Here is a 57,049-nt window from a genome sequence, read left to right as displayed (position 1 = left end):
TCTCGGTTGCAAGCGGGAATTTGATGAGAGCGCGTGTTGCTGCGCGGAACTCGATAATTTCGATCTCACTGCGAACTTTCTCCGGTCTTAACCAGGATTGCCGTCATGTTTCCCAGCTTGGAAGCCAAACTTCGTCGGTTCGAGGAACTTGAGGAACAACTTCAAGATCCAGACGTGCTTGCCAACGTCGACAAGATGTTGGCCGTCCAGCGGGAGTATGGCGGGCTTCAGAAAGTCGCTCTCTCGATCCGTGCTTACAACGAGCGACAAGCCGACATCGAAGCCGCTCAGATGATGCTCGAAGAGGAGACCGACCCGGAGAGCAAAGAGTATGCCCAGGCCGAGTTGAACGAGCTATTGGCCGCCCACGAGAAACACGAAAAGGAACTCGAAGATATTGCAGCAGCCGGGGACGCGATGACCTATGGCAGTTGCATTATGGAAATTCGAGCCGGCACCGGCGGCGATGAAGCCGCCTTGTTCGCGGGCGACTTGTTCGAGATGTATAAACGATACATCGAAACGAAGGGTTGGAAGTGGGAGGCCATGGACGTCAGTGGTGGTGAAGTCGGGGGTTATAAGGAAATCGTGTTCTCGATCACCGGCGACGGAGCGTATCTGAACTTGCAGTTCGAAAGCGGTGGGCACCGCGTGCAACGGGTTCCCGAGACAGAAACCCAGGGGCGAATCCACACGTCGGCAGCGACCGTCGCCGTCATGCCGGAGCCATCTGAAGTCGAAGTCGACATTCGCGACGAAGACCTCGAAATTGAAACCATGCGAGCCGGTGGACCTGGCGGACAGAAGGTTAACAAAACGGAGTCCGCGGTGCGGATTACTCACGTCCCGACCGGCATTCAGGTGAAGTGTCAGGACGAGAAAAGCCAACACAAGAACCGGGCGACCGCCATGCGGATTCTGCGGGGCCGGATCATCGAACAACGCCAGCAGAAGATCGCCAACGATCGGGCAGAGCATCGTCGCACACTTGTCGGAAGCGGCGACCGCTCCGAACGCATCCGCACCTACAATTTCCCCCAAGGCCGCGTGACCGATCACCGTATCAACCTCACGTTGTATCGCCTCGATCAAATTCTCGCGGGAGACCTGAGCGAATTGATCGGCGGTTTGTTGGAGTTCGATCGGCAAGAACGACTCAACAATCCCAACCCGGAAAAGAATTGAGACCGCAGTACTCGGCTCGGGCGTTGACGGACTTCTCGCAACACGCCTATCGTACAAGAGTTGAATCACATCGCGAAAGGAGTCTCCGTGTCCGCCCCTGAAAACGCATCGGCAGCCTCGTCGGCCACCAAGCCTGACGAGTGGACCGTGCAACGCATTTTGGAATGGACAACCAGCCACCTCACGCAACATGGCAGCGAATCTCCCCGGTTAGACGCGGAGATCTTGCTTGCCCATGCTCGGGGATGTGCTCGCATCGAACTCTACACACGGTTTGCCGAAGTGCTAACCGATGACCAGCGGGCCACGATGCGGGAACTCGTCAAACGTCGAGCCAAGGCCGAACCGGTCGCCTACCTTGTTGGCCACAAGGAATTCTACAATCTGTCGTTTCGTGTCACCCCGGACGTCCTAATTCCGCGACCAGACACCGAAACTCTGGTTATGGAAACACTCTCGCATCTCGGTGAACAATCCGCGGCCACGATTCTCGAAATCGGTACCGGCTCAGGATGTATTCCGATCGCGATCGCCAAACGTCATGCGAGTGTGCAGATCACCACGATTGATGTCAGTGAAGCTGCATCGGAAGTCGCTCAGTCCAATGCCGAGACTCATGAGATCGCCGACCGCATCGAATTCTTGATTGGCGATTTGTTCGCTACTCTCGAAACAGATCGGACCTTCGATTTCATCGTTAGCAATCCGCCGTATATCAAAGAGGACGACATTGCCGAATTGGATCCCGACGTGCGTTTGCACGAACCGCATTTGGCACTCAACGGTGGTACGGATGGCTTAGACGTGATCCGTCGTTTGATTGACGAATCGCCACAATGGCTGAAACCGGGCGGTTGGCTGTTGTTCGAGATCGGCGAAGATCAAGGGGCAGTTTGTCGAGAACTATTAGGCACGCCTGGCACGTTCGAGAACATTCAAATCATCAAAGACCTCAGCAAACACGACCGTGTCGCGAAAGCACAGTTGGCGTAGCTTCCGGGAATCGGTAGGCTGGGACGGGTCCCAGCATTTTTGGATCATCGATATCGCGTAACATGCGGGGCGACGCTTCGCTAACCCAGCCCAGACAAGAAGTGCTCCATGAAGGCCATTCAGCTTCAAGAACCGAAGAACTTTGCCCACATCGACATCGCCGAGCCGAATTCACCAGGGCCGGGACAGGCATTAGTTCGTACCCATCGCATGGGGATTTGCGGCACCGACTACAGTGGCTATCTCGGTAAGATGCCGTTCTTTAGTTATCCGAGAATTCCCGGTCACGAACTCGGCGTGGAGGTTCTCGAGGTCGGTGATGATGTCACTAACATCAAGCCCGGCGACCGGTGCAGCGTTGAACCGTATATGAATTGCGGCGAATGTTACGCATGTCGCAAAGGGAATGGAAATTGTTGCGAGAAACTCAACGTCATCGGCGTGATGGTTGACGGTGGTCTCTGCGAACGATTTCTCATTCGTGCGGACAAACTCCACCCTTCCACAGAACTGACATACGAACAACTCGCACTCGTCGAAACGCTCGGGATTGGTTGTCACGCTTGTGATCGCGGTGCTCCGCAGGAAGGCGATCATGTACTGATCATCGGAGCCGGTCCAATCGGGTTGGCCACGCTTGAATTCACCCGCCTGACTGGCGCGACGATTACCGTGATGGACATGGTCGAATCGCGATTGCAGTTCTGTCGCGACACCTACGGTGTGCCGCATACGATTCAATTCAAAGGTGATGGCTCGGAAGTCGAGCAGATTCAACAAATCACGAACGGCGACAAATACGCCATCGTCACCGATGCCACCGGGCACAATGGGTCCATGTCGAACGCCCTCAACTATGTGGCTCACACCGGCTCGCTTGTTTATGTGGGCATTACGACGGCCGAGGTCTCTTTCCCGCACCCGAAACTGCACAAACCGGAGATGTCGATCAAAGGCTCTCGCAACGCATTGCCCAGCGACTTCGGCCGCATTATCAGTTTGATCGAAGACGGGACCATCGACACCGCCCCGTGGATTACGCATCGCACGTCCTTCGATGACGTCATCGGCGAATTCGAATCGTTTACACGTCCGGAGTCCGGCGTGATCAAAGCCGTGATCGAACTCACCTAAGACACGCCCAATGAACCAACAATTCATTGGAGTTCAACGGACAGACGTTCTAAAATGAGAGCGAGAACATTCCGGGCGTGAGTTGAGGGCGAACAACAATGTGGCCGCATCTTTTGCTGACCATCGACGAATTCGAACGCATGGTCGAACGGGGCGCATTCGATCATCTTGATCGCAAGGTGGAACTCATACGGGGAGAACTGCGGCAAATGAATCCCCCTGGCCCATTGCACGATGCATTGATTGTTTACCTGAATAATTGGTCCTTGAGGTCTGCATTACCGGCCGATATTCTTGTGACCGCCCGAACGGGTCTGGATTTGTCGCACCTCGAAAGTCGCCCGGAGCCGGATTTGATGTGGATCAACGCGGGGCGGTATCGCGATCGGCACCCGTCGGCGAGTGATGTGCGACTGGCAATTGAAGTAGCCTATAGCAGTTTGCAGGTCGACATGAACGAAAAGGCCGAGTTGTACGCCGAAGCGGGAATTGTCGAGTACTGGATTGTCGATGCCGTCTCTTCGTGCGTGCATGTCTTTCGTGAACCCGATGGGTCTGTGTTCAAGTATCGCGATATTGCCAACCGCGGGGACATGCTTTCTCCGTTGGCCTACGCGGACGCCAAACTCGACGTCGCCGATCTGTTCGGAGGCTGATCGTTTCCCGAAACAGGTTGGAATTCGATGTACGCGTCATACCGCTGCCGACTTTTTTACGCCTTCACCGTACTTTGCGTCGGTTGTATTGCTCGCACGGAATTGCTCGAGGCCGCACCGAACAGCCCTAACATCTTGTTGATCGTTGCCGACGATCTAGGCTTTAGCGACTTAGGCTGTTATGGCGGTGAAATTGCCACGCCAAATCTCGATGCGTTGGCTGCGGATGGTATACGACTGACGCAGTTCTACACGACCGGACGTTGCTGCCCGTCGCGGGCCTGTTTGTTGACCGGTTTCTATCCCCATCGTGTGGGTTTGGGGCACATGACCCAGGATATCGGCCAACCGGGTTACCGCGGCCGCGTCGCTGAAGATGTTTTGACAATCGCACAGCATCTGCAACAGTGTGGGTATCGCTCGTTTCTTTCCGGGAAATGGCATCTGGGTACAGACGATCCGACTCGACATGGTTTCGAAGAGTTCTACGGAACACTCGTCAGTGCCAAAACATTTTGGGACCCCGACCATTTCCTGCGATTGCCGAAAGGTCGAAAGATCACGCCCCAGCGTCGCAATTTCTATGGCACGGATGCACTCGGCGAGCAAGCTATCACGTTTCTGAACCAAGCTCGCGAGACCCCCGACCGGCCATGGTTCTTATACTTGGCATTCAACGCTCCGCATTTCCCATTGCACGCGCCGCCGGAAACAATTGCTAAATATGTGGACCGCTACACGTCTGGTTGGGACGTGCTGCGTGCCGAACGTCTTGGCCGCATGCAACAACTAGGAATCGTCCCGCCGGACACGCAACTTTCTCCGCGTTCCCGATACGCGGATTGGGTAGAGTCGTTGTCTAAAGAGAATCCGGCGTGGAAGGATCTTCCGTCGAATCGGCAAGCCGACCTGGCTCGCCGTATGGCGATTTATGCGGCGATGGTGGATCATATGGATCAAGCCATCGGGCGGGTGCTCGATGATCTGAAATCACACGATGAATTTGCTAATTCGTTGATTGTTTTTACGTCTGACAACGGCGGATGTGCGGAGTGGGACCCGTTTGGCTTCGATATCAAATCGGGACCGAAAACAATTCTTCATGAAAACGACGAGCTAGCACACATGGGGTCGGCCGGAACGTTTCACAGTGTCGGTTCCGGGTGGGCGAACGCCTCGAATACGCCTTGGCGTCTTTACAAGCACTTCAACCATGAGGGCGGCATTGCGGTGCCATGCATTTTGCATGGACCATCGGTAAATCAAGGACATAAAGGCACGATCCATTCCACACCGACTCACTTGATCGACCTTTTACCGACGATTTTAGAGTCTGCAGGCATAAGCGAAACAGTCGACACGAAGTCCTTACCAGGACAAAGTCTGCACCGTGTTATGCGAGGTCAACCACTGCCAAACCGCAAGCTCTTTTTTGAGCATGAGGGCAATCGAGCCGTTCGTGACGGCCGATGGAAACTCGTTGCGTTACGAGATCATGCCTGGGAACTTTATGACATTTCCGTCGATCGCATCGAACAACATGATCTCGCAAGTAAATACCCGGAGAAAGTCCGAAGCCTCGCAACTTCTTGGTCTGAATGGGCGAATGGAAACCACGTCACACCATTACCGCGAGACTATAACGTCGAGTATCTCCCCAAGAATCCAAGACTTCCAGTTAAGTCAAAGTGAGACTGAATTGGCTCCAATTTCGTATAGCCCTTGAATTGCTATTCCGGCTTGTCCGCTGCGAATTGTCGTCTTAACTGCGATACACGATCTTGGATCGCAGAGAGTTCTCCTTCAGCGTTTTGAATCTTCTCTAAGTTCTTCATGGCGAACGTCAATCGACGATTGTCTTCTAACTTTTCTTGATGCCGGCTCATAAAGTCCCAATAGAGGGTGGTGAACGGGCACGCATTTTCGCCCGTCCTTTCCTGATAGTTATACCGGCAACCCGAGCAAAAATTGCTCATCTTGTTGATATAGTTTCCGCTCGAACAATACGGCTTTGTTCCGATGATCCCACCGTCGCCGTATTGGCTCATGCCGAGTGTATTTGGCAACGAAACCCAATCGATCGCATCCAAGTACATCGCCATATGCCATTCATGAAACTGATAGGGATGCACCCCCCAAAGCTGTGCAAAGTTTCCTAGTACCATCAGGCGATGAATATGGTGTGAATAACCATGCTGAATGACGTGCTGCATCGACTGTCGAACACACTCCATATCGGTATCACCATCCCAGTAAAATGATGGCAAAGATTCTTGGTGATCAAGATAATTCTTCTGGGCATAGTCTGGCATCTTTAGCCAATAGAGGCCTCGAACGAATTCTCTCCAACCAAGGATTTGTCTCACGAACCCTTCAACACTATTGATAGGGGCATCACCAGAGTGATATGCCAATATGGCCGCATCGATACACTCGCGAGGGTCTAATAGTTTGAGATTGAGCGGGGCTGATAAGCGAGAATGATAGAGGAATGCCTCATCAGTCCACATGGCGTCTTCCCAACGGCCAAACTGTGGTAGTGTCTCCGAAATGAAGTGTTTTAAAAAGTAGAGAGCCTGCCTGCGTGTTACCGGCAGTTGGAAGTGTTCTAAACTTCCCGGGTGATCCTTAAACCGAGTCGACACCATGTCGATCACGTCTTGAGTGACCTCATCCGGTTGATAAACCCTCGGTTTCGGTAATTCACCCGGTCCTTTTGATTTCTTGAAACTTTCACGATTGTCGTGATCGAAGTTCCACTCGCCACCGGTGGGGTCACCGTTCGATTCGATTAGCACATCATGTCGTTTTCGCATCTCCCGATAGAAGTATTCGAGTGTGAGACGGTTCCGTCCTGTAGCATAGTCCCGAAAGTCGTTCTTCGAGCAATAGAAATGACCGTCGGGTGTGATCTGGATTTCAATGCCGAGTTCATTGGCAGTGTCTAGCAACGATTGCTCAACTCGGTAGTCACCCGGTTCGACGACGACTAGTTTCTCAGGCTTCAGTCGCTTGACATCTTGAGTTAGTACCTCGGCGAATGTCTTCCCACGATCGTGTGACGGTGCAGCCTGCATTTCATGATATTCAACTCGAACATTTTGTTTCTCGAGTTCATCTCGAAAGTGCCGCATTGCAGACAGGAAGTATGCAATTCTCAGTTTGTGACACCAAACGTGTGTCGTCTCCTCATCGACCTCGGCCATCCAAACGGCATCGAGTTTCTTATCAAAACCCTCGAAGGCTGATGAGTTGTGTGCGAGTTGATCACCGAGAACAAGAACGAGATTCCGCATTCGACACTTCCTCATCCATACAGTAATGGGCAGGTGTTACCTTGAGGAGTTGTAGTCGGAAGTCTGTATTTGTCGATGGTTGACTAGCGATTCTTTTCACGGGCTTGTTCGAGCAGCCGGATCCACGGGCCGACATAGTGGCCGTTGTCATGAAACGTTCGGCCGCTCACAAGATTGCCATCTATCACGCACGGCTCATTCACGAAGATGCCGCCGCAGACCTCCAGGTCAAATTGACACTTCGGCACAGTCGCCATGCGTCGGCCTTTGACGCAATCCGCATATGCCGGTATTTCAACACCGTGACAGACACTGGCAATCGGCTTGTTTTCTGCGAAGAAATGCTTCGTGATTCGAACGAGATCCTCGTCGTAACGAATATATTCCGGTGCCCGTCCACCAGAAAACATGATTCCGGCGTACTCCTCGGGCTTCACATCTTTGAAAGCGATGTTCGCTTGCAGTGTGTAGCCTTCCCATTCCTTGGTGATCGTCCACCCTGGTTTCACTTCATGGAGCACCATTTGGTACAGCCGTTGTTCTGGAGCCGTCACCACAGGTTCGAACCCGGCTTCTTGCAGACGATAAAATGGATACATCGTGTCCAGGGTTTCGGTGGCGTCACCAATGACGATTAAAACTTTGTCCATCATGTTGGCTTTCGAGTTGATTGGCCGTGTCAGTTTCATGCTCTGTGCATTGTTTCGCGTTCGGCACGAATTGGCAAATGCGTGCAGACTGGTGCACTGACTTTAGGATGTGGTATCGTGCGTGCATCAACAACCTTTGATGGAGTTATCCGATGTCGCAGCCAAGTTCATCGTTGAATCGTCGTGAGTTTCTGGGTCGAACCGCGGGAGCCATCGCCGTTGGAACCGCCGCATTGGGATGCCCGGCGATTTTGTCGGCGAAGTCCCCGAATGAGCGATTGAACCTAGCGTTTATCGGCGTGGGTGGTCGCGGGCTGGCGAACTTGAACACGTTGACATCAGGTGGTGCCGACAACGTGGTCGCGTTATGTGACGTCAATTCGAACGCACTTGGCAAAGCCCGCGAGCGATTCCCAAAGGCTCGCACCTATGTCGATTTCCGCAAACTCTACGAAGACGTCGACGACATTGATGCAGTCGTGGTGAGCGTTGCCGAGCACACACACGCCTACGCCACGATGCCGGCGCTCAAAGAAGGCAAGCACGTTTACTGTGAGAAACCTTTAACGTACAACGTGGATGAAGCCCGCAAAATCACCGAAGCCGCCGCGAAGGTGAATGTGGCGACCCAAATGGGTACGCAGATTCATGGGATGCCGAATTACCACCGTGTAGTGGAGTTGATCCAATCGGGCGCGATCGGCAATGTGACCGATGTGCACGTGTGGGTTGGTCGTGCTTGGGGTCTGCAAAGTGCCGAAGATGCTCGAAAGAATGGTGACATCATTCACGTCACCGAGCGTCCGACGGAATCAGTTACGCCACCGAAGAACTTGAATTGGGATTTGTGGCTTGGACCGGCACCGTATCGACCGTTTAATCCGGTGTATGTGCCAGGGCCGCGGTGGTATCGCTGGTGGGATTTCGGCAATGGCACGATGTCGGACTTGGGCAGTCACTGGGTCGATTTGCCATTCTGGGCACTGAAGTTGGACGCACCGACGACGATCGAAGCTTTTGGTCCGCCGCCGCATCCGGAAATCGCTCCGGCTTCGATGAACGCCATCTACGAATACGGTGCCCGCCAGAACATGCCTCCGTGCAAACTCACATGGTATCAAGGTTCGATTCAACCCGAGATTCTCAAGGAATTGAACCTCACGAACTGGAATAGCGGCGTGCTGTTTGTCGGCGATCGCGGGATGCTGATCTCCGACTACGGCAAACACAAGTTGTTGCCGGAGAAAGATTTCGAAGACTTTGAATACCCCGAGCAGTTCACCGGCAACTCGCCAGGACATCATCAAGAGTGGCTTGCAGCGTGTAAGACCGGTTCGCCGACGGGCAGTCCATTCAGCTATGCCGGCCCCCTGACCGAAGCCAATCACCTTGGCAACGTCGCCTACCGCGTCGGCAAGAAGATTCACTGGGACGCCGAAAAAATGGAAGCCACCGGCTGCCCCGAAGCCGAACCGTTCCTCAAACGCGAACCGCGAAAAGGTTGGTCGTTGTAAACGGACCGCATGACGCATGTGTCTGATGAGACAGGCAAGGATACGCTCGTGCGACGACGTCGGCTCAGCAGATCGGGTGGCGATCGGCCGGTTTGCTGCGTTGACACTTCTGCCGAGGCGATTATCGGCCGAGGGATTACAAACTCATCGCTACACAGTGTCGTCAGCGTCTTACGGACCCGGGCAGACAAATGTGCCGATGCGGATGAGGGCCGTGCTGCTGGTCGAACAATCGTAACGCGCAGTCGTTTCGGCTCTCAAGCTGAATGGACCGACGGGGATACCGAAGAGATCTTGGCAGATACTAGCTACTTGAACGGTCTTCTGTGCCCGAACCGCGGGTGTTCCTCCGCCTGCGCCTGAGATGCTCGCTTCCGAGAAGTTGTTGTCGATTCCGTCGTCTTGGAAAGTCGTTGTGACAGTTTGGGTGGTCATTGTGTCACTGTTGTAAAATGTGATCGAGACCTGTAGCCCTGCGATGCCGATGGCGTCTCCATCGTTGTTGTCGCCCATAGGCGGAGACGGCAACGCGGGCGGATTCAGTTGATTGATCGAGGCTCCGTATCGAACGAAATCTGTCGTTGCGGGGTCGTTCGTTGAGGTGAATGCGCCATCGGTGAAATTGATGGTGAGCGTTCGGAAGCGATCCGTGAGCGCAGCCACTTGGTCGGAAAACGTGAAGCAAATGTCCCCGGTCCATGTAATTGGGGGAGGCGTTTGGCAGAGCCAGTCATTAGGGGCAACAACAGGTGTTGGATCGAGACCTCGCACATCTTTCGGCGGGAGATCCGGATTGTTGCGGTTCAAGAAGTCGGCTGGCACAGTCAGTCCGTTAGAAACCACGAGTTCTTTGCTGGTATCGAAAAACGGCTGTTGATTGTTGTTGACTGGAAACTGTGGGATCGTAATGGAGACCGAACGAATTGACAGGTTCGACGGACCTTCATCGTAGAAGATACCGAACAGTCGTGGTTCCACGTTCGCGCCACCGCCGCCCATCCCGTCAGGGTTTTTCGAAGCGTTGATGAGAACGGTCGCCGGAATACAACCGCCAGAAACGCCGGCATTGAACTCGAACGGAGGCGAAGAGTTCGTGATGGAACCAAAGATCAAGTCGCCTGCACAGGAGGCATTTTCGTTCACACCTCCCACGTCGGAACTCGTGTAGTTGTCATCAAGATCGAGCGGAACGCCTCGGATCAGGTTCGCGGCTGCGAGTTCCTGTCCTCTTTGACGCGAGGGTAAGGTCGGTTGTCCCCCGCCATTCTCCCCCCAGTGTTTCACGCTCGCCAATGCTGCTGCTTCGAGTGCGTCTTCTAATTCCGCCCGGGCCAGCCACAGCCGACCGATGTCGATCACCATGCAAAGGAGAATGACCAGACACGGAGCCGAAAGCACGACCCAAAATGCAGCGATTCCTCGTCGATTTTGCAGCGACTGATCTTTGAAACCAGAATGTCGGCGGTAGGATTGCATAGTCATAGCCTATCGCTCGTAGGGATACGTCGTGAAAAGTTCGACTCGCCGCCCGGCGACTGAGAACCCAAATGAACTGAGGAAGTCGGGCGTGAGTTTCGAAAGCTCAACGCATACAACGACGCGAACGGCATCAGTAGGAATCGCGGGAGTGTTCTGTTCAGCACAGGTGCCACTTTCCGCCGAGTCGGTGCCCGCAACCGAGTGCTGCAACCGAACACCAACAGACGCGTTGGTGCCGAAGCCTGCGGTTTCCAACTGGTTATCGACGATGGTCCGCAGGTTCGTGACGACGGCAGCTGTTGTAGCCGGGTTAAGCCCATCGGTTTCCGCAGCGACTTTGGCAGCAGTCCGGCTGGCCAATTTGACTTGCTTCATGTTGGCAAGAATCAACCCGAACTCGATCACCGCCCCCACGAAGATCATCAAGATCGGCAGCGAAAGGATCAACTCCAAGACGACAACCGCTTTCCGCGGTGACGCCTGGGCAAACGGAGTTGGTCGGACAGAACTCTGCATGAAGGTTCTCGGAGATGGGTACAAAATGCGGTTGTGACCGCCGCAGGGAGTGTGCAATACCAGACCGTTCTATGATGCTCTGTGCTACCGGTGGATGTGAAACAAGGTGTGGTCTTCCCACTTCCACCAAACAAAAGCCACGACGATCAGCAGTAAACTGCCTTAGGATCCTGTCACGACCTGGAAGCATTATTCATGCCGAAGCTTGGGAGTCAGTTGGGCGAAACCCGGCGATCTTATGTTCGATTACGGCAATGTTCTTGACTGTCTGCTCGTACGTGCGATCGATTCGGCGATGTGGAACGGCACATCACTTGCTTAAGAGGAATCGCCGATTGTGATCACGCCGGGTTGATATCGGCGGGTGATCGATGCAGGGACGTGACATTCGATGACTCGGTTCTTCACATCGCAAGCAAGCTGTAAACGCCAGGATACACCTGCTTCCAATACTATTCGCTCGGTTTACATCGGTCATGGTTTCACGTCCGCATCTTCGACAATTCCAAACCCGACCTGACCTACATCCGGGCCAACGATCCGGTGGTGACGAGAGCAGACGGGAGGCAGACAAGTCGCGTGGCGTGATCACTCTGGAGTTCATCCTTGTCCTGCCCGTTCTGCTAGTTGCAACATTGGCAGTGTTTGAATTCGGTTTTTTGGTGCTGGTCAACGAGGCGGTAACAGCGGCTTCTTTGCGGGGAGCACGAGAAGCAGCCAAGATTGGCACGACTCCCGACGAAGTCGCGGAGACCGTCCAAAAATACTTGGCGGTTCACAATATCACCTTCACGACCGACGGCACGAACAACAGTGACCCGGCTCGCGTGACGATTGAAGGGGCGTTGGTCGCCAGTGACCCGGACATGGGAGAACGTGGCAACACTTCAATCCCGTGTACTCCGAAAGGCCCAAGCATCGCCGCCAATGAAGTACGTGTCACAGTTTGCGTCAATGTGACCGACAGTACCGGGATGACGCCCGTGCCCGATCTTCTCTCGACATTCGGGTTCTCGCTTCAGGGCCACGTCTACGAATCTAGCACTCGAACGGAAATAGAATAGTGGAACAGATTTCCCACGACTTCACGCAATGGCTGCTTAAGTTCCTATTGGGGTCGATCTGCTATTTGTCGATTGGTGCCTACGTGATTTACCGTATCCGCCGAACCGGCAAGAAGCCGGAAACCCATCGACAGACCGACTCTTAAAATCGAAGATTTTAATTTCGGAAATCGGTGATCCTCTCGCTCGACAACCACGTATGTGATATCAAGATGATATCACCTCCTTTTCTCGTGGAGTCGAAGATGATCGCTGAAAAGTTAGTTCGCCCGATGAGCGGTTGGCTACCATTGATAATTTGCCTCCTGCTTTTCTTGATGACGCCGGGTGTGATTGTCGCTCAAGTTCTCCTCGGGGATGGTCCGCCAGTCTTGGGACTGATTGTCGCACCGATTTTCTTTCTGACTGCGTTCATCATGATCTTCGGCTTCCAAGCGATTGCGCCGAACAACGCCCGTGTGCTGTTACTCTTCGGCAACTATAAGGGGTCGATCACCGAACCGGGGTTTTACTGGGTGAACCCATTCTATTCGAAATTGAAGATCACCCTTCGAGTGCAAAACTTTGAGACTGGTTCGACATTCGTACCGGAAAGCAAAGACCCGACAACAGGGAAGGTGATCAATCCGAAATCTCGGTCCGCGGGGAAAGCCTCGAAGGTGAACGACCGCGATGGCAACCCGATCGAGATCTCTGCGGTGGTCGTATGGAAGGTGGTCGACACGGCGGAGGCGATGTTTGAAGTCGATGATTTCGAGCATTATGTCGCCGTGCAAAGCGAAGCTGCATTACGGGCGCTCGCTAGTCGACATCCCTATGACGACCATGACGACGAACGCCTCTCACTCCGTGGAAATACGCCGGAAATCAGTGAGCAGCTGCGGAGCGATATCCAAGAACGACTCGACAAAGCCGGTGTGCAGGTGATCGAGGCTCGAATTAGTCATTTGGCCTATGCCCCGGAAATTGCGGCAGCCATGTTGCAACGTCAACAAGCCCAAGCGGTGGTGGCTGCTCGCACGAAGATCGTCGAAGGTGCGGTGGGCATGGTCGATATGGCTTTGGAACATCTGGCCAAAGACAAGATTGTGGAACTTGATGAGGACCGCAAAGCGGCGATGGTTTCCAACCTGCTCGTCGTACTTTGCAGCGATCGTCATACACAACCGGTCGTCAACACCGGCACGCTTCACAACTAATCGACCGTGGCAACCAAATTCGAAATGGAGTGCCAGCTTTGCCTCGGGAATCTTTCCTATACCGCACCGATCCGAAAGTCCTTGATGCTTTACGCAAGTGGGCCGAAGACGAACTACGCAGTGTCAACGGCCAACTCGACTACCTCATTCGAAAAGCACTCAAGGACGCGGGCCGATTGAAAAACGACGCCGAACCAGAACCAGACGAAAAGTCAGGATCGTAGGGTCGTCTGAATCTACAGAAGCTGGTCTATCAGTCGTCACGGAGATTGTGGCTGGCCAATGATGGATTCTAGAGCGCGTTTTCCCGACTTGTGATTGATGACCTGCGTTCCGGGGGGCAGATCGAACGATTCAAAGGACACCGACTCTTTGGGCAAGGCCTCATTGACCATCGTCCAGTGAAGATTAACTTCCATCGACCGCAACACCGTCTGATCGACGACCTCTCGGATTTGCGTCGGCACCGTCACGTCACCGATGGTCTGCCACGTCGTTCGGCTTGTATGATTGACCTTCCAAACAGACGGTTCGCTGGCATCTCGTTCCCATTGCGCGTTTTGAATAAATCGCGTGTGTTCGTGTGAATCCAGCCATATCACACATCGGAAGGGACGTCCCGTCGTCTGTTCAAAGAGTAGTGCGACGTGACCATTGGGATCCTCCGAAATTCCGACAAGGTGGGGCACGAGGGAAACCTGAAGTCTTTTTCTCCAGTCTTCAACGTCCAACCCGTTGCAGAAGCCGAATGCGAAGCCTACACCGGCGAATCGAAAATCCAGCGGTTTCGCTTCGGGCATCATTTTGTCCCAGCCGACTGGATGTCGATGGATGGAACGGGGTGCCGGAGAGTTATTGAACGTGAGACGAAACAAGGCCTCTTTACCATTGCGGGCAAATTGGAAGATGCGGGTGTCTTTCTCGCGTCGCAGCCGGACCCAATTCTTTGGGCGATCGAAAGAGATGGACCAGTGAGACCGGCGTCGTTTATTTTTTGCTTTGCCAGGGAAGGTAATGATTTCGACGTCGGAACCTTCGAAAGTTCCGGTGCGGGCCTGTCCGGCGGCCATGAACATCTTGGCAAACAACCGTCGGCCGCGAGCACTCTCCTCCTCACTGATGGGTACTTGTGGCCATTCCGGCATCGGTGTAGCCAACATTTCGTCTTTCCATGCCGGGTGTTGCAACTCGGCCTTCGCATCGGCAAGCGATTTCGAAGGAACCAACCCGAACAGCAGGGCGACAACCACGAAAAGCGAATTGTTCATCAGGACCTCCGATTCGATGATCGAATTCTATCGTTTCATTTGAACAGTGTACTGTCTCCGTTGAGTCCTCACCTAGGGGATAGAGCGTTTCGAGAAAAAAGGTCGAAGCTGCGACTCATAGGCCACAGCTTCAACGAATATCTGAGTTCGTCGCCCATTTGACGACGAGCTAACAAACTGACCGCGGGATTCAAACCCACTGTCGATCTAGATTGGAAGCAACTCTAGAAGTCTCCGACGACTTGTTCGTCTTCACGCATTCCTAGTCGTTGGTAAGTTCCGGACGACAACTTTTGAGCATTCGTCGCTTTGTTGGGGTTGTCATTGGTATCGATGCCAGTCGGAACGCTGTAGTGAATGTTGTCACTGATAAAGCGTGTCGAGCCATCGCAGAACAAAAAGTGTGCGCCGCCAGGATGGTTGCTGCTGAATCCTTCTGTGCAATGGTGAGCACTGTTGTCGGGGTCGTTGAGCGGTCGCGTGACGCGTCCCATGGTGTAATCCGCTCCCTGGGCACCACTCCCTTGGGGATTGCGGTTGCCGACCCAGGCACCTTGAGCACAACGGTAATCGCGTTCCCCGACGGCAAATGTGTTCGATAATCCGTCGATGACGTCAGCGAATGAGACCGCACTCCCCAGATGAAGAACACCATCGTTATTTGTTTTATTCACGTCCCCCCAACCACATACGCCGATATAGTTCGACTTTGCCACTCGAAAGCCGGTTGGAACTCCGGAGTTCCCGGCAAAGTATCGCCCGCTACCACTGTTCATCGTACCGCCATTCATGAGATGTTTGCCTCGGTCCGAGGGGCAAATGAAGGAATCGAGTTTGGTTTGGGCGAGTGTTCGATCAGTGGTGTTGGCTAGCATTTCTGTTAGACGTCGCGTGGAAACTCCCATCTGTTCGAATAGATTGTCTTGCTCCATTTGCGGCAAGATATATGCTCCCCAACCCCACGCCTCTTCGTTGGATGCATCTGGGTATCCGCCCATGGGTAACGCCCCGTGGGTATCGTGGTAGGTGTGTAAAGCGATGCCAATCTGCTTGAGGTTGTTCTTGCATTGAGTCCGGCGAGCCGCTTCTCGCGCTTGCTGAACAGCCGGTAATAACAGTGCGATCAAAATCGCGATAATCGCGATGACGACTAGCAATTCGATCAGGGTAAAGCCCAACCGTGACCTACCAATTCGAGCAGCCATGGAACTCTCCTGTGTGTGGATAAAGAACACTGACGATGACGAGACAATAGAATTCGAATGCTCTTCGTGTCCGGCCAGAACGGGTCTACGGAATTCTCATAGGGTACCCTTTCGTCTGAGCGCCAAGCTGTTCACAAGAACGTGAACATGAAATGGGTCGCTTGGTGAAATAAGCCTGCTCCAAGAATTGAGCAGAAGAAGACAGCAAAGAAAGATCAAAGGGTTATTTTGCTAAGCCTGCTAATAAAATTCAATCATTTGTTCAGGTTTTTGGAATATTTTTTCGACACAGCTGCAGCGGTCGAGCAGAGCGAAATCGATAAGCAGATCTCGGATCGAGAATGCAGCATGGGATCGGAGTCGACCGTGTTGCAGAGATATTCTGAGCCGTGAGATGTCACTGAAAAAGAAATGCCGAGTCGTGTTGCTAGCATTTGCAACACCGCTCGGCACGTTGTCGTCCCCAATTCGTCGTTTTGTATCGCGACGTTACTTCTTCTTTTTCTTCTTGCCTTTGCCTTTGGAAAACTCAAGCGAGCCTTTACCCGACCAATCGAAGCTAAATGGCGGCGTGAAGCCTTCATCATCGGGTACCGGGATGATTGGCTCTGAGATAGCCACTAGCACAATGCTTCCATCCGTCACTTTTTCGAACCGACCGGTCGACTCATTCGGGACCGGGTTGAACTCGGCGACAAACATGATCCGCGCAAGACCGTCTTCCGCCGGAATTGCAAAGTATTCCCCCAGCCTTCCAGGCTCATCGGCACCAAATGTGGTGGCCAGCTCATCTCCGTTGGCAGCCACAAAGGTATATGTTCCATGAAACGTACCGCTTAATGTTTTTGGATTGAACGAAATCGCCTTCGCGACGCCGTCACCGGAATAACGGCCGAGCAGACTCGAATTCCCGGTCACTTCGAAAGGTGAATCTTCTCCGGAGAGCGAGAACCCCTCGGTTCCAGAGCCTTCGCCCACAACCTTCCATGGCTTTTCTTGAGCCTGCACGATCGGGGATGTGACCGTCAAAGTCACGACCAACGCGATTGATTTGATCAATAAGTTGCGAACCATGGAAACTCCCTCTCGAATCGAACCACTGGCCCCACCGATATCCGGTTAAGAAGCCGAATCGAAGTTTGCCTGAGACTGCCTCAGACGGCATTATGGACAATACAGATGAACACAGTGGCAAACAACCAGTTTCTCGAAGGCATTCGGTAAATTCGCAGCTTTCCTCGAACGCACCTAGACTGTGTAGTGTTTCTACCTTCACTGCCCGTCGAGTGGCGATCTTGGTTTCGTATTGTGTGACTCGTTCCTCTCTTGGGGGCCGAGATTCGGTTCGACTACCCTTCGGCAGCGTTGCCGGTTACAATTTGGCAACTCTGGAATTTCCCGGTTTTCGCAGTGAATGGGATCATCGATGACGATTTCGATGCAGAAATACTTTGAGACCCGTAAGGCCGATCGGAAGAAAGAGACCCGGTATCTGGCGGTGATCAATAAGGACAATTGCACCTCTTGCAATGCGTGTGCATCGCAATGCCCGGTGGATTGTATCTACGAAGTGGTCAGCCCGGTCCCGTCGGGAAGTTACCACCAGATCGACACGTCGCGGTGTATCGGTTGTCAGTTGTGTTACCGGGTGCCCTCGGAAAGCAACGACCATTACACGCTGGAGATCTGCCCCTGGAACGCGATCGACATGCTGCACAATCCGAACGTGAAACCGTCGGATGAAAGCGTGTTGCAGCCGTATTGGATGGGCGAAGACGCCGACATGCCTTGGCCGAAGATCGAGGAATACGGCTACCAATTCCGTATGGACGGCGAAGTTTTCCTACCCGTGAGCGAAACCGGTTTGCAGGAAATCATGGGCTGGCTGATGCAGAAGGACTGGTACTACGACGACGACGTGACCGTCGAAATCGTCCAAGAAGTCGCCCGCAGCGAAGACTACATCCGCTACCAAGCCACCGAAGAAGGCCGTGACGTGCTGGATGTCGCATATGAAGACTACCAGCGGATCTTTATGGATTGACGCATGGGGTGGCGGTTTCATGAACGAAGCCCCGTAGGCTGGGAGTTCAACTTTGTGGACTCAGCAAGCAACCTTTTCTCACGCTATCATTATCATCAGTTTTGTTGCGGTAGCGTTTCTGGCGTGCATGGGTAGCAAAACTTTCGTTGGTTTCCTATTTGTCGTTCCGGCTATTTTCCTGCTCATTGCGATCCCAGTCGTCGTGCAGATCTGGATTTCGCGTTGTATGCGATGGCTTAACCGACGCCGGTTAGCCCACGTTGCTTGCAACCGGGAATCACAAAGTGATCAAGAGGTTGAACGTCGTCGGTTGACATAGTTGATCGGGACGGGTGGCACGCCATGACCAACGGGAAGGGCGTGGGTTCCCTGGTTTCCACGCAGGGTGGCCCAGGTTGCTTGCAACCTGGGATCACAAAGTGATCAAGAGGTTGAACGTCGTCGGTTGACATAGTTGATCGAAACTCCAACGGTTTTCTGCTTCTCGTACCGTTAAACCGCATCCTCTGACTGTGAATATACCTATCGCATCCAAGAACCTCTTGCTGTTTCGCAGCCCAGAAAGAAATCTTTCTGGGCCACCCCACGGTTAACTTGCTCTGGTTCAACCAGCGATTCTGGATAATTGATATTCCATTCGCATTTTTAGGGATATCCAGGTAAGTTGAACTGCTGGCATCTAGGAATTTCGATCCAGTGGATGGCAAGTTTGTCGCGTTTCGGTAAGCTTCATTCGGCTCGCGACGTTTACAAAAGGCCCACTCATGAAGAGCCGTGAGCAGGACACCCGCGCGAACACGGGTCTGGCAAGACAATGAGCGGCTCCAGTAAGCAACGGATACATGTGGGTTTCCACACACGCACATGAGGACGTTCATCATGAGACAAACGCTAATCCTTGTGTTCTTGGGTTTGGTTAGTGCTTCGAATGTCGTGCGTGCCGATGACAAGTCACCGTGCCAGGTCCATTTGATTCTCTTTGTCCCTGCGGACGTCGATCCACCGACCCGTTGTCAACAAAGAGTCGACCAGATTGTCGAATACGCCGAATCATTCTTCCAACACGAGTTCAAGCGTTGGGGGCATGAGGACGTCGTCATGCCTTTTCGCCGATCAGCGGATGGTCACGTTGAGGTGACGATGATTCGAGGAAAGAAGAAGACGGCGGAGTACAAGCCCGTGTCGGTCCGGATGGAAGTCATGGAAACCAACCGACGGAATGGCAAGCTCAATGGCGGACGACAGGTCTGGTGGATTTTGATGTATCGCGGCTCGTTTCCTGTGAACTCTTCTTTCCTAGGAGGGTTCGGTCGGCAAATCGGCGGTTGGGCAGTCTGCAACCTTGACCTGACTCCGGGGCGTGTCGATCCCAAAGCTGAAATGGGCAGTGAGTTTCTTAAGACGCTGACACTCAAAGGCATGCTCCACGAATTGGGCCACGGATTTCAACTGCCGCATATCGGGCCATTGAGACGCGACGACGCTGGAAATACGCTGATGGGCCCGACCCACTTGAACTACAAACGCGTTGCACGATTCCACGAAGAACGCGTCTACCTCTGTGAGGCAGAAGCGGCGATCCTGACAACGCATCCAGCCTTCAAAGGTACCGCTGACGTCCCTGGTCCGCTCCCGAAGATCAACGTGCAAAACATGAAATATGTAGCAGACCGCAAGACGAATGCCTTCGTCATTAGTGGTCGTCTATCATCGGACCAGCGTGCTGCCTATGCACTGGTTGCCGATGAATCTGATGCCCGACCCGGTGAGTATTGGACGAAAACCTATGTGGGCAAGGTCAGTCCCAACGGCGACTTTGAAGTGCAGGTTTCCGAACCTTCCGAGTCAAACGGATCGCTTAAAGTGTGGTTTGTGTTTGAGGGCGGCACCCAGACCGGAAATGGCAAATCCCGCGGTCGTGAGAGCGGAATTCCCAAAGCGTACACATACCGTCAAAGACAGTGGACATTCCATTGAAACCGCAACGGGACGGCCGAACATACACAGGGACCAAAGTTGCCAACCACTCGCAAGTTGTAATCAACGTCACGTAATAATCTAGAGGTTGTACGTCGGGACGGGTGGCACACCATGACCAACGGGAAGGGTGTGGGTTCCTTAGTTTCCACGCCCATCGCTTCGTTTTGCGACGTGCCACCCGATCGGCTTTGCGATCCTTGACTCTCTAATTTCAATCCTCGGCAAAGACAATGGAACTCTACAAAGATCTCACATTCGAAGCGGCTCATCGGTTGCCGAATTTGCCGGAGGGGCATAAGTGCAAGCGGTTGCATGGGCACTCGTTCCGCGTGCGGGTGTGGGTGTCTGGGCCTGTTGATCCCGAGACGGGTTGGGTGATGGACTTTAGTGACATCAAAGCCGCGTGCAAACCGGTTGTCGATCGGTTGGATCACTACTATCTCAACGAGATCGAAGGCTTGGAGAACCCGACAAGCGAGAACATCGCCCGCTGGATTTGGCAGCAGTTGGCCGCTGAGCTGCCGCTGATGGATCGGATCGAAGTCAGCGAGACCTGCACTTCCGGCTGCGTGTACCGGGGCGAGTGATTCTGGTATCGTGAATTGAGACTCGGTTGACATCAGAAACACACTCTCTGGAATCCCGCGTAATTGCGTCGATTGCCGAGTTGTGACGACTGATTCAATATGATTCGATTCCCAGAACTCTGAGCGGGCCGGTCAGGAGTTTGCGATGCGTTGGTTGGCAGGTGTGTTGCTGACGACTCTGGTGCCTTCCTTAGCCTATAGCCAAGGGTTCGCACCGATTGGCGGTGGCGTCGCGGTGCAGGGTGGAGCTGCGGGCGGTCAACAAGGGCAAGTGGCCGGCGGACAGCAGGGCCAGGTCGCCGGTGGTCAACAGGGACAAGTGGCCGGTGGGATCGGTGGAAACGCAGGCGGGATCGACATCGATGCCCAAGGCGTGGTCTCCCCGAAGTTCGGCAAACAGCAATCGCTGAAACTCACCCAAGCAAAGATGCAGGCGCTCGCCGAGAAAACGCTCAATGCCGACGTCAATCAGACCAGCGAACTCCGCAAGGTTTCCTTGGTGCGACTCGAAGCGGCGATCGAAAAGAAACTCGCCGCCGGCGATCCGATTCCCGTCGAGATGCAGTTTCTCGCGGGCCTGACTCGGATCGACTATGTGTTTCTCGACGAAGACAAAAAAGACCTCGTGCTGGCGGGACGGGCGGAAGGGTTTGCACCGGATGATGTCGGCCGCGTGCGGGGAACCGAAACCGGTCGTCCGCCGCTGCGACTCGACGATTTAATGGTTGCGTTGCGGACACTTGAACGGACGAGTTCGCTGGGGTGTTCGATCGATCCTGATGAACAACGCTTGGCTCAACTTCAACAGTGGGTGCGAGCGAACAGCACGCCCGCATCGGCTGCGGTGGCGGCACAACGGTATCAGGCGATGGCTCAAATACTCGGACTGCAGAACGTTCGCGTGTGGGGCATCCCGGCCGATTCCCACTTCGGAATTGCAATCGTCGAAGCCGACTGGCGAATGAAACTGATGTCACTCGGCATCGAACGTCCGCCGGTGAAAGGGTTTCAAAGTCAACTCGCCGGAATTGGTCTGCGAGGCAATAGCATGCAACGGTTTTGGATCACGCCGTTATACGATGCTTTCCAGACCAACGAAGACAAAACCGCCTACGCTATTTCCGGTCAACGGGCGCAGGTGATGTCTCAAGAAGAATACGTCGATGGAGCCGGCCAACGGACCGATGCCCCGTTCACTCGTGTTTCAACGCAGCGATTTGCCAAAAACTTCACCGAGAAGTTCCCAGAAATCGCAGCGACTATGCCCGTGTTTGCGGAGTTACAGAACCAACTCGATTTGGTCATCCTGGCGGCACTGCTCAAGAAAGATCGCTTGGCTCAGCGAATCGGTTGGAAGAAGTCGTTGTTCTTGGACGAACAACGGGCCCACTTCGCTCGCATGGAGGCGCCGAAACACGTCAACACGGTGGCCAACTTTAAACGGGCCGGTCAGGCGTTAGTTGGACTGATCGGCGGCGGTGTTGTGGTCGACGCTATGCAGACCGTTCGCAATGCGGAATTCAAAACTGATACCGCCGAGCGACTCAACGGAATCCGACGCGGAGCCATGAAGACAACCGCGCCGGAGTCTCATTCGTGGTGGTGGGATTAGTCGCGGATTACTCGGCGTTGGCTTTGTTGGTCGATTCCAATTGCAGATCGATCACGTTGTGTCCATTCTCGACCGTGATCGTCTCGATCTCTTGATAATACTCCTTCGGGAACTGCGGACGCTTCGGTTTGGAGGACGGAATCGGTTTGCCGTCGGGACCTAATTGTGGCATCGTTCCACTTCCCGGATCTTCACCGGGGACGAGGTGCACACGGTGTTTCCCCGCTTCAATTCCATTCTTTTGAAAGCTGAAAGCCGCTTCGTAATGCCCTTCAGCATCGGTCTTGGCATACGAGGGGGAACCGTTGCCATCGGCGGGAGTGAATGAAAACGTGATGCCTTCCGGTGCGGGTTTTCCGTCGACGAAAACGGTGCCTTCCAGAGTCGACAAACCGCCGCCGCAACCGGTCAGAGCGAGCATAAAAAGTGTCAATAATACAGACCAGCGCATGAAAGATGTCTCGGTGAAAAAGGACGGGCACCTGCGTTCTATGAACGAGGCACCCTGAGGAAGAATTCGACAGAGTCGGCCAACGTCTCTGGTTTTGGTTTAGAAGTCTCCGCCTAACGGTTGGCCGTCATCTCGGCAGCCGAGACGCTGGTACAAGCCGATGGTAGACTTGTCGATATTGCTGAACGTCGTGCTCCAGTGGTGTGGGTTGCCACTGAGGTCCAAACCGTTGCTGAATTGAATGGTCTCGCTGATGAATCGCACGCTGCCGTCAACCAGCAAGAAATTCGCACCACCGGGGTGATAACTCGAAAATGCCGAGTAATAACGCCCCGTCAACGGTTGATTGAGTTTCATCAGGAACGAACGGCCGACGACCTTCGGAGACGACCAGGCATCTTCACTGTTCGTGTTGCCGACACCAACCCAATAAGCCGCTTGGTGATCCCAACCACGTTCACCGACCAAGAACGTGTTCGAAGTTCCGTCCGTGATCTCGGCAAACCCAGTTCCTTCTTGAGCGCCAATCGCTCCGTGTTTCTCGGAGATGCCGCCAGCTGCGTTCCAGTTGCTGTACTGATAAGCATACACACCGACGTAATTGCTGACGGCTGGTTTTGTGCTGTCCGGTCCGCCACTGTGACAGAAGTCGACACTGGTATTGATGTCACCGGGCGTGATGTCACTCGGGCAGCGGTAAATAGCAATCGGAGTGCGAATTGCCGCGACCATGTCAGCAGGCCACGAGGAGGAGTTGTTGCCCGGAAGCGCTTGGTCGAATTCCCGTGTGCCAACCCCGAGCAGATTGTACAAGTTCTCTTGCTCGATATAGGGGAGAATCCGCGCTCCCCAACCCCATGCTTTCGTCCAGTTGGCGGCATTGGCAATGTCGTTAAACCCGTAGCCGGCGGGGAGTTCCTGGTAGGTATCATGGAAGTTGTGCATCGCGACCCCAATTTGCTTGAGGTTGTTTTTGCACGACATACGTCGAGCCGCCTCGCGGGCTTGCTGAACAGCCGGCAATAGCAAGGCGATCAGGATGGCAATAATTGCGATCACCACCAAAAGCTCAATCAGGGTGAACCCGGTGCGCGCAGAACGACTAGCGCGAGTCATAGTTAGCCTCTCAATGGAAAAGTCAAAAAAAGGAGGGAAGTCAACTAATGTTTATTGCAGGCAGATATCAGGCGGGATTACCGGCGGAGCGGCAATTGTAGCAAATCTATCGCAGGGGGAAACGAAAGAAACCCGCTTGCCTAGGAAATAGCAAGCGGGTTTCGATTGAGGCAAAGGAAGCAACGTTATTCGGATCTTGCCGAGCGGTTGCTTCGGGTTATCAGACGGCGACATTGCCAGGTTCGCGGTCTGGTTGATTTACGGTCTGGTTGTTTTATCTGCGGGAATGTAATCAGACTCAGATTCCCTGAACACTCTCCAAATAACTATCGGTCGACAGAACCCGACAGAATTCTCGGGTTTATTCGAACTCGTCAGGATCGAAACCAAGTTCATCGGCATCTGGGTGGTAAACCAGGGTATCACGGAGGTTGACGGTGGTTGCGAAGTCTTCCATATCGTCGGAAATCGATGCCAAAATGTTGGCGGTGCTTGCAATATGCATAGTTGTCCTCTCTGGACTCGAAGACCGAATCCGTTCTGCCGGTGAATTGAAGTAACAGGGTTGAAGTTGAAAGGGAGAGATAGCAAGCGGAGTGCCAATTCGAAAAAGAATTTGAAAATCAAGCGTTTTGCCAATGTTTTTCAGGACTTTCGGAAAAGTGACCCCAGTTTCCCACCGCCATACGCGGAAGAAATTGCATTCTCAATGACCAATTTGAACAAACAGGAACCGGCTGGCTGGCTCCAAAATCGCCGAGACAACACGGGAGATTCGTCTGTGCAGGATCGCGGTTCTCGATACAATCCCCTGGAAGCATTCGCCGTTGCTTGGGAGAAAGGATTCAACCTCAATGCGGACACGACTCTTGTTGATGTGCTGGCTCGGCTTGCTACTCGTGGGCTGTGCTCAGCAAGCTGAAGATCGAAGAGAACCTGAGGACAAATTCGATTCTGCACCGACGACAACATCCCAAGTAGACGTCCCGGATTTGCCAGGCGATGAGGTGGTTGCGTCTGATACCGAAGAGGCATCGGTCCCGATCCCACCAGGTCCCGAACCGTTTCCTGAGTCCTTTCCGGATTCCGAACCCCGTGTTCGCATGGAACCGCCAGTTCGTATGCTTCCACATCGTGAGCCGACTTCGGTTCCGCCAGAGCAGCCCTACCAGCTCACGCCAGAACCGCCGGAGACTGTTGAGGCTCCCGACGAACCCAGTTTCGAGATGGCCGAACCTCGCCAACCGGAACTCGTCGCGGAAGAAACCGCTGAGGAGTCCGCCGACAAACCGGCCGAGCGCAGCCGTGTCGTGCAAGTGTTCTACGCGACGGATCGTCATCCGGAGTCGGCTATTGCCTTGTCGATGGTCAGCCGGTTTGAAATGTTCTTTGTACCGTCAGCGATTGTGGCTGCATTGGCGTTTCTGTTTGCGATCTCGATGTTCGTGCATCGGCGACGGATTCTCCTCGCGTTAGGCATGCTCGCCTGTGGTGCGGGGGCGGTCTGGCTGTTTCACGACGCAAGTTTGCAAGCGGAGGCATGGGATCGGGCGGCCGATTATGGAGACCGCATCTACGGACCGAATCGGCATGAAGTCGCCGGTGTGCCACAATTGGAATGGGGACGCTGCGAAGTCACGCTGCCACCGGATCATCAACCCGGTCAGTTCGAGACCGCGTCACTGATGCGGATGGAGTTCTCCCAAGACCCGCAAAAGCACATCGTGTTACAACGCACCGTGCGTATGCCGGAAGAGGAACTTCTGCTGGACTTGCAAGACGTGATCGTTAATTCCGCCCGGCACGAAGCCTTTGTGTTCATTCATGGTTACAACGTGAGTTTTGCGAAAGCGGTCCGGCGGACGGCTCAAATTTGGTATGACCTGGAATTTGATGGAGCCGCGTTGTGCTACAGCTGGCCTTCGCAAGGTGAAACCGCTTCGTATACATACGACGAAGCCAGTGTTGACTGGGCAGTGCTGCAGTTTGAACGCACGCTCAAAACCGTAATGCAGGAAAGCGGAGCCGAGAAAGTTCACGTCATCGCACATAGCATGGGGAACCGCATTTTGGTTCAGGCGCTCGAACGGATGTCTCTCGAAAACAAAGGTCTCGATCCAAAGTCGTCGAAGATGCGATTGGGGCAGATCATCATGGCGGCTCCCGATGTCGATGCGTCCGCGTTTCGGAACCGCTATCTGCCAGCCGCTCGGGAAATGGCCGACCGAGTGACGATGTATGCGTCCTCGAAGGATCGCGCGTTGATTGCGTCCGCTAAAATCCACGGACACACTCGGGCCGGGCTTTCGGGAGAATATCTTGTGACGGTCGAAGGGTTGGAAACAATCGACGCATCTGCCATCGATACCAGCCTGATCGGACACTCTTACTACGGCGACAATCCGCTGTTGATTCACGATCTCCGCAGCCTGATCGACGAAAACGCCCCGGCTAAAACGCGACAATGGCTGACCGAAGTCGCAAAGCAGTCCACCTTGCCACACTGGGTCTTCGATCCCAAGATTCTCGCCCTACAACACGAACTACTACCCCGACATTGAGCAGGAATCAGGGGACTGGAGTCATGAAACGTTCATTTGTCTCCGGCTCCTGACTCCTGACATGCGCACTCTCGCAGATCAGCGGCATTCTTACCGGGAGTTTGATAGAATCGAACGACCAAATAAGTGCTTTTCGGGAGTCAGCCGATGCGTTGGATTCTTTGGAGTGTGTTGACCGTTGTTGTTGCGTCCGGTTCGGCGTTCGCACAGCAGAAGTCGTCTGTGATGGCACTCGATGCGAAGGCGAGCAAGGCCGTCGAGAGTTTTTCGCGTGAGATCTTCGTCATCGCGAAAGACTACGAAAACGAAGGTGAACTCGAAAAAGCCAAGTCGATTCTGGAAACGCTGGCGACGGTCAAACCGGATATCAAAGGGCTGAAGGAAAAGATTCAAAGCCTTGATGAGGAAATTCTGTCCTCAAACGATTTCGACGTCGATTGGACAGCCTCATCGGTGTGGCAAAAACCGATTGCCCGCGTTGCCAAGGGGAAAAAATTTCGCGTGCAGGTTTCCGGCAGCTACCGAATGACAGCCACATTAGCGTTGCCGCCGAGTGGTGTCCCACAAGGCAAAGGTCTCGATTCGCCTCTCGCGGCGGCACCGTTCGGCTCGCTGGTCGGGGTGATTCTGCCATTGGATAAGAAGAAGGCGAAAGACGCCGAACCATTCCCCATCGGTGACGGTAAAGACATCAACCCTGACACTAGCGGCATGCTGTTCATCCGCGTCAACCTCCCCCCCGGCAGCCGCCCCTCCGGAAAACTCGACCTGAAATTCAGCGGCTACGTGCTGAAAGCCGGCTGAGCTCAGGAGTCGGAAATCGAGAGACAGGGGGCAAACGTTCCATTCGACTTTAAACACAGTTGCTGTCTCCAGTCACCAGACCGAAGCCTCGCCTTTGATTGGATGCTGAACTACAATTCGACTCTGGGTTGTTTTGTTCGTCCGCTCGATCGGGAGAGGTATGTCTGCATCGGAATCGGCCGCGTCAGTGAGCGGAATCACGACCGAGGAGTCGGAGGAATCGGGGATTCTCACGCAGCATGAAGGGCCGAGCGAACGGTCGCGGCAGATCGAAGAGTTGCAGACCCGCAACTTGTTGGTGCTAGCGTTGCATCAGATCGTGATGCGGACGTCGTGGATCTTCAAAACCGAAAGCGTGATCATGCCCGCTTTCGTAGACGCGATCGCCGGGGCGGCGTGGGTTCGCGGTTGGTTGCCCGTGCTGAACCGCTTCGGCCAAAGTGTGCCGCCGTTATTGTTCGCCGAACGCCTACAATATGCTCCGCTCAAAAAACGTCTGCTCATCGCGACGACGTGGATCATGGCGGTCCCGTTTCTCACGCTGTCGGCAATCTGGCTGACACTACAGGCGACCGACGCTGACCTCGACCGCCTGTTCTGGTTGCCGCCGTTGTTCTTATTTCTGTACACAGTTTTCTTTTCCACGACTGGGCTAAACCTGCTGAGTTTCAACACCCTGCAAGGGAAACTCATTCACGCCACACGTCGCGGTCGATTGATGACACTGACCGGCGTCATCGGTTCCCTGACGGCCATCACATGTGCCTGGCTCGTGTTGCGAACGTGGCTGGAACGTAAAGGCGGCGGGTTCGGTCTGATCTTCGGCACCACAGGCTTAGGGTTCTTAGTCGCGGGTGCGGTGGTCTTTTGGGTTGCGGAGCCGGTCGATCAATTGGAACGTCCTCCGCGTCGCCCATTTTGGGATCACTTTCGGATCGGTTGGCAAACATTGAAGGACGACCGCAACTTCCGCTGGCTAGCCGCGACGGTCATGCTGTTCATTACCACAATGTTACTGTTCCCGCATTATCAGGCGATGGGACGGGAACTGTTGAACTGCAATCATAGCGAGTTGCTAGCTTGGTTGATCGCACAGAATGCCGGAGCCGGATTGTTCAGCGTGTTCGCGGGAACGCTTGCCGACCGCTATGGGAATCGGTTGGCGATGCGATTCATGATGACCGGCACAGTTGCAACGCCATTGATGGCATTGGCTATCGCGCATGGCATCATTCCGGGTGGCCGATCGGTGTACTGGATCACGTTCGTGTTTCTCGGATTAACGCCGATGGCCATTCGTACCATCGCCAATTACACGCTCGAACTCTGCGACGAAATGCATCATGCAAAGTATCTCAGCACACTCAAAATTTGCATGGGCGTCCCGATCCTGTTCGCTCCGCTGGTTGGCGTATTGATCGATCACACGGGATTTACCCCCGCCTTCCTGGGCGTCTCCGTGATATTGTTTTGCTCGGTCCTACTAACGTTCCGTCTCCCGGAACCACGCAATGGCGTAAATGTGTAGGGTCCGCTATGCGGACCGAAACGATTGGGATTGATCCGCACAGCAGACCCTACATCACTGATCGCCGTTCGCTCAATTCTTACAATGGTCTCACGACGGACAAACTGCGGGTGTAGTCGAGGTACGTTTCCACCGACAACACTCCTCCGCCGATGCCGCTTTTGTTGATCCCCGCATAAGGCACGCCGTGGGCGAACACATTGTGGGCGTTGATCCAACTATTGCCGGCGATCATGCGTTCGGCGACGCGGTTGGCCCGGTCGAGGTCGGCCGTCCAGACGCTATTTGCTAATCCGTAATCGGTGGAGTTCACCATTTCGACGGCTTGTTTTTCGTCATCGAATGGCGTGAGATACGCCACCGGCCCGAAGATTTCTTCACGGGCGGCAACGTTGTCCAGCGAGCCAGCCATCAGCGCGGGTTTCACATAGTAACCGTCATGCCCGGAAACTTCGGCGGCGCCTCCGGCGAGGACCAACTCCGCGCCTTCCTTCTGGCCTTTCTCCAAGTATCCCAAGACGCGATCGCGTTGCTTCGCATTCACAACCGGCCCCATTTGGGTACCGCCTTCGAGTTGATAACCGATCTGCACCTTCTCCAAACGGGATTTGCACGCCGCCACGAACCGATCGTAAATCGGCTTCTGCACCAGCCAACGGGTGGCATCGCAGCAGACTTGCCCGGTGTGGAACGTGATTGCTCCGACAAGTTTGTCGGCAGTGTCTTCAATGTCCACGTCGTCGAACAAGACTGCTGCCCCTTTGCCACCAAGCTCCAACTTCACCGGCGTGAGGTTGCGACCACAGACTTCCGCGACCATGCGACCGACTTCCGGCGAACCGGTAAACGACATCCGTTGCAAACCGGGATGCGACGACAACGCCGCTCCTGCGGTTCTCCCGTAGCCGGTCACGACGTTGATGACACCATCCGGTATGCCAACGTCCTTGGCGATCTTTGCGAAGTATAACGTCGAGAGCGGCGTATCTTCCGCTGGTTTGACGACGATCGTATTCCCAGCAGCGAGTGCGGGTGCGATGTTCCAACCGAGTAGCAGGAACGGGAAGTTCCAAGGGAAAATGAACCCACACGGCCCCCAGGGCATGCGGACGGTGCGTGCATCATAACCCGCGACCGCCAGCGGAGTCCGACGTTGGATATGCTGCGACATCTCGACGAAGTACCGCATCGTGTCGATGAAATTTTGAATGTCGCCGGTCGCTTGCGAGAGGACTTTCCCGGCGTCGCGTGATTCTAGGTGGGCCAAGATCTCGCGGTTTTTCTCGACGGCATCGGCCAAACGATGTAAAAGCACACCACGTTCGTTCGCTGCCATCTCTGCCCAACCGGATTGCTTAAACGCAGAGTCGGCGGCGGCAACAGCCTTGTCGATATCCGATTCGCCCATCGCCGCGACTTCGGCAAGCGGTTTCCCCGAACCGGGGTCAGACGTCGTAAAAGTCTCCCCACTTTCGGCCGCGACCCATTCACCGCCGATGAAACCTTTCAACGGAGAGCCGGACAGGAATTGATCGACCGCTTGTTGTACGTCTTGGTTAGTCATGATGAGCAGCTTTCGTAAAAAACGTAATGCGAATGGCCGGTTTTCAATCAGGGTTTTAGGAATCGTACGCAAACCGGCATTGGAACGGAGACGGGTTCGCCGATCGCTTCGAGTTCGCCGGACTCTTGGTCGATTTTGAACACGGCCACGTTATTCGTGTCCTGATTGGCGGCGAGCAAATATTTTCCGTCCGGCGTGATATTGAAGTTGCGTGGTGTTTGACCACGTGTGGACTCGTGACCCACGACGGTCAACTTTCCAGTTTTCTGATCGACTCGGAAAATCGCGATTGTGTGGTGACCGCGATTCGACACGTACACGAATTTCCCACTCGGGTGAACTCGTGTTTCCGCGGTAGAATTATTCGTGCTCTCGTAGTCTTCCGGCAAGGTGGACAAAGTTTGGATCGGCGTCATTCCGCCGGTGTCGGCGTCGTATTCCAGCACGACAACCGTCATCGTCAACTCACCATTGATGTACGCGGTTCTGCCATTCGGATGGAACGCGAAATGTCTTGGCCCAGAACCGGGTTCGATTTTTGCGAACGGTGGGTCGTTCTTGGTGAGCTTACTGGTCTTAGGATCGAACTCGTAGATGAGCACCTGATCCAACCCGAGGTCACACACATAGGCATGCTTCTGAGCGGGATCGAGATTGATGCTATGTGCATGCGGGCCTTCTTGCCGACGCGGGTTCACACTGGAACCTTCATGCTGCATGACCGTGGCGGGGTCTTTGAGGGAACCATCGTCCTGAATCGGTAGCGACGCACAACTGCCGGCTCCGTAATTCGCCACGAAAGCCGTCGTGCCTTTGGCATCGACCGAAACGTGACACGGACCAACACCGCCTGAAGGTTTGCGATTCAATTCCGTGAGCTTGCCGGTCGTTGGATCGATGGAAAGAGCCGTCACCGCACCAGTCTTTTTGCCTTCGAAGTCGGACATCTCACTCACGGCATACACGAACTTCCTCTTCGGATGGAACTCCAAGAAGGACGGGTTCGGGAGCTTCGCCGCCAGTTCCGGTTTCGACAGTGCGCCGGTTTCGAGATTCAGCCGCGAAAAGTAAATGCCCTCGCTGTCGCTGTTGCCGCGGGTGTAGGTCCCAAAGTAGACGAGCAGTTCGTTGTCGGAATCTTTCGCGGTTGCGGAGGCAGCTGCGATCGCCATCATCGTGACTGCAAAACTTGACGGAAGCATAGAAAACTCCAGGGGGCCAGTAGGTTTGTCTTCCTCAGCATACCACCCCGGGATCCAAAAAAAAGCCTCGGAGGAAGACCCTCCGAGGCGTATGCAAATTCAAATTGTGAGATCACTCAGGCGGCGTCGAATTCCGAAATGCGATTTTGCGGTGCGAACGGTGAGAACACATCGTCCACCGGCTTCAGTCGGTACTGCATCGCGTAGGCATCTTCGGCGGTGTCTTCGTAGTAATTCCGAATGACTTCGACCGCGCGGAATTGCTGTTGGCTGAAGAACAATTGAGCGGGCAAATTTCGCTCGCGAACTTCCAGCACGATTTCTTGACGACGTTGTTGCGACAATTTGTCGACCAGGCGGCGAACCATTTGATTACCGACACCTTGGCGTCGGTGCGATTCGCTGACGGCGAAATTCAGAATTCGCAGCCGGGACTTGTGGAGTTCGTAAATCATGAACCCCACGATATCGTTCCCCGACTCAGCGACCATCCCGATGCAGTTGCGTTGACGCAAACAACACAGGAAATCTTCCTCGGACCAAGGGAACTCGAAACTTTGGCGTTCGATTTCGAGAACTTCCGCCATGTCGCGGCGGATAAGCCATCGAATTTGAACCTTCAAGCGCTGCTCTTGTTGCGTGTTTCCGTACGACACGGTGGCCTCCTTGCCCCAGACTGACGATGACGGACTTCGATTTCTTTGCTCTGGCGGCGAAACAAAACCCTTTGGCGCGGATCATTCCCGCAACACGCGCCGCGTGGCGATTCTTTGTTCGCTTTCAAGAGTTGATAAAAGACGAGAGAGGACACCCATCGATTTCTTGTGTAATCGACGGGTGGCAAGAAATTATCAGATGATGCGTTTGACGTATAGCCGAGTTTTCTAACTTTTGACGTTTTTTTCATCTCCGAAAGAGCCACGTCGCTTAACACATTACAGCGTCGATAGAACGATCACTGCCCACTCGAATGGTGGCATGGAACGGTCGACAATGGCTCTTGTTCGACGGCAGATTACCCTTTGGCGGGTTGCGTCCAGACTACGAGCTTGTTGAGAACATCGGTCGCGCCGGTGACGCGTTGCACGAAGTCGGAAACTTCAGCCAGATCGCTGTCGGAGCAGAGAACACCTTCCAAGCACACACCGCCCCCAGGAAAGCAACGAACGATCAAACGTTCGAATTCGAATTCCGGGTGACTCATCAGTTCACGACGCAAACGGACTTCAACACGGTCGGTTAGGTCGACCGCAACAGCGGTGTTCATGGGAGCTTTTCCTGCCAAGGGGGTTTGGGGGGTCGGATCGAGCGCGGGTTCCATTTTCGACTCCTGTTCGAAGCGGGGCATCCTGAAACCACGTCACCATACGTGGCGATGGTGATGAGTTTACAGTCTTCCCAGAGAATGCAAAGGTGTTTTTTGATGTTTCATTGCAAAATAATGATGCATAGGTCGCCCGGTCTGCAAAAGACGCGCCGGGCAGTGGAATTGGAAACCACGCACCAAGTCTCGAACTGTCAGGAGTCGATCATACCACCAGCTGAAAACTGATAAAGTTCATTTCCGAAATTTTAGGGGAATCCACCACCCTCAAGACCGGGAGTAATGCGTCTGGTGAGCCATGATGAGAAACCACGCAGTTTGTACAAATTAGGGGCACAGAAATTCAACGACGAGTCGGCCGCGCGGGAGCCGGACAACAATCGACGGGGCAGACATCGTGGTTCGGACCGTATTGGCCGATTGCCCGTTTGGGGACCTTCGAGTCGAGTCGTTCTTGGATGAGTTCCCGTAGCATCTGCACGAACTTCGGATGCGTTCCCACGCTCTTGGCTCGCACCATTGTCATGCCCAATTCAGCCGCTTTTTCCTGGGCTTCCTCGTCCAGATCGAACAAAACTTCCATGTGATCGGATAGAAAACCGATCGGCATGACGATCACATTTTGCACGCCGTTGTCGCCCAAGTTCTGCAGGTGATCAAGAATATCCGGTTCCAACCAGGGATCCTGCGGTCGACCGCTCCGGCTTTGATAGACCAGTTCCCATTGGTCTTCCGTCGCACCGACCGACTCCGCAACCAACCGGCAAGCTTCCTTAAGTTGCCGCTCGTAGTTGCAATGGTCGGCCATCGACATCGGAATGCTATGGGCCGTGAATGCAATGTGGAAGCCGTTCGCGGTCTCCAGGGAGTCGAATACGGTTGCCGCTTCCCGCACGCGGTCGGCATTCGCTTCCACAAAAAGTGGGTGATTATAGAAGACACGGATCTTGTCCACGTTGGCAAAACCTTCCCCGATCGTCTGCTGAGCGTTCGCTACGTCTTCGCGGTACTGTCGGCAACTCGAATAAGAACTATACGCCGCCAAGACCAAACCCAGGGCCCGCTTAATCCCGTCGTCACGCATCTGCTGCATGGTGTCTGTGAGCATCGGATGCCAATTGCGATTTCCCCAGTACACCGGCAAATCGATACCGTGAGCATCAAGTTCCGGCCGAAGGGCGTCGAGGAGTTCCCTGACCTGGGCATTGATCGGGCTAACACCGCCGAAGTGGTTGTAATGTTCCGCGACTTCGAGCATCCGCTCACGAGGAACGTTCCGTCCTCGTAACACGTTCTCAAGAAACGGAATAACATCATCGGGGCCTTCGGGCCCTCCAAAACCAATCACCAAAATGGCGTCGTAGGCGGCATTCATTAGGGGCATCTCTTGCGGAATTTCGGGGGTTCAGGCGGTTTGGTGTTATTATGGCCGGTCGGATGGGAATGGCAAATCGAGGTGAAAATCGACAGCCGCGCAACAAGGTGAGGTTCGATTGAAAAAGTGGTGTAACTCTTACAACGCTGGGGAAATTCCGTCAAATGCCGTTGCATGAATTCGCTGAAATAGCAACAATCCCGCCCGCTCCCACGGACACAGTCCTACGAGCAAAAGAGTGAATATCACGCCCGGACCGGGATCGACTGATCAGGATGAAACGTCGACCTCATTGGCTGCAATTTGCGGCGATTTCCGGGATTTTGGGGCACGGAGGCTGAACGATGTCGCCATGGCTGCCGCAAAGTCAAGAACCGATCAGTTTGCGTCAACTGTTTCCAGCTGCCAGTTTTGTCGGCTGTGCAGATATCCGCATTACCGATATCTGCGAAGACAGCACGCGTTGCAAACCACGCATCATGTTCGCCGCACTGCCGGGAACACGATGTCACGGAATCGCATTCGTCGATGAGGCCGTCAATCGCGGTGCTGGTTCCATTCTTGTGGAACATCCGCTGCCGAATGTGTCGGTGCCACAGTGCGTGGTCCGTAATGTCCGCTCTGCTTATTCATGTCTTTGCGAAGCGATTCACGAATATCCGTCGCAACGGCTGAAGACCGTCGGCGTGACCGGAACCAATGGCAAAACCACGACCACATATCTCGTTCGATCGATTCTCAAATCGGTCGGTCACCCGACTGGGCTAATGGGGACCATCGAGTACGACGATGGCATCGAACAACAACCCGCCCAAATGACGACACCGGATTCGGCGACAATGGCCGAATGTCTGTCACGAATGGTTCTAAATCGGCAAACGCATGTTGCCCTAGAACTCTCCAGCCATGCGTTAGACCAAGGGCGTGCGGCTGGAACACAGTTGGATGTCGCCATTGTGACGAACATCACCCATGATCACTTCGACTATCACCACAACACGTCTGCCTATATCCAAGCCAAATCACGAATCTTCGAACAATGTAAACCAGGTGCTACGATCGTCCTGAATTGTGACGACCCGAATACCGCCGCACTTCAGAAGCAACTCGTCGGACGCAAAGTCGTCACCTACGGCATCCATTCCGAAGCCAACGTCACTGCCGAGATTACGGAAAGTTCCATTTACGGCACACGTTTTCGAGTACGCGTTGGAGCCGAATCGCAGATGTTTTGGACGAACCTCATTGGAGAGCACAACGTTTCCAATTGTCTGGCAGCGATTGTAGCCACCTCGACGTTCGGGCTTTCACTGCGAGAAATTTCAGCGGGTATCGAGCGATTAAATGCGGTTCCCGGACGAATGGAACTCGTCGCCGCAAATCATCAAAAGCGTGTGTTCGTAGACTATGCACATACGCCCGACGCCCTGACTCACGCCATTCACACGCTGAAACAACACACCCCGGGCCGCATGATCTGCGTTTTTGGTGCCGGTGGAGACCGTGACAAAACCAAACGGCCGTTACTCGGCCAAGCGGCGGCACAAGCTGATATCGCAATTGTCACCAGCGATAACCCGCGGTCCGAAGACCCCGTCGCCATTATTGACGATATCGTCAGCGGCATGAACTCGGAGAACTGCACACGTCATGTTGAAGTCGATCGTTACGCCGCCATTGAACTTGCAATTTTCTTAGCACAACGTGGAGACACTGTCCTGATTGCTGGCAAGGGCCACGAAACAATCCAAGAGGTCTCTGGGACTCACTTTCATTTTGACGATCGTGAAGCCGTTCGCGACATCTTGCCAGTCCCGAATCTTCATGCCCCGGCTCCGTATGAGCGTTTGAGTGCATAAAGAGCGACGGTCAAAGTTCTCGTACAACGTTTTTTGAAGTTTATAAGATGCAGTCCACGACATTCGACAACCTCATTCAAGCGGTCAGCGGAAAAGCCGTTGGGTTGTCTGTTGGGGCGACATTCTCACGCATACAGACCGACTCTCGCAACGTGCAACCGGGCGACGTATTCTGGGCACTCCGTGGCGAGCGATTCGATGGTCACGAGTTCGTCAGCCAGGCTTTCGAAAAAGGAGCAATTGCTAGTCTCGTATCTCACGAATACGCCGCCTGTCATCCGCAGACACACAGAACAATTGCTGTACACGATACTAAGAAGGCGCTCCAACAATTCGCACGTTGGCATCGATTACAATGGGGCGGACCTGTCATCGGCGTAACCGGCTCATGTGGAAAAACGACGACTCGCGAAGCGATTCATTCGACACTCTCGGCCACACTTACCGGTTGCCAGAGTCACTTGAACAATAACAACCACTTCGGCGTCCCATTTACATTGCTAGATATCGAGCCGAATGACCAATTCGCAGTTGTCGAGTGCGGTGCATCAACGCTTGGAGAGATGCGTGAACTAGTCTCGTGTTGTCTTCCCAACATTGGCGTGATCACTGGAATCAGTAACGCACATCTCGAAGGCTTCGGAAGCCTCCAAGGAGTCTACGCCGAAAAAACGGAGATGGTTCGTTCACTAGCAAGCAACGAGCTAGCAATCCTCTCAGGTGATAGTAGAAAACTACAGGGACTCGCTAGTCAACTCCAATGTAGAACACTCTTAGTTGGAGAAGGTTCCGGCAATGATGTCCACATCGAGAATGTTCGCCTGGTAGACTCTCAAGTTCTCTTCCAGATTGATCGTGAGACGTACCGGCTGCCGTTAGCAGGTAAACATTATGCACTCTCTGGAGCTATTGCAGTTGCGATTGCACGCGAGTTCGGCCTAACTGCGGCCCAGATCAAAGAGGGGCTGCTCAATACCCAGCCAGTTCCTGGCCGATGCCAAATCGAACGGTTGGGACCATGGACTGTGATCAACGACACCTACAATGCCAACCCAGCCTCTGCATTAGCCGCCTGTCGGTTACTCAGAGACTGGGAACCACAGCAGTTTGCTCGAAAACATCTCGTACTTGGTGACATGTTAGAACTCGGTGCGAGGTCCACATCACTCCACCGCGAGCTTGGTCGGCAAATTGCTGTCAGCGGTATCGACAATCTCTACACTTTCGGTCGCGACGCCGAAAATATTGTAGCCGGCGCTGTCGAAGAGGGGTTTCCCTCCTTGCGAACAAATGCTAGTAACTCTCTGACAGAACTTTGCATACAACTAGTAGACAACCTTGGCGAAAATGATGTGGTGTTAGTCAAAGGCTCACGTGGTACAAGAATGGAGAGAGTCGTCGATTATCTCCGAAGCCATGCAAATTACCCGACAATACACATGGCGCGAGCCGCTTGATTCGAACACTCATAGACTATTAAGGAAACTAACCTGTTAGATTCTATCGTTTACGTATGGGTTTGCGGGGATCCGACGTGACGTTCAATTCGCTTGGACGCGAGCAAATCGGTAATGGACCAAGTGGTTACTGGGTCGATCACTCCATCTACCGCTTGACGATAGAATCTAAAGACCGGGTGTCGAAGGCATTCCTTCGGCACCCGGGGATACACCATCAGCGACGTTGATTAGGCAGTTTGTAGTTAATGAAGGATGGGTCACTCCCGTGTTGTTTTGGTTGCTTCGTGACTTTGCACCCAGCTTACGACAACTCGACTTGATGACAGGCGATTCGAGCATGTTTCTCACCGCCCGAATCGCCTTGGCAAGTCTAACATCGTTTCTGTTGACCCTAGTTTTCGGGCCAATGGCAATTCGCTGGCTGCGTGAGCGATTTCGCGAACCGATACGAAGCGACTCCGCCCGTCTTGATGAGATTCAATCGAGTAAGAATCTCACGCCGACGATGGGCGGGCTATTCATCATCGCATCGATTGCGATTGCAACCCTCCTCTGGGGCGATCTAGCAAATCACTACGTCCAAATTGGTCTATTCGTCGCCATGTCATATGCGGCCCTTGGGGCTTGGGATGACTGGACAAAACTCAAGACAAATCGAAAAGGTCTCGGAGTTCGACAGAAACTAGTTATTCAAGTCGCTATCGCAACATTTGTCGGATTGCTCCTCTATGTTGAAGGTCAACATCAGGCGGTTCAGTCGGATCTGATTTGGCCGTTTGGTGGTTATCGAATATCTTTAGGCATCGGGCTGATTGCTTGGACTGCACTAGTAACGGTCAGTGCGTCGAATGCTGTCAATCTGACAGATGGGCTCGATGGCCTTGCGAGTGGATGCATGGTGTGTGCGGGTTCGGCTTTTATAGCCTTGTCCTACCTTGCGGGACACCGAATCTTAGCCGAGCACATGAGCGTTCCTCACGTTGTCGGCGGCGGAGAAGTTAGCGTTATTCTTGGCGCGATGGTCGGGGGACTGCTCGGTTTTCTATGGTTTAATTGTCACCCGGCCCAAGTTTTTATGGGGGACACCGGATCGCTTCCGATCGGTGCACTTCTGGCCTTTGCGGCACTCGTCTCAAAACAAGAAGTCTTATTGGTAATTTGTGGTGGCGTGTTTGTTGTTGAAGCCTTGAGTGTGATTTGCCAAGTGGCGTCGTTTAAACTGACTGGGCAGCGTGTCATTCTCTGTAGCCCGCTCCACAACCATTATTTATTCCGTGGCGACCCGGAAACACGGATTGTCATGCGGTTCTGGATTGGGTCCGCGTTGCTTGCGATTGTCAGTCTAGCAACTCTGAAAATACGATAGCGAACATAAGAAGATTTGAAGCGTCGTTAGGGAGAGAGGGAATTGGAGCCGGTGTTGCTAGTTACAGACTAGTGACACCGGCTTCGCCCCTTCAATGAGACTCCCAAACTTGATGTGACAATTCTTGTTGGGTGCCACATGGACGCAACCCGGAGTCTCTTCATCTCACTGGTTGCCGTTCTGGTTGGCTTCGGGCTTCTCGTCGTACATAGTGCAAGTGTGACGTCATGGCCCACCGAGTCGGAACAAGTCTATCTTTCACGGCATGCGGCCTTCGTCCTACTCGGTAGTTTAATCGCTGCGGGGTGTTCTCAGGTATCAGCGAGTCGTTGGCGGTACCTTTCTCCTTGGTTACTCCTTGTGACGGTATTGGTACTAGCTCTTGTCTTAGTCCCTGGCGTCGGCGTTCGCGTGAATGGTGCCAGGCGTTGGCTACGATTTGGAAGTCTTTCGTTTCAACCTTCGGAACTTGCGAAAATCACGTTGCCGTTGTTGCTCGCATCACTAGCAACAGTCAAACGCGAGTGGCTCGACCACTGGGTTTATGGGACCTCGCCATTCATACTGCCAATTGGTTGTGTAAGTGGGCTCGTCCTTGTCGAGCCTGATCTCGGCACGGCGATCTTCCTATTGACCGGAGGCGTTGTGTGCCTGTTTCTTGCCGGGTGGCCGATTCGATACTTCCTAGCGATTACTTTGTTCGGCGGGCTAACACTCGGTGCTGGTGTGGGGCTGAAGCCGTATCAGTTTGAACGAATCTCGGGATTCATGAAGGCTTGGTCAGACTTCGACTCTGCACCTTATCAATTGAAGCAATCGGTAATGACTCTAGGTGCCGGCGGCGTGAATGGTGTCGGGATCGGGAAAGGCTGGCAGAAACTCAGTTTTCTGCCTGAAGCAAACACAGATTTTGTGATTGCAGTCGTCGGTGAAGAACTTGGTTTGATCGGCACACTCGGGCTAGCCGCAGTTTGGACTGGCGTCTTGCTTTGCGGTTTCCGACTTGTGAATCGATGCGAGCCAACGAGTTTCTCAGCGATCGCCGGCAAAACGTTGCTTGTGCAATTGGTTCTCCAGGCTGCTCTCAATGTGGCCGTTGTAACTGCGATGGTGCCGCCCAAGGGAATTACGCATCCGCTTGTCAGTTATGGTGGCAGTAATCTTGTGTGCAGTTTGATATCGATTGGCATCATTCTCGGTTTGACCAAGCCCGCCGCAAAATTGACCTGACGCATGGTTCATACTGGATTCTTGAGGGCCATCCATCTATTCTGGCCGATATGAAAACTCCAGAAATCAATCGCAGGGAATGGGTGCTCGGGACTCTAGCCGGCTTTGCCGGGCTAAGTAGTCGACTGGTGTCGGCTATTGATCAGGAGCCAGCCCTCGACATCATTGACTGTCATACGCATTTCTATGATCCGACGCGGGCGGCGGGTGTGCCATGGCCACCAAAGAATTCGACTCTCTACCGGACAGTTTTGCCCAGGCATTTGAAGGAAATAAAAAGCTTCCGTCGAGTGACTGGTACGGTCGTTGTTGAAGCGAGTCCTTGGGTCGAGGACAACGCCTGGTTGCTGGAACTTGCGAAGGATGACCCGTTCATCGTGGGGATTGTCGGCAACCTCACACCAGGCGAACCGGGGTTCAAAGACCATCTCAAGCGATTCGCTTCAAACGAGTTGTATCGTGGTATTCGTATCTCGGAGAAGCTCCTTAGTCGCCTGTTGTCCACAGAAGGTTTGACCGATCTGAAGTTGCTTGTCGAACATGATCTCGAACTGGACGTCAATGGAGGACCGTCGACACCGGGGGTGATTGCAAAACTGGCAGGCAGGCTGCCGTCACTCCGAATCGTGCAGAACCACGTCGGCAATGTTACGATCACATCCGCACCACCGCCAAAGGATTGGCAGACTAACATTCAGACAGCTGCTAGACACAAGAATGTCTACTGCAAGATTTCCGCATTGGTCGAAGGTGCGGCACGTGTCCGAAAGACTGATGTACCGACTGACTTAAATTTCTATCGCCCGTACATCGATGTGATTTGGGATGCCTTCGGTGACGATCGCGTGATTTACGGTAGCAATTGGCCGGTATCGGAACGGGCTGCTAGCTATGAGACACTTCAAAGACTTGTGCATGAGTATGCATCCGAGAAAGGGGCTCTCGCAATGCAGAAGTTCTTCGCTCTGAATGCGAAATCCGCATATCAATGGGTCGACCGGCCTGGAAGAATTTGATGGTCTCTTCGATTCCTAGTCGTTGCTAAATTAACCGTTTATAGCCTAGGCATTCTGATACACCCTCTTGTTTCATTGACCGCTGCGAATCACCCTATGTTCACATTCCAACTTTTCGACGAAAGATAGACATCTAATGAAGTTCATGGAAATGACGGCCACTCAGATCGCGAAAGTTGACCGCGAGAACACGCTTGTGATTGTGCCGATTGCTGCGATCGAGCAACATGGGCCGCATATGCCAACCGGGACCGATACCATACTGTGTACTGCGGTGGCAGAGGCCGTGGAACGAGAGCTCTCGTCGCAGGTTTTGATTACACCCACGGTTTGGCTTGGTGCGAGTTCGCATCACTTGCGTTTTGGGGCGACTTTAGATGCGGACTTAGACACACACATCACGTTGCTTTGCGATATTGCATTGTCGCTACTTGAAGATGGATTTACACGAATTTTGTTTCTCAATGGTCACGGAGGGAATGTCGACCCGATGCGAGTAGCTGCCCGTAAACTCCAACCGATGTATCGCGAAGCAGTCATCGCAGCGGGTAGCTATTGGGATGTGGCCGTCAAAGAGCGAGAACAGTTTTTACAGGGTGATCATAAGTTTGTTGGCCACGCATGTGAGTTCGAAACCTCGTTGATGTTGCATGTCCGCCCAGATCTCGTCGACCAACCATTGTGCAGCAATGCTGGTGAACTCGTGCCTAGCGAGGTGGGTGAAGTTTTCGTCAGTCGTGATATGACACAAAGGACTCAAGCTGGTTTCACGGGGCGTCCCGATCTCGCAACCGCAGAAACAGGACAAAAGATTTTCGAGGCGATTGTCACGAACCTTCAGGCAACCGTGCAGAAACTCTTGTCGCAGCCTCTAAGTGAGAACTACGAAGACTTCGTTTCTTAGCGGACGTTTGTTGGGGATCACTCGCATGGTCATTAGGAAGCTGAGTTGATCGCGGAAACGAATTGGGCGAGTTTTTCCTCGTCCAATTTACCATCCTGTCGAACGCCACTGCAGACGTCGATTCCGTATGGTTTCACAGCGGAAACTGCGGTGGCAATGTTTTCAACATTGAGCCCGCCGGCTAGAAAGACGGGCTTTCTTGATTGCTCGACGATTTGGCGACTTAGGTTCCAATCATGAATTCGTCCGGTTCCGCCCAGTTCGCGGATGGCTGCTCTCGGATTTCCGGAATCGAGCAGAATGGCGTCGACGCTGTCCGATACGCGAACGGCTTTCTCGATCGACTGTCCATCACGAACATGAATAACTTGGACGATCTTCACAGCGGGAAGTTCTGCACGGATCAGGGGATAAACCTCTGGGTGAATGTCGTCATCGACAAGTTGAACCGTATTGACTCCTGTTCGACGAACATGTTGGATGATGGCATCCGCCCGAGTCTCTTGAGTTAGCAAAAACGTGGCGACCGGCGGCGGAACTGTCGGAGCAATTTCTGCGATCAGTTCGTCCGGAATTGGCCCCGGACCGCTCGGCATCGCTCCCACAAGCCCGATGGCATCAGCACCGTAGGCGATGGCCAGACGCGCTTCCTCGGCTGACTGGATGCAGCAAATCTTCAGTCTCGTGCGTCGGGACGGTACGGAAATCGCGTTCATATCCGGGTATCAAAAACGTGCTCGACGATGCAGTTGATCATCTACTGATACAATCCGAGGTCGGTCAAATTGCGATCCGGGATTCGTGCGGATAGGATGCGGAAAACCCGAACGATTACTTTTCACTTCAAGAGAATACCGCTATGGATCCGCAAACGCTCAAACTTGCCACCTTGTGTCTTCACGCCGGCCAGGAACCCGATTCCGCCACGAATTCCCGATCGGTTCCAATTTACCAAACCACCTCGTACACATTCAACGACACCGATCATGCGGCTCGGTTGTTCGGGTTGCAAGAGTTCGGCAACATCTACACACGAATTATGAACCCGACACAGGATGTGTTGGAGCAACGCATCGCGGCTCTTGAAGGTGGATCGGCAGCGCTGGCGGTTTCATCCGGGCAGGCCGCCGAAACCCTGGCGATTCTGAACATCGCTCAAACCGGGCAGAACATTGTTTCGTCGTCGAGTCTCTACGGTGGGACGTACAATCTGTTCCACTACACATTTCCGAAGTTTGGCGTGCATGTCAAATTCGTCGATCAATCCAACCCGGAGAACTTCAAGAACGCAATCGATGAAAACACGCGTTGCTTGTATTTGGAGACGATCGGCAATCCGCGGTGTGATATCCCGGACTTCGAAGCAATTGCAAAGATCGCTCACGACGCCGGAATCCCGCTGATGGTTGACAACACGCTTGCATCGCCCGCTTTGTGTCAGCCAATGAAATGGGGAGCCGATATCGTTGTGCAATCTTGCACGAAGTTTATTGGTGGTCATGGCACGAGCATTGGCGGGGTGATTGTCGAGAAAGGCGATTTTCCGTGGGATAACGGAAAGTTCCCGGAAATGACCGAGCCAGACCCGAGCTATCACGGTCTGAAGTACTTTGAAACATTCGGCCCGATGAACATTCCTTTCGCGATCAAAGCACGCGTGCAAATGCTGCGTGACTTGGGTTCCGCGATGAGTCCGTTCAATGCATTTCAGTTTCTGCAAGGGTTGGAAACGTTGCATCTTCGCATGCCGAAACATTGCGAGAACGCGATGGCTGTTGCAGAGTTCTTAGAGTTGCACCCCAAAGTATCTTGGGTGAACTATGCAGGATTGAAAACGCATCCGTCTTACGAACTCGCGCAGAAGTATTTGCCGAACGGTTGCGGTTCCGTGTTCGGATTCGGTATCGCTGGCGACAGTCCTGAAGAACAACGTAGCAAGGGAATCAAGCTGATCAATAGCGTCAAACTCTTCAGCCATTTGGCGAATGTGGGTGACAGCAAGAGCTTGATCATTCACCCGGCGAGCACCACCCACCAACAACTAACAGCCGAAGAACAAGCCAGCACCGGCGTCACACCCGACTTCGTGCGGCTGTCGATCGGTACGGAAGATAAGGACGACATCATCGCCGACCTGAAACAAGCGTTGGACGCTGTATAACCTTTGAGTTCTTATGACTGCCCTCTCCCATTTGGGAGAGGGCGTCGACTAATACTCCCGATTCGAGGAACCAGAATGTTACAACGAATTCTGATGAGCGCTCTATTGGTTTTCGCGAGTACCACATTCACGTCAGCGGCTGCTCCGGTATCGGTCTTCATTTTGGCTGGTCAGTCAAACATGCAAGGTCACGGGATTATCAAAGCGAACCCGGCTCGAAATGACGGCAAAGGTTCGCTCGAATGGCTTGTCAAGAACCCAGAGACCAGCAAAAAGTTTGGCCACCTCCTCAATGAAGAAGGCGAATGGACCGAACGTGACGATGTGCAGATTTGGTATCTGGGTCGCACTGGGAATCTGACACCTGGTTTCGGGGCGAACGAAGAGCGAATCGGTCCAGAACTCGGTTTCGGGCAAGTGATGGGTGAGGCACTTGAACAGCCGGTCTTACTCATCAAGATTGCTTGGGGTGGCAAAAGTCTGGGAAAGGATTTTCGTCCGCCGTCTTCCGGTGGCGAAATCGGTCCGTACTACCAAGAACTCATTCAACACGTCGAAGAGACACTCGCGAACGCAAAGACATTGTTTCCACAGTATCAGAATCGCGAGCTGAAGCTTGCGGGTTTCGGTTGGCATCAAGGTTGGAACGATCGCGTCAATCAGTCATTCAATGACGAGTACGAAGTCAACATGGCGAACTTCATTCGCGATATCCGTAAGGAACTCAACGCACCAAATTTACCGTTTGTCATTGCAGAGACTGGCATGAGCGGGCACGAGGAGAAACACCCTCGTGCCTTGTCGCTGATGAAAGCTCAAGCGGCTGTTGCGAAGCATAAAGAGTTCAAAGGCAACGTCGCGTTTGTCGGGACAAAGGATTTCTTCCGCCCGAAAGAACAATCCCCATCGGGGCAGGCGTATCACTGGAACACCAACGCAGAAACCTATTATCTCATCGGTGAAGCAATGGGGAAAGCAATGTTGCAACTCACGGACGAATAGTCTTAGCGAAACGCAGTCGCGAATCCACTCGATGATTCTGCAGTTGATTTTCCGTATATCGTTTGCCAGTTGATTTTGAGAACAGAGGCCCCCCATGCACGCCGTTACGCCCGTCGAGCGTCTTGTCAATCTATTGGAACCGAGCGAAAACCTTCTGTTCAACATGTCGGTGGAGGAGGCGATTGACCGTGTTGGTACCGGAGACGCAGAGCAGGTTCGTGCGATTGACGGACATTTCGCTCTGATCCACAAAGACGGCATCACGATCCGTATGGCCCGTTCGATCGGCAGACCGATGCGTTATTTTCTAGCCAAGCGGTCCGAAGGGCCATGCTTAGTCGTTGCGGAACGGATCGATGAGATCTACCGGTTCCTATGTGATGAAGGGCTCGATGGGCAGTTCCATCCGTCATACACGCGAATGGTGCCGGCCCATCATATTGTCGAACTTTCACTCGTAGGTTGCCCCGATCCCAATCCGAAAGCGGTCCGTTACTTCACCCCGCAACGCAATCGTTGGAAACCCGATCTCGATGAAATTGGCGAGCGTTACGTCGGAACACTCGCAGAGGAAATCGATCGATGGTTGGACACGATTCCCCGGGAAGCACCGCTAGGAGTTTTGTTTTCCGGAGGGATCGACAGCGGTTCGGTATTCCTCGTGCTATACCATGTGCTGCTCAAACGAGGCGAGTCGCCGGCTCGACTTAAAGCGTTCACTTTGTCTGTTGGTGATGGCGGAAGTGATCTTTCACAAGCCGAACAGTTCCTGGCAACGCTGTCACTGTCGATGTTTGGTGAACCTATTTCGGTCGCCAAGGATGATTTGAATTACCGGGAAGCCATCCAAGTCATCGAGGACTACAAACCTCTGGATGTCCAAGCCGCCACGGTCGGACTAGCGCTCTGCCGACAAATTCGTCAGCGGTATCCTGATTGGAAATACTTGATTGATGGCGATGGTGGCGATGAAAACTTGAAGGATTATCCAATCGAAGAAAATCCCGAGCTGACAATCCGTAGTGTGTTAAACAATTCGCTGTTATATCAAGAAGGCTGGGGTGTCGAGGCCGTTAAACACTCGTTGACATATTCTGGCGGACAAAGTCGTGGACATGTTCGTTCGCATGCACCCGCGAAACATTTTGGATTCCAGGCTTTCAGTCCGTATGCGTTGCCGAACGTGATCGAAGTGGCGGAGGGTATTCCGTTTATCGAGCTGACCGACTGGCAGCACGAACGGCTTTATGCACTCAAGAGTGAAATCGTCCAGCGAGGTGTCAAAGCCATCACAGGTCTAGAAATGCCAGTCTTTGAAAAACAACGATTTCAGAAAGGCGCGATGACGGATTCGCTCTTTTCCGATTTATTCCCTGCCGAAGACATGGCCTATCGTCGCGAATTTGCGGGACAGTATGCTTGATTCGATCCCTTCAATTTCCGATCGAGAAATTCTGCAGCAACGCGGTGCCAAGAACACGGTCAACCCGGAACAGCCCTATGCTTACTTGGTCGAACCCGAAAAAGCGGCTAATGGGCTAGTGGTCGACGTTGCAACGGTCTTCCTCACGAATCGAGAATGTCCGTTTCACTGTTTGATGTGTGATCTTTGGAAGAACACCACAGACTTTACGGTTGAGCCAGGTGCAATCCTACGACAGATTGATTTTGCTCTCGACCGGCTGCCTTCAGCCCAGCATATCAAACTCTATAACAGCGGGAATTTCTTTGATCGTAAAGCGATCCCGAAAGCTGATTACCGAGCGATCGCCAAGCGGATCCAAGCGTTTGATCATGTCGTCATTGAAAACCATCCGCGACTCTGCGGCGATGACTGTTTGCGGTTCCGCGACATGTTAGGCGACACGACACTAGAGATTGCGATGGGCCTGGAGACAATTCACCCTCAAATCCTGCCCGCCTTAAACAAACAAATGACACTCGTTGACTACACATCGGCTGTCAATTTCCTGCGGGGTGAGGGCATCGCAGTTCGAAGTTTTATACTACTTGGGCTTCCGTTCGTTACCCCCGCAGATGGACTCACGTGGGCACTGCGGTCGATTGAGTTTGCTTTTGAGGTCGGCGTAACGTGCTGTGCAGTGATTCCTACGCGAGTCGGCAACGGGACACTGGAACGACTCGCAGCGCAGGAACAATTTCGTGAGCCAAAACTAGCATCGCTGGAAGAAGTGATGCAAGCCGGGCTAGAACTCGCAAACGGACGCGGGCGAGTGTTCGTTGATCTCTGGGATCTTCAACGGTTTTCCACATGTGATTCCTGCCTAGACGCCAGACGCGAACGGTTGCATCGCATGAATCTCGAGCAACAGAGTTTGCCGACGATCACTTGTTCCTGTGAGGCAGATTAATCGTGGGCGAAAAACTCTCGGTTGATGTTGTAATTGTCGGTTCCGGGTTTGGTGGAAGTTTGACGGCATTGCTACTCGACCGCGTCGGTTTCAAAGTGGTGCTAGTCGATCGCGGACGACACCCTCGATTTGCAATTGGCGAGTCTTCCACACCGATTGCCGATCTCGTGCTACGCGACCTGGCCCAACGCTATGATTTGCCGCAGTTGTTACCGTTGACACGTTATGGAAGCTGGAAGCAAAACTATCCAAACGTCACATGCGGATTGAAACGCGGTTTCTCCTATTTTGCTCAGCAGCCGGACGAGTATTTTCAGCCGACTGCAAATCACCAAAATGAACTACTAGTTGCGGCTAGTAGCAACGACTCGAACGCTGACACGCATTGGTTGCGTTCAGATGTGGATTCGTTCCTAGTGAGCGAAGTTCAGGCTGCCGGCATACCGCACTATGACCAAACTGAACTGCAAGTTCTCAACCATTCGCCCCGTTGGCAGTTTCAAGGCGTGCGTGAGAATTCGAAACTGACGATCGATGCAAGTTTTTTAGTCGACGCCTCCGGCACCGCTGCATTTCTTCCGCTGGCCATGAATCTTGAGTGTCAAATAGCACACTTGCGAACAAACTCATCCGCGGTGTTCGCACACTTCGCTGACGTTGTGCCGTGGCATACGCATCTTTCATCGCGTCGGGCGTATTTCGAAAACCATCCGTTTGATTGTGATGCAGCTGCTTTGCATCACATAATCAAAGAAGGTTGGATGTGGCAACTGCGATTTGACAATCAAATCACGAGTGCTGGGTTCGTGATCAATGGTGATCAGGCTAGGTTTTCGCCCGCGATTTCTGTTGAAGAAATCTGGCATACGCTAGTCAAACGTTATCCATCCATTGATGAACAATTTGCATCGGCCCACGTCGTTGCACCAGACGGAGGAATGACTCGAACTGGTCGACTGCAACGACGTTGGGCATCTGTTGCTGGTCCTAACTGGGCGTTACTTCCACATACGGCCGGGTTTATCGATCCGCTTTATAGTACCGGCATCGCACATACGATGTGTGGTATCGAGTACCTAGTCCAGTTGCTGCAAGCTCACTGGAAGAAAGAGTCACTACGCGAGCAACTCCATCGCTACGCACAGAAGATCCAAGCCGAACTAGACCTGATTGATGAACTGGTTCATGGTAGCTATCGAGCGATGAAGAACTTCGAAATCTTTGTGCCGTATTCAATGCTCTATTTCGCAGCTTCAACTACTTATGAACAGCGACGATCAAATATTGGAACGTCCTCACAAGCGACATTCCTGTGTGCAGAGGATCAACAGTTCCGGAGGTTGGTACGTCACGTCAACCAACTGTTAGATCACACACTGAGACAAACGGACGATGACAAGAAATCACGTCAATTTTTTGATGACGTGGCGGAAATCATCCGTCCTTATAATGTCGCCGGACTTTGCGACCCTGACGTGCAGAATATGTACCGCTATACGGCGATTGACTTGGACTAGTTTTTCTGCTGGCGTTCGTGATGAGAACGGTATCCGCCCTAGAAACTAAAGGGAGCCGTTTCGCTAGCAGTGGCGTTTGATGCAGGCGGCGTCGACTGGGTGTCTTCGGCTTCATCCGCTTGATCCGTGCGGCGGAGTGGAATGCGTTTGTGTTCGCCAAACGGAGCAGACGATCCCGCAGTTGATCGCGTGTTCGCCGTTGCGTCGTTCTCAGCGAGTTGCTGCGTGTTCGGTTTGTCTTCCGGCGGTCGTTCGAAATGAAGGCCAAGTGTGGGCGATGTCGGTTGGTCGCTGTTGGCCTCGAATGTCATCCGGGGCGCAGCACAACCCAATAGGGATAGCCATGCAACAAGGAAAGGATACCCGAGAGTTGATTTCCAGTTCATCGGCTGAGTTCCATCACAGATCACAGTGAAGGTGAGAACCGAAGGGTTACGAAGCGCGACGGTTACTATTCGTCAGCTTCGACCACGCGTTCCGATTCCCGGCGGTCCGGCAAGTCGCCGTAGACTTCGCCTAGGTCAGGTTCATCTTGCGGCGGAACGGTGCCGAGGAGTTTTGTCGGCATCATCGAGGTGCTAAGCACAGGATCACCGTCAGATGCACAACCGCATACGCCAATCACGGTGAATGCAGCGTAACAAGCGACAGAACAGAGATATTTACACATGACCCGCCTCCCTGCGGTTCGTGATTTTGCATAGATTTTCAGGGATTGCGCGGTTGATAACAGAAGGGCATTGCCATGTATAGATCAGTTTTGTCTGCAGGCCGCCCATCCGTAAATCTCAATAGGAGACCTTGTCGAATTGTTGTAGCCTTGTCGAAACAAATGTTCTTTCCACCGATCAGCGTTCGAATGGAGTTACCGATATGCATCGTTCCCTTAGCATTCTCTTACTATTTTCTACTGTCGGTCGATTGATGGCTGCGGAGCCGACTTCGCTTCCAGATGCGTGGTTCCATATCCAAGAGTTCACTTTGATGAACATTCCTGCGAAAGATGCTGCCGAAGGCATTGGGAATTACATGAAAGCCAAACGTGAACTTTTCAGGCTAGCGGACCCGAACAAGGTCCCCTCGCAGTGCACGATTACACCGAACATCGACACGAATAGCCTGGTCTGCAGGGCCACCCAGAACGAACTGCTGGAGATTGCATCGCTTATTAAGAAGTTGGACCGAAGTCCTGATCAAATCGTTATCCGGATGGAGGTTAGCCAGACGGGGCCTGATCAAAAGAAAGTCATTCTATCCAGACCCACAGTGCGGACACTTGCCGATCAAACCGCGGTCATTGAATTTGGAACCGAAGACTCGTACATGACTATCAAAATGACCCCGCGAGTGATCCGCGGGGACGTAGAAGCGAAAGAATAGTTGGTGTTCAACAAATTACAGCGATCGACTGCGAATTAGCTTTTCTTTTTCGAAGCCTTTTTCTTGGTCTTTTTCTTCGTTGCGGATTTTTTCTTAGTTTTCTTTTGGCCGGCTTTTTCTTCGAGCAGTGCGATGCCATCGGCGAGCGTCAATTTGTTGACGTCTTGATCCTTCGGCACGCTGGCAAAGACTTTTTTCTTGCCGTGTCGCACGTAGGGACCGTATTTGCCTTCGAACACCTGCACCGGTTGGCCGGATTCAGGGTGTTCACCCAGTACCCGTAGCGGTTCGGCGGCGGCTCGCTTTTTCGTCTTGGACAACATATCGACGGCCGCTTCCATCGTGATGTCCAACGGCGTGTATTCTTTCCCTTCGAACTCGTAGGTGTGCTTTTTCTTGTCGAAGTTGCCGTAGACTTTGTTGTGCAGCACGTACGGGCCGTACATTCCGATATCCGTCTTCACGACGTTACCGGTTTCCGGGTGTTGGCCGAGCTTCCGAGGCAAGTTCATCAGGGCAACGGCTTGCTCAAGCGTGATTGTCTCGGGATCGATCGAATTGATCAGCCCCTTGCGTTTCGGTTTCGGGTTCTCGTCAGTGACTTCACCAAGCTGCACGTACCAACCATACGGACCACTCTTCAGATAAATCGGCAAGCCCTCTTCCGGATGCATCCCGAGCGGTTTGGGGCCTTCCTGTTTCTTCTGAATCTGGTCTTCGACGTACTCGTTTGTCAGATCACCGGGGGCGAAGTCGTTTGGCAACGACGCCGTGACCTTCTCACCGTTGTTCTCGCGTTCGAGATACGGGCCGTACTTGCCGACACGGATCGCAGAATCGACACCGCTCAATTGCAGCGTGCAGGCTTCACGGGGATCGATGGTTTCGATCTTCTCTTTCAATTGCGTATCGAGACCTTGGTCACCGGAATAGAATCGCTGCAGATACGGCAATCGCTCGGCTTGTCCGGCGGCGATGTCGTCGAGATCCTGCTCCATCCGGGCCGTAAACTTATAATCGACCAGGTTTGGGAAGTGCTGTTCGAGCAATCGTGTCACAGCCATCGCGGTGAATGTCGGCACGAGTTGGCTGCCATTCTTTCGGACGTAACCACGATCTTGAATTGTCCCCAGAATACTGGCGTAAGTACTCGGCCGTCCGATGCCTTCGGCTTCCAACTGCCGCACCAGTGAGGCTTCCGTGTACCGGGCTGGCGGTTTGGTTTCGTGGCTGAGGGCTTCGACTTGGTCACAAGAAAGTGTTTGACCTTCCCTTAACGGAGGCAACACACTGTCTTGATCGTCGAGAGCGGCTTCCGGATCGTCACTGCCTTCCACGTAGGCTCGGAAGAAACCGGGAAAGATCACGGATCGACCGGACGCCCGGAACTGCGCGTCCTCGACTTTGATTGTGACGGTTTGGAATCGCAAACGGGCCTCAGCCATTTGTGTGGCGACGGTACGCTTCCAGATTAGATCGTAAAGTTTCGCCTCGCGACCTTTCAGGTTGTGTTCATCGGCGGTTTTCATGTCCGTCCCGGCGGGACGGATGGCTTCGTGAGCTTCCTGGGCGTTCTTGGATTTCGACGTGTATTGTCGTTCGCTGCTATGCAGAAATTGGTCGCCGTACCGATCCTTCACGCACTTCCGAGCGGCAGTGACAGCCTCTTTGGAGAGGTTGACACTATCCGTCCGCATGTAGGTGATAAGCCCGTTTTGATACAGCTCTTGGGCGACACGCATCGTTTCGCGGGCCGTCATGTTGAGCTTGCGGTTGGCTTCCTGTTGCAACGTACTTGTCGTGAACGGAGCCGACGGTTTGCGGGTTTGCTCGCGTTCTTCGACGGACTCGACTTGCCAATCGGACGATTTGATTCTCTCGACGAGTTTCTTGGCGTCGTCTTCACTCAACAACAGCACATTGCTGCCTTCTTTGAGTTTGCCGGTGTTCTCGTCGAAGTCTTTCCCGCTGGCGACCTTCTTGCCATCGACGGTCATCAAGTCCGCGGTGAAACGGTCTTTTTGCTCGGGTTCTTTGTCTCCAGCGGCATGGAGACCGGCTTTCAGGTCCCAATACGTCGCGGAGTGGAAGGCCAAACGTTCGAGTTCGCGTTGCACCAACACACGGACGGCCACCGACTGCACGCGACCTGCCGACAACTTCGGTGCGACTTTTCGCCACAGCAGTTTACTGAGCGGGAAACCGAACAGCCGGTCGACCACGCGGCGGGTTTCCTGGGCTTCGACCAAGTCTTCGTCGATTTGCCGAGGGTTCTGAATGGCGTGCTGGATGGCTTCCTTGGTGATTTCCGAGAACACCATTCGGCTGACGGGCACCTTCGGGTCGAGCAGTTGCACAAGGTGCCAACCAATGCTTTCCCCTTCGCGGTCTTCGTCGGTCGCGATGATGAGTTCGCTGGATTCCTTCAGAGCGGCCTTGAGTTCCTTGATGATCTTCTTGCTATCAGGAGAGACCACATAGAACGGCTCGAAGTTTTCATCGACTTTGACGCCGAGTTCGGCCCATTCTTCTTTTTTGTACTTCTCGGGGATTTCTTTCCGGCTCGCGGGCAGATCGCGGACGTGCCCCACGCTGGCCAGAACCTTGTACTTCGGGCCGAGAAATCCGCCGATCTTTTTTGCTTTTGCTGGTGATTCGACAATCACCAACGCCTGATACTTCTTGCCAACGTCCTTAGCCACGCGATGACATCCCTTCGAGGAATCGGCCCGCTTTGTGCGGTCAATCGAGGATTTTCGACAGGCGACCGGGCGTCACCTGCCCCCTTAAATCTCGACATTCTTAACCCGACGCCAATCAACGTGCAAGGGCGGAATCCGAAGAAGACGGCTGAAACCTTCGGATTGGGTGCGGGGCTTCACTCCGGAATCTTGGGTAGGTCGTGTGCGTTAACCCAAGATTCTGTCATGAGTTCAGGCGGCTATCGTGTTCTGATTTAGTCGTCGTTCTTGCGTAGGAATCGACCGCCACTGAGGAACATCCCGTTCTCGCAGGGGTGACACCATTCGATCAAGACGCGGTATTCGAATTTCCGAGTCTCGCTGGCCATCCGCACGGTGACTTCGCCCGGCGTGACAGAACCGCGATGTGCCATGCCGATGCCCAAACGGCTGATTTCCCGTGTCATCGCCGAGATGGTATTTCCCCGTTGCGTGGTAATTTCCGCTGGCACAGACAGTTCCAACCGCTCCGCTTCCCGCAGATTTTCGCGATCGGATTTGCCGATGCTTTCCAGAATACGTTGGAGATCTTCTACAGTGGGACGGCTCCAGGGATCTGCCGACATAGTCTTTTCTCCGGAATGTGTTGAACAGCTGCGTAGAGTTTCAAGCGGCCAAAAGGATGTTGCGTTCAGAAGCCAAGATCGCACGACGGTCACGGCTCTTAGTCCAACATAGGTTAGCGTGGCGAGGATGCATCATGTTCCCGGACGAAATTCATCCGAAGCAGTCGGTGAGTAGCAAGCGAGACCAACCCAACCGGTATAACCACTGCAATGCAGTGTTGGAGAGCCAGGCCCGGGATCGTTCCGATCCTCGGGTTTCTGGTCTTCGCTCTCGGGTTTCCGCTTTCGTAGAATCCGCATGAGGAATGCTCTAAGCTAGACGGGCGTTTCGAACCGCCACCGGCTCCGAGTTCCTATGCATCCGACCGAATCTTGGCACGAACAACCTTCCGTCAGTCTGGCGTTGGAACTGCAAACGCCAGAGAACATTGTGCTTTCGTACCAGCTCGCCGGTCCGGCATCACGATGTGCGGCGTTTCTGATCGACGGACTCATTCGGGGTGCGATACTCATCGCGTTGTTGATTCCCGTGTTTCTGTTGGCAGACTATCTTCCCGGGACGTCCACCGGATTGATGCTGCTCACACTGTTCTTTCTTGATTGGGGTTACTTCACGATTGCTGAGGGACTCTTCCGCGGTCGCACGGTTGGTAAAAAAGCGATGGGGTTGCGAGTGATCCATGAGCACGGCCACCCCGTCACATTTTGGGGAGCAATGCTGCGAAATTTTCTGCGGGTTGTCGATGGGGTTCCACTGTCGGTGTTCTACTTCGGGACGGGAATTGAAATCGCGATGGGGCTACAGTTCGTGCCGGTCTATGGTCCGGCGCTCGTCGCGATGATTCTTTCCCCGAAGCTGCAACGTATCGGCGACTTAGCGGCCGGCACGGTGGTTATCTCCGAACGCTTCGGCCAATTGCCGCGGGAACCGGTCATCTTTTCGCGAATCCGTCCACTCGAACGTGGGGAAATTAACCATTGGAAACCCGATAGCCGCACGTTGGCCGCCATCGACGATTACCTCTCACGTCGGCACGTTTTGTCCCATGAACGCGGACATGAACTGTGTGCCGATCTGGCGGTGACTCTGGCCCGCAAATTGGAATTCAAAGGCGATCCGTATCAGCTGCGGGACTATCCCATGTCGTTTTTGGCCCGTGCATACGTGACATTCGCAGGGCGAGACGAAAACGAAGACAGCGAGTGGCTGCCTCGACAATCGTCATCGGATAAGCTGACGGAATTGGAAGTCGTTCCCCGACGCACACCCAGACAACATCGCACGCGACGGTGATCGAATCCTTCGACGAACAAACCCATGAATAAACGCGATTTTCTCAAGCAACGCCGTCCGGTTTGGAATCGGTTTGCGAAACAACTTGGTCGATTGGAAACCGGGAAGTTTCGCAAACTGAGTGGCAACGGCGTATTGGATTTCTCGCGGATGTTTCGGGAAGTCTGTCACGATTTGGCGACAGTCCGTGCGAACGAGTGGGGCGGACAGTTAGAGACGTACCTCAACGAACTCGCCGCTCGGGGGCACAACGTCTTTTACCGCTCGCCACCGGGACGGATTCAAAGGTTTCTCGATTTCCTGGCAGTGGGTTATCCGCGGACGTTCCGTAAGAACATCGGCTACTTCTGGGCCGGGTGTCTGTTTTTCTTCGTCCCGCTGATCGTCACATGGGTTGTGGTGCAAAAAGATTCCGAATTGGCCGGTCGGATTATGCCACCGGCTCAGTTGGAAATGATGGAAACCATGTACGATTACGATCCCGACGCCCCGGATCGTCCCGTCTTCCAAGAAGACCGAGCCGGCATGGGGGGCTTCTACGTGTATAACAACGTGGGCATTGCGCTCCGGGCGTTTGCGGCGGGGATCTTCCTTGGCGTAGTCACGGTGTATGTGCTGCTGTCGAACGGGATTTACATCGGGGCGGTGGCGGGGTACCTCATCGCGGAAGGCCACGGCAAAGCGTTTATCAGTTTTGCAATTTCGCACGGTTCGTTCGAACTGACGGCTATCGCGATTGCTGGCGGAGCAGGTTTGATGCTTGGCAATGCGCTCATTCACCCCGGTCAACAAACACGCCGCCAAGCATTGCAAACTCGCGGATTGGAAGCGGTGCAAATCGCCGGCGGAGCGGCAGTAATGCTCTTTATCGCCGCGTTGCTCGAAGCGTTCTGGTCACCGGCTGGGATTCCATCGTTGCTGAAATATATCGTCGGTGGTTCTCTGTGGGGATTGGTCGCGTTGTACCTGTTGCTCGCAGGGCGGGGCAGCGAAACATCCGAAGAAATTGACTGACTTTCCGAAGACGGGTGTGCCCCGACTGTTGTCTTGCAGCGGGGCTTTGCGATTCCCGTCACGCTGATGCGGTGAAACGCGAAAGCGATTCCAGCACCAACTCGGCCGCTTTCAGCTGTCGTGTGATACGAAGTTTGTTCAGTTCGTCCTCGTCGGCATTGTCGGGCGTCTTTTCCAATTGGTGTTCGAACACCTGTGTCTCTCGTCCCCGACCCGCAACGCCAATAAAGATCAACCCGTCTTGCTCTTCCGGTGCATATGGACCAACGTGGCCGGTGACCGACGCCGAAACCGTCGCTTCCGGCGTTTTTTCCAGCACTCCCTCAGCCATTTTTCGCGCGACAATCTCACTGACGGGTCCCGGATCATCGAGAATGTCCCGCGGAATCTTTAACCACTCCGCTTTCGTTTCGATGCGGTAAACGACGGCCGACCCACACATCACATCGGACACCCCTGCCACTGCCGTCACGGCACTCGAAATCAATCCGCCCGTGCAACTTTCCGCAAACACCACTTTATGATCGTGTTCACGAAGTTGGTCCGCCAATGTTTCTGCCGCTGCGTATATCTCTAATAATGTCGCCATAGATAAACAACTCTTTATTCTTGCGTGTGACGTAAGTATAGTGGCAACGTAACCGTATCCTTAATTGGAACAAATTATCTGAGGAATGCATATTTTGGTGAAGTGAAGGGGAGGCGTTTTATGGGGCGATTCTGGTGCTGCTTGCTGATTTGTGGCCTGCCAACAGGAAATCTCTCGGCGGAGGCCCCAGCGTTATCGGTCCAGATTGATCGACTCATCGAGCCTGACGTAAAGCCCGGTACCTTGGCCCCCATTGCGGATGATCTCGAGT

General features: G+C 53.6%; 53 protein-coding genes (1 of these 53 running past the window's edge). 32 read left to right on the top strand and 21 right to left on the bottom strand.

The window, feature by feature from the left end:
- Positions 1-105: 105 nt before the first annotated feature.
- From prfA to AC5DDB_RS21870, 5 genes are all read left to right on the top strand, one after another.
- Positions 106-1,185 (top strand): peptide chain release factor 1, encoded by a 1,080-nt coding sequence (prfA, locus tag AC5DDB_RS21890; RefSeq protein ID WP_491741903.1) that lies wholly within the window; start codon positions 106-108, stop codon positions 1,183-1,185.
- Positions 1,186-1,272: 87 nt separating this feature from the next.
- Complete coding sequence (prmC, locus tag AC5DDB_RS21885) at positions 1,273-2,178, top strand: peptide chain release factor N(5)-glutamine methyltransferase (RefSeq protein ID WP_491741902.1); 906 nt, start codon at positions 1,273-1,275, stop codon at positions 2,176-2,178.
- Positions 2,179-2,286: 108 nt separating this feature from the next.
- On the top strand, positions 2,287-3,312 hold the full coding sequence (locus AC5DDB_RS21880) for a zinc-binding alcohol dehydrogenase family protein (protein WP_491741901.1): 1,026 nt from the start codon (positions 2,287-2,289) through the stop codon (positions 3,310-3,312).
- A gap of 98 nt (positions 3,313-3,410) precedes the next feature.
- Positions 3,411-3,968 (top strand): Uma2 family endonuclease, encoded by a 558-nt coding sequence (locus tag AC5DDB_RS21875; RefSeq protein WP_491741900.1) that lies wholly within the window; start codon positions 3,411-3,413, stop codon positions 3,966-3,968.
- Between the two features lie 27 nt (positions 3,969-3,995).
- Positions 3,996-5,660, top strand: coding sequence for an arylsulfatase (locus AC5DDB_RS21870; protein WP_491741899.1), 1,665 nt, complete (start codon positions 3,996-3,998; stop codon positions 5,658-5,660).
- A gap of 38 nt (positions 5,661-5,698) precedes the next feature.
- Here AC5DDB_RS21870 and AC5DDB_RS21865 read toward each other — a convergent pair whose 3' ends face one another.
- On the bottom strand, positions 5,699-7,264 hold the full coding sequence (locus tag AC5DDB_RS21865; RefSeq protein ID WP_491741898.1) for a cryptochrome/photolyase family protein: 1,566 nt from the start codon (positions 7,262-7,264) through the stop codon (positions 5,699-5,701).
- An 83-nt stretch (positions 7,265-7,347) separates the two neighbouring features.
- Positions 7,348-7,914: a DJ-1/PfpI family protein gene (locus AC5DDB_RS21860; RefSeq protein WP_491741912.1), complete on the bottom strand. Its 567-nt coding sequence runs from the start codon at positions 7,912-7,914 to the stop codon at positions 7,348-7,350.
- A gap of 152 nt (positions 7,915-8,066) precedes the next feature.
- On the opposite strand from AC5DDB_RS21860, the gene AC5DDB_RS21855 reads away from it, so the two are divergent.
- Positions 8,067-9,428: a Gfo/Idh/MocA family protein gene (locus tag AC5DDB_RS21855; RefSeq protein ID WP_491741897.1), complete on the top strand. Its 1,362-nt coding sequence runs from the start codon at positions 8,067-8,069 to the stop codon at positions 9,426-9,428.
- 171 nt (positions 9,429-9,599) lie between these two features.
- Here the strand turns inward: AC5DDB_RS21855 and AC5DDB_RS21850 are convergent, their stop codons facing one another.
- Together AC5DDB_RS21850 and AC5DDB_RS21845 are read right to left on the bottom strand one after the other, a co-directional pair.
- On the bottom strand, positions 9,600-10,910 hold the full coding sequence (locus tag AC5DDB_RS21850) for a pilus assembly protein TadG-related protein (protein ID WP_491741896.1): 1,311 nt from the start codon (positions 10,908-10,910) through the stop codon (positions 9,600-9,602).
- A 3-nt stretch (positions 10,911-10,913) separates the two neighbouring features.
- Complete coding sequence (locus AC5DDB_RS21845; protein ID WP_491741895.1) at positions 10,914-11,423, bottom strand: TadE/TadG family type IV pilus assembly protein; 510 nt, start codon at positions 11,421-11,423, stop codon at positions 10,914-10,916.
- A gap of 476 nt (positions 11,424-11,899) precedes the next feature.
- On the opposite strand from AC5DDB_RS21845, the gene AC5DDB_RS21840 reads away from it, so the two are divergent.
- From AC5DDB_RS21840 to AC5DDB_RS21825, 4 genes are all read left to right on the top strand, one after another.
- Complete coding sequence (locus AC5DDB_RS21840) at positions 11,900-12,487, top strand: TadE/TadG family type IV pilus assembly protein (RefSeq protein WP_491741894.1); 588 nt, start codon at positions 11,900-11,902, stop codon at positions 12,485-12,487.
- Complete coding sequence (locus AC5DDB_RS21835) at positions 12,487-12,633, top strand: hypothetical protein (protein WP_491741893.1); 147 nt, start codon at positions 12,487-12,489, stop codon at positions 12,631-12,633. The genes AC5DDB_RS21840 and AC5DDB_RS21835 overlap by 1 nt, the downstream gene beginning before the upstream one ends.
- Positions 12,634-12,732: 99 nt before the next feature.
- Positions 12,733-13,686 (top strand): SPFH domain-containing protein, encoded by a 954-nt coding sequence (locus tag AC5DDB_RS21830; RefSeq protein WP_491741892.1) that lies wholly within the window; start codon positions 12,733-12,735, stop codon positions 13,684-13,686.
- A gap of 29 nt (positions 13,687-13,715) precedes the next feature.
- On the top strand, positions 13,716-13,910 hold the full coding sequence (locus AC5DDB_RS21825) for a type II toxin-antitoxin system antitoxin (protein WP_491741891.1): 195 nt from the start codon (positions 13,716-13,718) through the stop codon (positions 13,908-13,910).
- A gap of 36 nt (positions 13,911-13,946) precedes the next feature.
- Here the strand turns inward: AC5DDB_RS21825 and AC5DDB_RS21820 are convergent, their stop codons facing one another.
- From AC5DDB_RS21820 to AC5DDB_RS21810, 3 genes are all read right to left on the bottom strand, one after another.
- The gene (locus AC5DDB_RS21820) at positions 13,947-14,954 is read right to left on the bottom strand and encodes a hypothetical protein (protein ID WP_491741890.1); all 1,008 of its coding nucleotides are present in this window, start codon (positions 14,952-14,954) and stop codon (positions 13,947-13,949) included.
- Between the two features lie 224 nt (positions 14,955-15,178).
- Complete coding sequence (locus tag AC5DDB_RS21815) at positions 15,179-16,159, bottom strand: DUF1559 domain-containing protein (protein ID WP_491741889.1); 981 nt, start codon at positions 16,157-16,159, stop codon at positions 15,179-15,181.
- Between the two features lie 489 nt (positions 16,160-16,648).
- Positions 16,649-17,194 carry a hypothetical protein gene (locus tag AC5DDB_RS21810; protein ID WP_491741888.1) on the bottom strand — a complete coding sequence of 182 codons (546 nt, stop codon included), beginning with the start codon at positions 17,192-17,194 and terminating at the stop codon, positions 16,649-16,651.
- 391 nt (positions 17,195-17,585) lie between these two features.
- Between AC5DDB_RS21810 and AC5DDB_RS21805 the strand changes: the two genes are divergently transcribed.
- The 4 genes from AC5DDB_RS21805 (at position 17,586) to AC5DDB_RS21790 (ending at position 22,382) form a co-directional block, all read left to right on the top strand.
- Positions 17,586-18,203 (top strand): 4Fe-4S dicluster domain-containing protein, encoded by a 618-nt coding sequence (locus AC5DDB_RS21805; RefSeq protein ID WP_491741887.1) that lies wholly within the window; start codon positions 17,586-17,588, stop codon positions 18,201-18,203.
- Between the two features lie 879 nt (positions 18,204-19,082).
- On the top strand, positions 19,083-20,180 hold the full coding sequence (locus AC5DDB_RS21800; protein ID WP_491741886.1) for a hypothetical protein: 1,098 nt from the start codon (positions 19,083-19,085) through the stop codon (positions 20,178-20,180).
- Between the two features lie 233 nt (positions 20,181-20,413).
- Positions 20,414-20,770 carry a 6-carboxytetrahydropterin synthase QueD gene (queD, locus tag AC5DDB_RS21795; RefSeq protein WP_491741885.1) on the top strand — a complete coding sequence of 119 codons (357 nt, stop codon included), beginning with the start codon at positions 20,414-20,416 and terminating at the stop codon, positions 20,768-20,770.
- A 145-nt stretch (positions 20,771-20,915) separates the two neighbouring features.
- The gene (locus AC5DDB_RS21790; RefSeq protein ID WP_491741884.1) at positions 20,916-22,382 is read left to right on the top strand and encodes a DUF1598 domain-containing protein; all 1,467 of its coding nucleotides are present in this window, start codon (positions 20,916-20,918) and stop codon (positions 22,380-22,382) included.
- Between the two features lie 7 nt (positions 22,383-22,389).
- Here the strand turns inward: AC5DDB_RS21790 and AC5DDB_RS21785 are convergent, their stop codons facing one another.
- The 3 genes from AC5DDB_RS21785 to AC5DDB_RS21775 all read right to left on the bottom strand — a co-directional run bounded on the left by AC5DDB_RS21785 (position 22,390) and on the right by AC5DDB_RS21775 (position 24,454).
- On the bottom strand, positions 22,390-22,833 hold the full coding sequence (locus AC5DDB_RS21785; RefSeq protein ID WP_491741883.1) for a hypothetical protein: 444 nt from the start codon (positions 22,831-22,833) through the stop codon (positions 22,390-22,392).
- Between the two features lie 99 nt (positions 22,834-22,932).
- Positions 22,933-23,949: a DUF1559 domain-containing protein gene (locus AC5DDB_RS21780; RefSeq protein ID WP_491741882.1), complete on the bottom strand. Its 1,017-nt coding sequence runs from the start codon at positions 23,947-23,949 to the stop codon at positions 22,933-22,935.
- 361 nt (positions 23,950-24,310) lie between these two features.
- Complete coding sequence (locus AC5DDB_RS21775; RefSeq protein ID WP_491741881.1) at positions 24,311-24,454, bottom strand: hypothetical protein; 144 nt, start codon at positions 24,452-24,454, stop codon at positions 24,311-24,313.
- Between the two features lie 349 nt (positions 24,455-24,803).
- On the opposite strand from AC5DDB_RS21775, the gene AC5DDB_RS21770 reads away from it, so the two are divergent.
- The 3 genes from AC5DDB_RS21770 (at position 24,804) to AC5DDB_RS21760 (ending at position 28,842) form a co-directional block, all read left to right on the top strand.
- Positions 24,804-26,510, top strand: a complete 1,707-nt coding sequence (locus AC5DDB_RS21770) for an alpha/beta hydrolase (protein ID WP_491741880.1) — start codon at positions 24,804-24,806, stop codon at positions 26,508-26,510.
- A 147-nt stretch (positions 26,511-26,657) separates the two neighbouring features.
- Complete coding sequence (locus tag AC5DDB_RS21765) at positions 26,658-27,314, top strand: hypothetical protein (protein ID WP_491741879.1); 657 nt, start codon at positions 26,658-26,660, stop codon at positions 27,312-27,314.
- 160 nt (positions 27,315-27,474) lie between these two features.
- Positions 27,475-28,842 (top strand): MFS transporter, encoded by a 1,368-nt coding sequence (locus AC5DDB_RS21760; RefSeq protein WP_491741878.1) that lies wholly within the window; start codon positions 27,475-27,477, stop codon positions 28,840-28,842.
- Between the two features lie 79 nt (positions 28,843-28,921).
- On the opposite strand, the gene AC5DDB_RS21755 is transcribed toward AC5DDB_RS21760, so the two are convergent.
- The 5 genes from AC5DDB_RS21755 to AC5DDB_RS21735 form a co-directional block, all read right to left on the bottom strand.
- Positions 28,922-30,415: an aldehyde dehydrogenase family protein gene (locus AC5DDB_RS21755; protein ID WP_491741911.1), complete on the bottom strand. Its 1,494-nt coding sequence runs from the start codon at positions 30,413-30,415 to the stop codon at positions 28,922-28,924.
- A 38-nt stretch (positions 30,416-30,453) separates the two neighbouring features.
- Positions 30,454-31,608, bottom strand: coding sequence for a lactonase family protein (locus tag AC5DDB_RS21750; protein WP_491741877.1), 1,155 nt, complete (start codon positions 31,606-31,608; stop codon positions 30,454-30,456).
- A gap of 116 nt (positions 31,609-31,724) precedes the next feature.
- On the bottom strand, positions 31,725-32,195 hold the full coding sequence (gene rimI / locus AC5DDB_RS21745; protein WP_491741910.1) for a ribosomal protein S18-alanine N-acetyltransferase: 471 nt from the start codon (positions 32,193-32,195) through the stop codon (positions 31,725-31,727).
- 428 nt (positions 32,196-32,623) lie between these two features.
- Complete coding sequence (locus AC5DDB_RS21740) at positions 32,624-32,875, bottom strand: hypothetical protein (protein WP_491741876.1); 252 nt, start codon at positions 32,873-32,875, stop codon at positions 32,624-32,626.
- Between the two features lie 400 nt (positions 32,876-33,275).
- The gene (locus AC5DDB_RS21735; RefSeq protein ID WP_491741875.1) at positions 33,276-34,307 is read right to left on the bottom strand and encodes a ferrochelatase; all 1,032 of its coding nucleotides are present in this window, start codon (positions 34,305-34,307) and stop codon (positions 33,276-33,278) included.
- 344 nt (positions 34,308-34,651) lie between these two features.
- On the opposite strand from AC5DDB_RS21735, the gene AC5DDB_RS21730 reads away from it, so the two are divergent.
- The 6 genes from AC5DDB_RS21730 (at position 34,652) to AC5DDB_RS21705 (ending at position 42,142) form a co-directional block, all read left to right on the top strand.
- Positions 34,652-36,166 (top strand): UDP-N-acetylmuramoyl-L-alanyl-D-glutamate--2,6-diaminopimelate ligase, encoded by a 1,515-nt coding sequence (locus AC5DDB_RS21730; RefSeq protein ID WP_491741874.1) that lies wholly within the window; start codon positions 34,652-34,654, stop codon positions 36,164-36,166.
- A gap of 47 nt (positions 36,167-36,213) precedes the next feature.
- Positions 36,214-37,623 (top strand): UDP-N-acetylmuramoyl-tripeptide--D-alanyl-D-alanine ligase, encoded by a 1,410-nt coding sequence (locus AC5DDB_RS21725; RefSeq protein WP_491741873.1) that lies wholly within the window; start codon positions 36,214-36,216, stop codon positions 37,621-37,623.
- Between the two features lie 268 nt (positions 37,624-37,891).
- Positions 37,892-38,992, top strand: a complete 1,101-nt coding sequence (mraY, locus tag AC5DDB_RS21720; protein WP_491741872.1) for a phospho-N-acetylmuramoyl-pentapeptide-transferase — start codon at positions 37,892-37,894, stop codon at positions 38,990-38,992.
- A 138-nt stretch (positions 38,993-39,130) separates the two neighbouring features.
- On the top strand, positions 39,131-40,222 hold the full coding sequence (locus AC5DDB_RS21715; RefSeq protein ID WP_491741871.1) for an FtsW/RodA/SpoVE family cell cycle protein: 1,092 nt from the start codon (positions 39,131-39,133) through the stop codon (positions 40,220-40,222).
- An 83-nt stretch (positions 40,223-40,305) separates the two neighbouring features.
- A complete protein-coding gene (locus AC5DDB_RS21710) occupies positions 40,306-41,238 on the top strand; it encodes an amidohydrolase family protein (protein WP_491741870.1) in 933 nt (310 codons plus the stop codon).
- Between the two features lie 151 nt (positions 41,239-41,389).
- Complete coding sequence (locus AC5DDB_RS21705) at positions 41,390-42,142, top strand: creatininase family protein (RefSeq protein ID WP_491741869.1); 753 nt, start codon at positions 41,390-41,392, stop codon at positions 42,140-42,142.
- Positions 42,143-42,174: 32 nt separating this feature from the next.
- On the opposite strand, the gene AC5DDB_RS21700 is transcribed toward AC5DDB_RS21705, so the two are convergent.
- On the bottom strand, positions 42,175-42,858 hold the full coding sequence (locus tag AC5DDB_RS21700; RefSeq protein ID WP_491741868.1) for a phosphoribosylanthranilate isomerase: 684 nt from the start codon (positions 42,856-42,858) through the stop codon (positions 42,175-42,177).
- Positions 42,859-43,001: 143 nt separating this feature from the next.
- Here AC5DDB_RS21700 and AC5DDB_RS21695 point away from each other — a divergent pair, with 143 nt between their 5' ends.
- From AC5DDB_RS21695 to AC5DDB_RS21675, 5 genes are all read left to right on the top strand, one after another.
- Positions 43,002-44,303, top strand: coding sequence for an O-acetylhomoserine aminocarboxypropyltransferase/cysteine synthase family protein (locus AC5DDB_RS21695; RefSeq protein WP_491741867.1), 1,302 nt, complete (start codon positions 43,002-43,004; stop codon positions 44,301-44,303).
- Between the two features lie 93 nt (positions 44,304-44,396).
- The gene (locus AC5DDB_RS21690; RefSeq protein WP_491741866.1) at positions 44,397-45,305 is read left to right on the top strand and encodes a sialate O-acetylesterase; all 909 of its coding nucleotides are present in this window, start codon (positions 44,397-44,399) and stop codon (positions 45,303-45,305) included.
- Positions 45,306-45,399: 94 nt separating this feature from the next.
- Positions 45,400-46,728 carry an asparagine synthase-related protein gene (locus AC5DDB_RS21685; RefSeq protein WP_491741865.1) on the top strand — a complete coding sequence of 443 codons (1,329 nt, stop codon included), beginning with the start codon at positions 45,400-45,402 and terminating at the stop codon, positions 46,726-46,728.
- Positions 46,721-47,677 (top strand): archaeosine biosynthesis radical SAM protein RaSEA, encoded by a 957-nt coding sequence (locus AC5DDB_RS21680; RefSeq protein ID WP_491741864.1) that lies wholly within the window; start codon positions 46,721-46,723, stop codon positions 47,675-47,677. The genes AC5DDB_RS21685 and AC5DDB_RS21680 overlap by 8 nt, the downstream gene beginning before the upstream one ends.
- A 2-nt stretch (positions 47,678-47,679) precedes the next feature.
- Positions 47,680-49,194, top strand: coding sequence for an NAD(P)/FAD-dependent oxidoreductase (locus AC5DDB_RS21675; protein ID WP_491741863.1), 1,515 nt, complete (start codon positions 47,680-47,682; stop codon positions 49,192-49,194).
- A gap of 38 nt (positions 49,195-49,232) precedes the next feature.
- Here the strand turns inward: AC5DDB_RS21675 and AC5DDB_RS21670 are convergent, their stop codons facing one another.
- Together AC5DDB_RS21670 and AC5DDB_RS21665 are read right to left on the bottom strand one after the other, a co-directional pair.
- Positions 49,233-49,580 carry a hypothetical protein gene (locus AC5DDB_RS21670; RefSeq protein WP_491741862.1) on the bottom strand — a complete coding sequence of 116 codons (348 nt, stop codon included), beginning with the start codon at positions 49,578-49,580 and terminating at the stop codon, positions 49,233-49,235.
- Positions 49,581-49,645: 65 nt separating this feature from the next.
- Entirely contained in the window at positions 49,646-49,864 is a 219-nt protein-coding gene (locus tag AC5DDB_RS21665; protein WP_491741861.1) for a hypothetical protein, read from the bottom strand.
- A gap of 203 nt (positions 49,865-50,067) precedes the next feature.
- Here AC5DDB_RS21665 and AC5DDB_RS21660 point away from each other — a divergent pair, with 203 nt between their 5' ends.
- The gene (locus AC5DDB_RS21660; RefSeq protein WP_491741860.1) at positions 50,068-50,574 is read left to right on the top strand and encodes a hypothetical protein; all 507 of its coding nucleotides are present in this window, start codon (positions 50,068-50,070) and stop codon (positions 50,572-50,574) included.
- A 35-nt stretch (positions 50,575-50,609) separates the two neighbouring features.
- Here the strand turns inward: AC5DDB_RS21660 and topA are convergent, their stop codons facing one another.
- On the bottom strand, positions 50,610-53,276 hold the full coding sequence (topA, locus tag AC5DDB_RS21655) for a type I DNA topoisomerase (RefSeq protein WP_491741859.1): 2,667 nt from the start codon (positions 53,274-53,276) through the stop codon (positions 50,610-50,612).
- A 254-nt stretch (positions 53,277-53,530) separates the two neighbouring features.
- Positions 53,531-53,881 carry a PilZ domain-containing protein gene (locus tag AC5DDB_RS21650; RefSeq protein WP_491741858.1) on the bottom strand — a complete coding sequence of 117 codons (351 nt, stop codon included), beginning with the start codon at positions 53,879-53,881 and terminating at the stop codon, positions 53,531-53,533.
- Between the two features lie 355 nt (positions 53,882-54,236).
- Here AC5DDB_RS21650 and AC5DDB_RS21645 point away from each other — a divergent pair, with 355 nt between their 5' ends.
- Together AC5DDB_RS21645 and AC5DDB_RS21640 are read left to right on the top strand one after the other, a co-directional pair.
- Entirely contained in the window at positions 54,237-55,175 is a 939-nt protein-coding gene (locus tag AC5DDB_RS21645; RefSeq protein ID WP_491741857.1) for an RDD family protein, read from the top strand.
- A gap of 24 nt (positions 55,176-55,199) precedes the next feature.
- Entirely contained in the window at positions 55,200-56,189 is a 990-nt protein-coding gene (locus AC5DDB_RS21640; RefSeq protein ID WP_491741856.1) for a stage II sporulation protein M, read from the top strand.
- A gap of 58 nt (positions 56,190-56,247) precedes the next feature.
- Here AC5DDB_RS21640 and AC5DDB_RS21635 read toward each other — a convergent pair whose 3' ends face one another.
- Positions 56,248-56,778 carry a CinA family protein gene (locus tag AC5DDB_RS21635; RefSeq protein WP_491741855.1) on the bottom strand — a complete coding sequence of 177 codons (531 nt, stop codon included), beginning with the start codon at positions 56,776-56,778 and terminating at the stop codon, positions 56,248-56,250.
- A 120-nt stretch (positions 56,779-56,898) separates the two neighbouring features.
- Between AC5DDB_RS21635 and AC5DDB_RS21630 the strand changes: the two genes are divergently transcribed.
- Positions 56,899-57,049 carry the start of a DUF1553 domain-containing protein gene (locus AC5DDB_RS21630; RefSeq protein ID WP_491741854.1) on the top strand. It continues 1,469 nt past the right edge of the window, so 151 of the gene's 1,620 nt are visible here — the first part of the coding sequence; its start codon is at positions 56,899-56,901; the stop codon falls past the right edge of the window.

The organism is Thalassoroseus sp., assembly GCF_984380535.1.
Note: the sequence above shows the minus strand (reverse complement) of the source record. Positions and strands in the feature narration are given on the sequence as shown.

Bases quoted from the DNA above. Each gene is read 5' to 3' on its own strand.
- AC5DDB_RS21695 (WP_491741867.1), top strand. From the start codon at position 43,002: ATGGATCCGCAAACGCTCAAACTTGCCACCTTGTGTCTTCACGCCGGC.
- rimI (WP_491741910.1), bottom strand. From the start codon at position 32,195: ATGGCGGAAGTTCTCGAAATCGAACGCCAAAGTTTCGAGTTCCCTTGG.
- AC5DDB_RS21880 (WP_491741901.1), top strand. From the start codon at position 2,287: ATGAAGGCCATTCAGCTTCAAGAACCGAAGAACTTTGCCCACATCGAC.
- AC5DDB_RS21805 (WP_491741887.1), top strand. From the start codon at position 17,586: ATGACGATTTCGATGCAGAAATACTTTGAGACCCGTAAGGCCGATCGG.
- AC5DDB_RS21770 (WP_491741880.1), top strand. From the start codon at position 24,804: ATGCGGACACGACTCTTGTTGATGTGCTGGCTCGGCTTGCTACTCGTG.
- AC5DDB_RS21705 (WP_491741869.1), top strand. From the start codon at position 41,390: ATGACGGCCACTCAGATCGCGAAAGTTGACCGCGAGAACACGCTTGTG.
- AC5DDB_RS21635 (WP_491741855.1), bottom strand. From the start codon at position 56,778: ATGGCGACATTATTAGAGATATACGCAGCGGCAGAAACATTGGCGGAC.
- AC5DDB_RS21690 (WP_491741866.1), top strand. From the start codon at position 44,397: ATGAGCGCTCTATTGGTTTTCGCGAGTACCACATTCACGTCAGCGGCT.
- AC5DDB_RS21700 (WP_491741868.1), bottom strand. From the start codon at position 42,858: ATGAACGCGATTTCCGTACCGTCCCGACGCACGAGACTGAAGATTTGC.
- prfA (WP_491741903.1), top strand. From the start codon at position 106: ATGTTTCCCAGCTTGGAAGCCAAACTTCGTCGGTTCGAGGAACTTGAG.
- AC5DDB_RS21660 (WP_491741860.1), top strand. From the start codon at position 50,068: ATGCATCGTTCCCTTAGCATTCTCTTACTATTTTCTACTGTCGGTCGA.
- AC5DDB_RS21845 (WP_491741895.1), bottom strand. From the start codon at position 11,423: ATGCAGAGTTCTGTCCGACCAACTCCGTTTGCCCAGGCGTCACCGCGG.
- AC5DDB_RS21870 (WP_491741899.1), top strand. From the start codon at position 3,996: ATGTACGCGTCATACCGCTGCCGACTTTTTTACGCCTTCACCGTACTT.
- AC5DDB_RS21840 (WP_491741894.1), top strand. From the start codon at position 11,900: ATGGTTTCACGTCCGCATCTTCGACAATTCCAAACCCGACCTGACCTA.
- AC5DDB_RS21740 (WP_491741876.1), bottom strand. From the start codon at position 32,875: ATGAACACCGCTGTTGCGGTCGACCTAACCGACCGTGTTGAAGTCCGT.
- AC5DDB_RS21765 (WP_491741879.1), top strand. From the start codon at position 26,658: ATGCGTTGGATTCTTTGGAGTGTGTTGACCGTTGTTGTTGCGTCCGGT.
- AC5DDB_RS21725 (WP_491741873.1), top strand. From the start codon at position 36,214: ATGCAGTCCACGACATTCGACAACCTCATTCAAGCGGTCAGCGGAAAA.
- AC5DDB_RS21860 (WP_491741912.1), bottom strand. From the start codon at position 7,914: ATGGACAAAGTTTTAATCGTCATTGGTGACGCCACCGAAACCCTGGAC.
- AC5DDB_RS21865 (WP_491741898.1), bottom strand. From the start codon at position 7,264: ATGCGGAATCTCGTTCTTGTTCTCGGTGATCAACTCGCACACAACTCA.
- AC5DDB_RS21850 (WP_491741896.1), bottom strand. From the start codon at position 10,910: ATGACTATGCAATCCTACCGCCGACATTCTGGTTTCAAAGATCAGTCG.
- AC5DDB_RS21820 (WP_491741890.1), bottom strand. From the start codon at position 14,954: ATGAACAATTCGCTTTTCGTGGTTGTCGCCCTGCTGTTCGGGTTGGTT.
- AC5DDB_RS21775 (WP_491741881.1), bottom strand. From the start codon at position 24,454: ATGCATATTGCAAGCACCGCCAACATTTTGGCATCGATTTCCGACGAT.
- queD (WP_491741885.1), top strand. From the start codon at position 20,414: ATGGAACTCTACAAAGATCTCACATTCGAAGCGGCTCATCGGTTGCCG.
- AC5DDB_RS21685 (WP_491741865.1), top strand. From the start codon at position 45,400: ATGCACGCCGTTACGCCCGTCGAGCGTCTTGTCAATCTATTGGAACCG.
- AC5DDB_RS21645 (WP_491741857.1), top strand. From the start codon at position 54,237: ATGCATCCGACCGAATCTTGGCACGAACAACCTTCCGTCAGTCTGGCG.
- AC5DDB_RS21785 (WP_491741883.1), bottom strand. From the start codon at position 22,833: ATGCGCTGGTCTGTATTATTGACACTTTTTATGCTCGCTCTGACCGGT.
- AC5DDB_RS21665 (WP_491741861.1), bottom strand. From the start codon at position 49,864: ATGTGTAAATATCTCTGTTCTGTCGCTTGTTACGCTGCATTCACCGTG.
- AC5DDB_RS21790 (WP_491741884.1), top strand. From the start codon at position 20,916: ATGCGTTGGTTGGCAGGTGTGTTGCTGACGACTCTGGTGCCTTCCTTA.
- AC5DDB_RS21650 (WP_491741858.1), bottom strand. From the start codon at position 53,881: ATGTCGGCAGATCCCTGGAGCCGTCCCACTGTAGAAGATCTCCAACGT.
- AC5DDB_RS21680 (WP_491741864.1), top strand. From the start codon at position 46,721: ATGCTTGATTCGATCCCTTCAATTTCCGATCGAGAAATTCTGCAGCAA.
- AC5DDB_RS21715 (WP_491741871.1), top strand. From the start codon at position 39,131: ATGGACGCAACCCGGAGTCTCTTCATCTCACTGGTTGCCGTTCTGGTT.
- AC5DDB_RS21735 (WP_491741875.1), bottom strand. From the start codon at position 34,307: ATGAATGCCGCCTACGACGCCATTTTGGTGATTGGTTTTGGAGGGCCC.
- AC5DDB_RS21800 (WP_491741886.1), top strand. From the start codon at position 19,083: ATGAGACAAACGCTAATCCTTGTGTTCTTGGGTTTGGTTAGTGCTTCG.
- AC5DDB_RS21815 (WP_491741889.1), bottom strand. From the start codon at position 16,159: ATGGCTGCTCGAATTGGTAGGTCACGGTTGGGCTTTACCCTGATCGAA.
- AC5DDB_RS21830 (WP_491741892.1), top strand. From the start codon at position 12,733: ATGATCGCTGAAAAGTTAGTTCGCCCGATGAGCGGTTGGCTACCATTG.
- AC5DDB_RS21730 (WP_491741874.1), top strand. From the start codon at position 34,652: ATGTCGCCATGGCTGCCGCAAAGTCAAGAACCGATCAGTTTGCGTCAA.
- AC5DDB_RS21670 (WP_491741862.1), bottom strand. From the start codon at position 49,580: ATGAACTGGAAATCAACTCTCGGGTATCCTTTCCTTGTTGCATGGCTA.
- AC5DDB_RS21875 (WP_491741900.1), top strand. From the start codon at position 3,411: ATGTGGCCGCATCTTTTGCTGACCATCGACGAATTCGAACGCATGGTC.
- AC5DDB_RS21640 (WP_491741856.1), top strand. From the start codon at position 55,200: ATGAATAAACGCGATTTTCTCAAGCAACGCCGTCCGGTTTGGAATCGG.
- AC5DDB_RS21760 (WP_491741878.1), top strand. From the start codon at position 27,475: ATGTCTGCATCGGAATCGGCCGCGTCAGTGAGCGGAATCACGACCGAG.
- AC5DDB_RS21780 (WP_491741882.1), bottom strand. From the start codon at position 23,949: ATGACTCGCGCTAGTCGTTCTGCGCGCACCGGGTTCACCCTGATTGAG.
- AC5DDB_RS21750 (WP_491741877.1), bottom strand. From the start codon at position 31,608: ATGCTTCCGTCAAGTTTTGCAGTCACGATGATGGCGATCGCAGCTGCC.
- AC5DDB_RS21855 (WP_491741897.1), top strand. From the start codon at position 8,067: ATGTCGCAGCCAAGTTCATCGTTGAATCGTCGTGAGTTTCTGGGTCGA.